The sequence below is a fragment of the Methylobacterium sp. Leaf88 genome (assembly GCF_001422795.1).
Lineage (GTDB): Bacteria > Pseudomonadota > Alphaproteobacteria > Rhizobiales > Beijerinckiaceae > Methylobacterium.
This window is the reverse complement of record NZ_LMMK01000045.1, coordinates 222,763-277,396: the sequence shown is the minus strand read 5'-3', so window position 1 is coordinate 277,396 and position 54,634 is coordinate 222,763. Positions and strand designations below refer to the sequence as shown.

At 71.0% G+C, this 54,634-nt stretch carries 57 protein-coding genes (1 of these 57 cut by a window edge); 24 read left to right on the top strand and 33 right to left on the bottom strand.

Translation table 11 applies throughout. From position 1 onward, the window contains the following. From ASF20_RS17790 to ASF20_RS25075, 3 genes are all read right to left on the bottom strand, one after another. On the bottom strand, positions 1-23 hold the 5' end (the start) of the coding sequence (locus ASF20_RS17790; protein ID WP_244472719.1) for a DUF58 domain-containing protein. The gene continues 871 nt to the left of window position 1, outside the view; the window shows 23 of its 894 coding nt (coding positions 1-23); it begins with the start codon at positions 21-23; the stop codon falls past the left edge of the window. 71 nt (positions 24-94) lie between these two features. Next, positions 95-1,105, bottom strand: a complete 1,011-nt coding sequence (locus ASF20_RS17785) for an AAA family ATPase (protein ID WP_056218574.1) — start codon at positions 1,103-1,105, stop codon at positions 95-97. Between the two features lie 372 nt (positions 1,106-1,477). Then, complete coding sequence (locus ASF20_RS25075) at positions 1,478-1,705, bottom strand: hypothetical protein (RefSeq protein WP_056276304.1); 228 nt, start codon at positions 1,703-1,705, stop codon at positions 1,478-1,480. 141 nt (positions 1,706-1,846) lie between these two features. On the opposite strand from ASF20_RS25075, the gene ASF20_RS25070 reads away from it, so the two are divergent. The 5 genes from ASF20_RS25070 (at position 1,847) to ASF20_RS17755 (ending at position 7,258) form a co-directional block, all read left to right on the top strand. After that, positions 1,847-2,746 (top strand): alpha/beta hydrolase, encoded by a 900-nt coding sequence (locus ASF20_RS25070; RefSeq protein ID WP_056276301.1) that lies wholly within the window; start codon positions 1,847-1,849, stop codon positions 2,744-2,746. A gap of 354 nt (positions 2,747-3,100) precedes the next feature. Next, a complete protein-coding gene (locus tag ASF20_RS17770; protein ID WP_056276297.1) occupies positions 3,101-4,792 on the top strand; it encodes a methyl-accepting chemotaxis protein in 1,692 nt (563 codons plus the stop codon). Positions 4,793-4,949: 157 nt separating this feature from the next. After that, the gene (locus ASF20_RS17765) at positions 4,950-5,651 is read left to right on the top strand and encodes an orotate phosphoribosyltransferase (protein ID WP_056218588.1); all 702 of its coding nucleotides are present in this window, start codon (positions 4,950-4,952) and stop codon (positions 5,649-5,651) included. Between the two features lie 51 nt (positions 5,652-5,702). Further along, positions 5,703-6,419, top strand: a complete 717-nt coding sequence (locus ASF20_RS17760) for an MgtC/SapB family protein (protein WP_056218592.1) — start codon at positions 5,703-5,705, stop codon at positions 6,417-6,419. 155 nt (positions 6,420-6,574) lie between these two features. Further along, complete coding sequence (locus ASF20_RS17755; protein ID WP_056218598.1) at positions 6,575-7,258, top strand: SDR family oxidoreductase; 684 nt, start codon at positions 6,575-6,577, stop codon at positions 7,256-7,258. Positions 7,259-7,319: 61 nt separating this feature from the next. Here ASF20_RS17755 and ASF20_RS17750 read toward each other — a convergent pair whose 3' ends face one another. Then, a complete protein-coding gene (locus tag ASF20_RS17750; RefSeq protein ID WP_244472681.1) occupies positions 7,320-7,676 on the bottom strand; it encodes a hypothetical protein in 357 nt (118 codons plus the stop codon). Positions 7,677-7,959: 283 nt separating this feature from the next. Between ASF20_RS17750 and ASF20_RS17745 the strand changes: the two genes are divergently transcribed. Beyond that, positions 7,960-8,847 (top strand): C40 family peptidase, encoded by an 888-nt coding sequence (locus ASF20_RS17745; protein WP_200927241.1) that lies wholly within the window; start codon positions 7,960-7,962, stop codon positions 8,845-8,847. A gap of 147 nt (positions 8,848-8,994) precedes the next feature. Here ASF20_RS17745 and ASF20_RS17740 read toward each other — a convergent pair whose 3' ends face one another. The 6 genes from ASF20_RS17740 to ASF20_RS17715 all read right to left on the bottom strand — a co-directional run bounded on the left by ASF20_RS17740 (position 8,995) and on the right by ASF20_RS17715 (position 13,055). Beyond that, positions 8,995-9,387 (bottom strand): DUF5615 family PIN-like protein, encoded by a 393-nt coding sequence (locus ASF20_RS17740; RefSeq protein WP_056276294.1) that lies wholly within the window; start codon positions 9,385-9,387, stop codon positions 8,995-8,997. Beyond that, a complete protein-coding gene (locus tag ASF20_RS17735) occupies positions 9,384-10,088 on the bottom strand; it encodes a hypothetical protein (RefSeq protein WP_056276701.1) in 705 nt (234 codons plus the stop codon). Before ASF20_RS17735 ends, ASF20_RS17740 begins: the two co-directional genes overlap by 4 nt. A 123-nt stretch (positions 10,089-10,211) precedes the next feature. Continuing rightward, positions 10,212-10,673, bottom strand: coding sequence for a low molecular weight phosphatase family protein (locus tag ASF20_RS17730; RefSeq protein ID WP_056276291.1), 462 nt, complete (start codon positions 10,671-10,673; stop codon positions 10,212-10,214). A gap of 42 nt (positions 10,674-10,715) precedes the next feature. Next, positions 10,716-11,273, bottom strand: coding sequence for a UPF0262 family protein (locus tag ASF20_RS17725; RefSeq protein WP_082501420.1), 558 nt, complete (start codon positions 11,271-11,273; stop codon positions 10,716-10,718). A 7-nt stretch (positions 11,274-11,280) separates the two neighbouring features. Further along, complete coding sequence (gene hisD, locus ASF20_RS17720) at positions 11,281-12,576, bottom strand: histidinol dehydrogenase (RefSeq protein WP_056276286.1); 1,296 nt, start codon at positions 12,574-12,576, stop codon at positions 11,281-11,283. After that, on the bottom strand, positions 12,576-13,055 hold the full coding sequence (locus tag ASF20_RS17715; RefSeq protein WP_056218609.1) for a DUF2948 family protein: 480 nt from the start codon (positions 13,053-13,055) through the stop codon (positions 12,576-12,578). Before ASF20_RS17715 ends, hisD begins: the two co-directional genes overlap by 1 nt. Before the next feature lie 330 nt (positions 13,056-13,385). Between ASF20_RS17715 and ASF20_RS17710 the strand changes: the two genes are divergently transcribed. Both ASF20_RS17710 and ASF20_RS17705 read left to right on the top strand, forming a co-directional pair. Further along, the gene (locus ASF20_RS17710) at positions 13,386-14,459 is read left to right on the top strand and encodes a glycosyltransferase (RefSeq protein ID WP_056276694.1); all 1,074 of its coding nucleotides are present in this window, start codon (positions 13,386-13,388) and stop codon (positions 14,457-14,459) included. Positions 14,460-14,546: 87 nt separating this feature from the next. Continuing rightward, a complete protein-coding gene (locus ASF20_RS17705) occupies positions 14,547-14,894 on the top strand; it encodes a hypothetical protein (protein ID WP_244472682.1) in 348 nt (115 codons plus the stop codon). Between the two features lie 43 nt (positions 14,895-14,937). Here ASF20_RS17705 and murA read toward each other — a convergent pair whose 3' ends face one another. The 3 genes from murA to ASF20_RS24250 all read right to left on the bottom strand — a co-directional run bounded on the left by murA (position 14,938) and on the right by ASF20_RS24250 (position 16,971). Continuing rightward, positions 14,938-16,227 (bottom strand): UDP-N-acetylglucosamine 1-carboxyvinyltransferase, encoded by a 1,290-nt coding sequence (gene murA, locus ASF20_RS17700; RefSeq protein WP_056218613.1) that lies wholly within the window; start codon positions 16,225-16,227, stop codon positions 14,938-14,940. Positions 16,228-16,386: 159 nt separating this feature from the next. After that, complete coding sequence (locus ASF20_RS17695) at positions 16,387-16,590, bottom strand: hypothetical protein (protein WP_056276281.1); 204 nt, start codon at positions 16,588-16,590, stop codon at positions 16,387-16,389. Between the two features lie 84 nt (positions 16,591-16,674). Continuing rightward, positions 16,675-16,971 (bottom strand): hypothetical protein, encoded by a 297-nt coding sequence (locus ASF20_RS24250; RefSeq protein WP_210166847.1) that lies wholly within the window; start codon positions 16,969-16,971, stop codon positions 16,675-16,677. 148 nt (positions 16,972-17,119) lie between these two features. Here ASF20_RS24250 and hemA point away from each other — a divergent pair, with 148 nt between their 5' ends. Continuing rightward, entirely contained in the window at positions 17,120-18,466 is a 1,347-nt protein-coding gene (hemA, locus tag ASF20_RS17690; RefSeq protein ID WP_056276278.1) for a 5-aminolevulinate synthase, read from the top strand. An 11-nt stretch (positions 18,467-18,477) separates the two neighbouring features. Here hemA and ASF20_RS17685 read toward each other — a convergent pair whose 3' ends face one another. After that, positions 18,478-19,011 (bottom strand): TspO/MBR family protein, encoded by a 534-nt coding sequence (locus ASF20_RS17685; RefSeq protein WP_056218624.1) that lies wholly within the window; start codon positions 19,009-19,011, stop codon positions 18,478-18,480. A gap of 128 nt (positions 19,012-19,139) precedes the next feature. Between ASF20_RS17685 and ASF20_RS17680 the strand changes: the two genes are divergently transcribed. Beyond that, the gene (locus ASF20_RS17680) at positions 19,140-20,321 is read left to right on the top strand and encodes an aminotransferase class V-fold PLP-dependent enzyme (RefSeq protein WP_056276275.1); all 1,182 of its coding nucleotides are present in this window, start codon (positions 19,140-19,142) and stop codon (positions 20,319-20,321) included. A gap of 70 nt (positions 20,322-20,391) precedes the next feature. Then, positions 20,392-20,814, top strand: a complete 423-nt coding sequence (locus ASF20_RS17675) for a hypothetical protein (protein ID WP_056276272.1) — start codon at positions 20,392-20,394, stop codon at positions 20,812-20,814. A 45-nt stretch (positions 20,815-20,859) separates the two neighbouring features. On the opposite strand, the gene mdoH is transcribed toward ASF20_RS17675, so the two are convergent. Continuing rightward, positions 20,860-22,770: a glucans biosynthesis glucosyltransferase MdoH gene (mdoH, locus tag ASF20_RS17670; RefSeq protein ID WP_082501419.1), complete on the bottom strand. Its 1,911-nt coding sequence runs from the start codon at positions 22,768-22,770 to the stop codon at positions 20,860-20,862. A 162-nt stretch (positions 22,771-22,932) separates the two neighbouring features. Between mdoH and ASF20_RS17665 the strand changes: the two genes are divergently transcribed. Further along, positions 22,933-24,471 carry a glucan biosynthesis protein gene (locus ASF20_RS17665; protein WP_082501443.1) on the top strand — a complete coding sequence of 513 codons (1,539 nt, stop codon included), beginning with the start codon at positions 22,933-22,935 and terminating at the stop codon, positions 24,469-24,471. A gap of 92 nt (positions 24,472-24,563) precedes the next feature. Beyond that, positions 24,564-26,900, top strand: coding sequence for a Tex family protein (locus tag ASF20_RS17660; RefSeq protein WP_056276269.1), 2,337 nt, complete (start codon positions 24,564-24,566; stop codon positions 26,898-26,900). 65 nt (positions 26,901-26,965) lie between these two features. On the opposite strand, the gene ASF20_RS17655 is transcribed toward ASF20_RS17660, so the two are convergent. From ASF20_RS17655 to ASF20_RS17630, 6 genes are all read right to left on the bottom strand, one after another. After that, entirely contained in the window at positions 26,966-27,526 is a 561-nt protein-coding gene (locus tag ASF20_RS17655; protein WP_056276265.1) for a DUF4337 domain-containing protein, read from the bottom strand. A gap of 89 nt (positions 27,527-27,615) precedes the next feature. Further along, positions 27,616-28,662: a sulfate/molybdate ABC transporter ATP-binding protein gene (locus ASF20_RS17650; protein ID WP_056276262.1), complete on the bottom strand. Its 1,047-nt coding sequence runs from the start codon at positions 28,660-28,662 to the stop codon at positions 27,616-27,618. A gap of 4 nt (positions 28,663-28,666) precedes the next feature. After that, complete coding sequence (gene cysW / locus ASF20_RS17645) at positions 28,667-29,551, bottom strand: sulfate ABC transporter permease subunit CysW (RefSeq protein WP_056276260.1); 885 nt, start codon at positions 29,549-29,551, stop codon at positions 28,667-28,669. Continuing rightward, positions 29,544-30,416, bottom strand: a complete 873-nt coding sequence (cysT, locus tag ASF20_RS17640; protein WP_056218645.1) for a sulfate ABC transporter permease subunit CysT — start codon at positions 30,414-30,416, stop codon at positions 29,544-29,546. Before cysT ends, cysW begins: the two co-directional genes overlap by 8 nt. 63 nt (positions 30,417-30,479) lie before the next feature. Further along, the gene (locus ASF20_RS17635) at positions 30,480-31,475 is read right to left on the bottom strand and encodes a sulfate ABC transporter substrate-binding protein (RefSeq protein ID WP_244476485.1); all 996 of its coding nucleotides are present in this window, start codon (positions 31,473-31,475) and stop codon (positions 30,480-30,482) included. Between the two features lie 818 nt (positions 31,476-32,293). Then, on the bottom strand, positions 32,294-32,482 hold the full coding sequence (locus tag ASF20_RS17630; protein ID WP_056218648.1) for a hypothetical protein: 189 nt from the start codon (positions 32,480-32,482) through the stop codon (positions 32,294-32,296). A 392-nt stretch (positions 32,483-32,874) separates the two neighbouring features. On the opposite strand from ASF20_RS17630, the gene ASF20_RS23575 reads away from it, so the two are divergent. Next, complete coding sequence (locus tag ASF20_RS23575; protein WP_082487457.1) at positions 32,875-33,102, top strand: hypothetical protein; 228 nt, start codon at positions 32,875-32,877, stop codon at positions 33,100-33,102. A 123-nt stretch (positions 33,103-33,225) separates the two neighbouring features. Here the strand turns inward: ASF20_RS23575 and ASF20_RS17625 are convergent, their stop codons facing one another. The 4 genes from ASF20_RS17625 to zapE form a co-directional block, all read right to left on the bottom strand. Beyond that, a complete protein-coding gene (locus ASF20_RS17625) occupies positions 33,226-33,618 on the bottom strand; it encodes a hypothetical protein (protein ID WP_056276255.1) in 393 nt (130 codons plus the stop codon). 296 nt (positions 33,619-33,914) lie between these two features. After that, positions 33,915-36,260 (bottom strand): xanthine dehydrogenase family protein molybdopterin-binding subunit, encoded by a 2,346-nt coding sequence (locus ASF20_RS17620; protein WP_156648126.1) that lies wholly within the window; start codon positions 36,258-36,260, stop codon positions 33,915-33,917. 17 nt (positions 36,261-36,277) lie between these two features. Then, a complete protein-coding gene (locus tag ASF20_RS17615; RefSeq protein ID WP_056218655.1) occupies positions 36,278-36,757 on the bottom strand; it encodes a (2Fe-2S)-binding protein in 480 nt (159 codons plus the stop codon). 435 nt (positions 36,758-37,192) lie between these two features. Then, positions 37,193-38,371: a cell division protein ZapE gene (gene zapE, locus ASF20_RS17610; protein ID WP_056219477.1), complete on the bottom strand. Its 1,179-nt coding sequence runs from the start codon at positions 38,369-38,371 to the stop codon at positions 37,193-37,195. Positions 38,372-38,666: 295 nt separating this feature from the next. On the opposite strand from zapE, the gene ASF20_RS17605 reads away from it, so the two are divergent. The 3 genes from ASF20_RS17605 to ASF20_RS17595 all read left to right on the top strand — a co-directional run bounded on the left by ASF20_RS17605 (position 38,667) and on the right by ASF20_RS17595 (position 40,015). After that, complete coding sequence (locus tag ASF20_RS17605) at positions 38,667-39,236, top strand: GNAT family N-acetyltransferase (RefSeq protein ID WP_056276249.1); 570 nt, start codon at positions 38,667-38,669, stop codon at positions 39,234-39,236. A 94-nt stretch (positions 39,237-39,330) separates the two neighbouring features. Then, positions 39,331-39,657, top strand: coding sequence for a hypothetical protein (locus ASF20_RS17600; protein WP_244476472.1), 327 nt, complete (start codon positions 39,331-39,333; stop codon positions 39,655-39,657). A gap of 142 nt (positions 39,658-39,799) precedes the next feature. After that, complete coding sequence (locus ASF20_RS17595) at positions 39,800-40,015, top strand: hypothetical protein (RefSeq protein WP_056276246.1); 216 nt, start codon at positions 39,800-39,802, stop codon at positions 40,013-40,015. Between the two features lie 7 nt (positions 40,016-40,022). On the opposite strand, the gene ASF20_RS17590 is transcribed toward ASF20_RS17595, so the two are convergent. From ASF20_RS17590 to ASF20_RS17580, 3 genes are all read right to left on the bottom strand, one after another. Next, positions 40,023-40,700: a spermidine synthase gene (locus ASF20_RS17590; RefSeq protein ID WP_056276243.1), complete on the bottom strand. Its 678-nt coding sequence runs from the start codon at positions 40,698-40,700 to the stop codon at positions 40,023-40,025. Between the two features lie 122 nt (positions 40,701-40,822). Then, positions 40,823-42,496 carry a formate--tetrahydrofolate ligase gene (locus tag ASF20_RS17585; protein WP_056276241.1) on the bottom strand — a complete coding sequence of 558 codons (1,674 nt, stop codon included), beginning with the start codon at positions 42,494-42,496 and terminating at the stop codon, positions 40,823-40,825. Between the two features lie 229 nt (positions 42,497-42,725). Continuing rightward, entirely contained in the window at positions 42,726-42,947 is a 222-nt protein-coding gene (locus ASF20_RS17580) for a heavy-metal-associated domain-containing protein (protein WP_056218669.1), read from the bottom strand. A 245-nt stretch (positions 42,948-43,192) separates the two neighbouring features. Between ASF20_RS17580 and ASF20_RS17575 the strand changes: the two genes are divergently transcribed. Beyond that, positions 43,193-44,650: an EAL domain-containing protein gene (locus tag ASF20_RS17575; protein ID WP_056276238.1), complete on the top strand. Its 1,458-nt coding sequence runs from the start codon at positions 43,193-43,195 to the stop codon at positions 44,648-44,650. A gap of 88 nt (positions 44,651-44,738) precedes the next feature. Beyond that, positions 44,739-45,653, top strand: coding sequence for a TIGR01459 family HAD-type hydrolase (locus ASF20_RS17570; protein WP_056276236.1), 915 nt, complete (start codon positions 44,739-44,741; stop codon positions 45,651-45,653). Here ASF20_RS17570 and ASF20_RS17565 read toward each other — a convergent pair whose 3' ends face one another. After that, the gene (locus ASF20_RS17565) at positions 45,654-46,187 is read right to left on the bottom strand and encodes a protein phosphatase CheZ (RefSeq protein WP_056218680.1); all 534 of its coding nucleotides are present in this window, start codon (positions 46,185-46,187) and stop codon (positions 45,654-45,656) included. It abuts the gene before it with no gap. Positions 46,188-46,236: 49 nt separating this feature from the next. Next, the gene (locus ASF20_RS17560; RefSeq protein ID WP_018046001.1) at positions 46,237-46,620 is read right to left on the bottom strand and encodes a response regulator; all 384 of its coding nucleotides are present in this window, start codon (positions 46,618-46,620) and stop codon (positions 46,237-46,239) included. 234 nt (positions 46,621-46,854) lie between these two features. Between ASF20_RS17560 and ASF20_RS17555 the strand changes: the two genes are divergently transcribed. Next, complete coding sequence (locus ASF20_RS17555; RefSeq protein WP_056276233.1) at positions 46,855-48,039, top strand: 8-amino-7-oxononanoate synthase; 1,185 nt, start codon at positions 46,855-46,857, stop codon at positions 48,037-48,039. A 10-nt stretch (positions 48,040-48,049) separates the two neighbouring features. On the opposite strand, the gene ASF20_RS17550 is transcribed toward ASF20_RS17555, so the two are convergent. Then, positions 48,050-48,448, bottom strand: coding sequence for a hypothetical protein (locus ASF20_RS17550; RefSeq protein ID WP_056276230.1), 399 nt, complete (start codon positions 48,446-48,448; stop codon positions 48,050-48,052). A 349-nt stretch (positions 48,449-48,797) separates the two neighbouring features. After that, positions 48,798-52,214 (bottom strand): acyl-[ACP]--phospholipid O-acyltransferase, encoded by a 3,417-nt coding sequence (locus ASF20_RS17545; protein ID WP_056276227.1) that lies wholly within the window; start codon positions 52,212-52,214, stop codon positions 48,798-48,800. A gap of 334 nt (positions 52,215-52,548) precedes the next feature. Here ASF20_RS17545 and ASF20_RS17540 point away from each other — a divergent pair, with 334 nt between their 5' ends. Then, entirely contained in the window at positions 52,549-53,067 is a 519-nt protein-coding gene (locus ASF20_RS17540; RefSeq protein WP_244476484.1) for a TetR-like C-terminal domain-containing protein, read from the top strand. Between the two features lie 21 nt (positions 53,068-53,088). Here ASF20_RS17540 and ASF20_RS17535 read toward each other — a convergent pair whose 3' ends face one another. After that, positions 53,089-53,445, bottom strand: coding sequence for a hypothetical protein (locus ASF20_RS17535; RefSeq protein WP_056276221.1), 357 nt, complete (start codon positions 53,443-53,445; stop codon positions 53,089-53,091). A gap of 363 nt (positions 53,446-53,808) precedes the next feature. Between ASF20_RS17535 and ASF20_RS17530 the strand changes: the two genes are divergently transcribed. The 3 genes from ASF20_RS17530 to ASF20_RS17525 all read left to right on the top strand — a co-directional run. Next, positions 53,809-54,060, top strand: coding sequence for an MCP four helix bundle domain-containing protein (locus ASF20_RS17530; protein WP_056276219.1), 252 nt, complete (start codon positions 53,809-53,811; stop codon positions 54,058-54,060). Between the two features lie 23 nt (positions 54,061-54,083). Next, on the top strand, positions 54,084-54,209 hold the full coding sequence (locus tag ASF20_RS25300; RefSeq protein ID WP_280136508.1) for a hypothetical protein: 126 nt from the start codon (positions 54,084-54,086) through the stop codon (positions 54,207-54,209). Between the two features lie 153 nt (positions 54,210-54,362). Further along, positions 54,363-54,634 (top strand): HAMP domain-containing protein (locus tag ASF20_RS17525; protein WP_156648124.1); only part of this gene is annotated, 272 nt, incomplete at its 3' end.

Sequence of the window (54,634 nt, the reverse complement as noted above, 5' to 3'; positions counted from 1 at the left end):
GAGAGGTGGATGCCCGGCGCCATCAGCGGGTCGGTGGCCGGCAGGGCGGCGGCTGCTGCGGCTTGGGCCGGGCTCGGCACGGTCATGGTCGCGCTCAGAGGGCCCGCACCCGCTGGACGAGGCCGCGGATGATGCCCCGGGCCGTCTGACCCTCGGCGGCGGCGCGCCAGGTCAGGCCGATGCGGTGGGCGAGGGCGTCGGCGGCGAGGTCCGCCACGTCCTCCGGGATGACGTGGTCGCGGCCGTGCAGATAGGCCCGCGCCTTGCCGGCGAGCATCAGCGCCAGGGTGCCGCGCGGGGAAGCCGGGTGCTCGATGGCGGCGCGCAGGTCGGGGGCCGCCGCGTCGGTGCGGGTGCCGGCGACCAGCCGCACGAGGTAGTCCTTGAGGGCCGGGGAGACGTAGACGTTGAGGGCGGCTTCCCGGGCGGCCCGGATCTCCGCCACGGAGAGCCGTACCGGCATCGCCTCGGCGTGGTGGTTCAATTCGCCCTCGACGAGGTCGAGGATGCGGCGCTCGGCGGCCTCGTCCGGCATCTCCACCAGGACGTGGAGGAGGAAGCGGTCGAGCTGCGCCTCGGGCAGCGGGAAGGTGCCCGCGTGCTCGATCGGGTTCTGGGTCGCCACCACCATGAACGGGTCGGGCAGCGCATGGGTGTGGCCCGAGACCGTGATCTGACCCTCGGCCATGGCCTCGAGCAGGGCCGACTGCACCTTCGGCGGCGCGCGGTTCACCTCGTCGACGAGGACGAGGGAGTGGAACAGGGGGCCGGGCAGGAACTCGAAGTCGCCGGCATCCTGGCGCCACACGGTGGTGCCGGTCAGGTCGGCGGGCATCAGGTCGGGGGTGCACTGGATGCGGGCGAAGCTGCCGTCGAGCCCGTCCGACAGGCGCTTGACCGCGCGGGTCTTGGCGAGGCCGGGGGCGCCCTCGATGAGGAGATGGCCGCCGGTGAGGAGGCCGATGAGGAGGCGCTCGACCATCGCGTCGGCGCCGATGAGCCCGTGCAGGAGGCCCTCGCGGAGCGCGAGGATGCGGCCGCGCAGGGCGGCGTCCACGGGCGGAGCACCGGTCGCCGGCCGTTCGGCGAGGGCCGCGCCGCTCATGCGGAGGGGCTCGCGCCGGCCGGACGGAGCGCCCGGATCGTCGATGGGGCAAGCTTCTGCAGGGCAAGCTTCTGCAGGGCAAGCCTCTGCAAGGCAGGACTCTGCGGAACAAGACTCTGCGGAGCAGGAACGGTGGGCCGGTCCATGCGCGTCTCCTCGGTGATCTTTTTTGGGTCGGATTCTTGCGCGATCCGCCTCCTTCGGGTGTGCCCGCTGCGCGGGGCGGGCGTCAATCCCGCCCCGGCATCCGCGAGGCCGCAGGGCACGGGCCGGGGCACCCGGTCCGGACACAACTCTGCGGGCGCGGCCTCGTTTTCGCGTGCCGCCTCGTCTTCGACCACGGCCTCGGCGGGAGACGTGGTCCGGTCCGGCTCAGAGCTTCTTCGACATCGGGGCCGCGCCGTGTCCGGCCATGCCCGCGCAGCAGCAGGCGGCCTTCTTGGTCCGGGACGGCTTCATGGCGCCCGCCCGCATATCCATCTTGCCTTGGCCGCACATCATGCCGGCGCCGCCTCCGCAGCACCCGGCGGCCTGGGCGGGAACGAGGCTGGCCAGGGCGAGGCCGGCGGCCAGGGCGAGGGCGGTGACACACGTCTGCATCGGGAAAATCCTGCTGAGGAGGGCGGATGGGGCGGATCTAGTCGGAAAATCGCCCGCTTCCAGCCGAAGCGACGCTGTCCGCGACTGCGAACCGGCGCCCGGCCCCGTGCGTTCCCCCGGCCCCTGCCGGAGGCGCCGCCCGTGACCACCGATCTCTTCCCCCGCTTCGCCGCCCCTTGGATCGACATCCCGGCCGGCCGCTTCTTCGCCCGCATCGGCGGGCCGGAGGACGGGAGGCCGGTGCTGCTCCTCCACGGCTTCCCGCAGAGCCACGCCTGCTGGCACCGGATCGCGCCGGCCCTCGCCGAGCGCCATCGGGTGATCTGCCTCGACCTCAAGGGCTACGGCTGGTCCGCCGCGCCGGAGGGCGACCCGCGCCACGAGGCCTACGCCAAGCGGACCCTCGCGGCCGAGGTGGTGGCGGTGATGGAATCCCTGGGCCACGTCCACTTCGCCCTGGTCGGTCACGACCGGGGTGCGCGCATCGGCTACCGCCTCGCCCTCGACGAGCCCGGGCGGATCGCCCGGCTGGCCCTCCTCGACATCCTGCCGACCCTGGTCCAGTGGGAGCGGATCGAGGCCAACCCGCGCAAGCCCTCGCACTGGCACTTCCTGGCCGAGGCCGCCCCGGGGCCGGAGCAGGCCATCGGTCGCGACCCGGACGCCTATTTCGAGGGGCTGGTGCGCGACTGGAGCGGGGACAAGTCCCTCAAGGCCTTCGCCCCCGCCGCCCTGCATCTCTACCGGCAGGCCTGGGGCGTGCCCGAGCGCATCCACGCCTTCTGCGAGGATTACCGGGCGGGGGCCACCCGCGACCGGGACGCCGATCTCGCGGACCTCGCCGCCGGGCGTCGGCTGGCCTGCCCGACCCTGATCCTCACCGGCGACAGCTATCTCGACCGTGAGCCCGAGACGCCGCTCGCCGCCTGGCAGCGCACCTTCGCGCCGGGCGCCGTCGCCGCCGAGGTCACGTCCGGCCATTTCCTGGCCGAAGAGAACCCCGCCGCGACCCTGGCGGCCCTGCAATCCTTTCTGGGGTGAGCGGGCGAGGCGGCCGGCAGAGCGTCAGATCCGCCCGCACCGGAGCTTCACGCGTGTGATCCTCGCGCGCGTTCGGACGGTATTTCCGTCGCTGTCGAAGACCGAGGGCAGGGTTTCGAGCATTTGGTTCGCCGCGACGCTCCGGCAGGCCTCAGAGCGAGATGGATAAGGGATCATCGACCGGATCGGAAAACTTCGGAGTACAACCAGGTTGCCGCAAGACTTCCATCAGTTGCAGAAAAATTCGCATACGTTAATCATTGTTTCAGCGCGATATCACAGAAACGTGAGCACGACGCCGCGTCCCTGAGAGACCGATCAAGGTCCTGCGCCGGCGCCGGTCGCGGGGGCCTCATGCGCACGTTCAACAACCTCAAGCTTCTGGGAAAGCTCGCCGTCCCGAGCCTGATCCTCATCCTCGTGGCGGTCGGACTGGTGGTCCTGGCGCGGGCCAACCTCGACACCCTCGGGCGGAACACGACCCAGATCGTCGATGTCCGCGCCGCCCGGCTCTCCCTGGCCCAGCAACTGGCCCTGGCCGTGGACGAGGCGGTGATCGCCGAGAAGAACACCATCATCGAGACCGACGCCGCGCTGATGCAGCAGGACTTCGCCCATTACCAGGCGAGCCGGAAAGCCGCCCTCGAGGCCAGCGACCGCCTGCTCGCCCTGGCCGACACGCCGGAGCGCCGCGCCATCCTGCAGGGCGTCCGCGGCGAGCTGGAGGCGTTCTTCGCCACCGCCGACCGCTCCATCGCCCTCGGCCTGCGCAACGAGAACGCGGCGGCCGCCCAGATCTCGAAGCAGGAGGTCCGCCCGGCCCGGCTCACGATCGCCCGGAGCGTGGCGGCCCGCGTCGCCGCGAACCTGCGCGACCTCGAGATCGCCAAGCAGGCGGCGGCCGAAACGGCCGAGAGCGCCACGCGCACCCTCATCGTCACCGCCACCCTGGGCCTCGGCGTCGCGGTCGGCCTGCTCGCGCTGATCACCCTCTACGGCGTCACCCGCCCGCTCGCCGCCATGACGGCGGCGATGGGCCGGCTCGCGGCCGGCGACCTCGCCGTGACGGTCTCGGGCACCGAGCGGCGGGACGAGGTCGGTCTCCTGGCCCGCGCGCTCCAGGTCTTCAAGGACAACGCCCTGGAGGCCCGGCGCCTCGCCGAGGCGCAGGCGGCCGAGGACGCCGCCAAGATGCGCCGGGCCCAGCGTCTCGACGCCCTGACCCAGGCCTTCGAGGGCAACGTCTCGATCCTGACCCAGGGGCTGGCGGGCGCCGCCACCGAGATGGAGGCCACGGCCCAGTCGATGAGCAGCGTCGCCGCCCAGACCAACCAGCAGACCGTGATCGTCGCGGGGGCGGCCGAGGAGACCTCCGCCAACGTCCAGACGGTGGCCGCGGCCAGCGAGGAGATGTCGGCCTCGGTGCAGGAGATCGTGAGCCAGGTCAGCCTGTCGGCCCGCATCGCCGACCAGGCGGTGGAGAACGCCCAGCGCACCGACGCCACCGTGCGCCGCCTCGCCGGCACCACCGAGCGCATCGGCGCCTTCGTCGAGGTGATCTCCAGCATCGCCGCGCAGACCAATCTCCTGGCGCTCAACGCCACCATCGAGGCGGCGCGGGCCGGCGAGGCCGGCCGCGGCTTCGCCGTCGTCGCCTCAGAGGTGAAGGAACTGGCCGGGCAGACCGCCAAGGCCACGGGCGAGATCGGCGAGCGCATCACCGAGATCCGAACCGCGACCCAGGAGGCCATCACCGACATCGAGACCATCGGCCGGATCATCGGCGAGATGTCGAGCACCGCCGCCTCGATCGCCGCCGCCATGGAGGAGCAGGGGGCCGCGACCCAGGAGATCACCCGCAACGTCCAGGAGGCGGCGCGCGGCACCGAGGAGGTGACCACCAACATCGCCGGCGTGCGCGACGGCGCCGGCCAGACGGGGGCGGCCGCCTCGCAGGTGCTCAGCGCCGCCCAGGAGCTCGCCCGGCACTCCGAGACTCTGACCCGCGCGGTCGGCGGATTCCTCGCCGACGTGAAGGCGGCCTGAGGGGCCTGCGGGGGCGCGCCCATCTCCAGGCGATCTCCAGGGTTGACGCCCCTGGCGGTTGGCGGGAAGGAGAACGCAACCCTTCAGACGGATGCGCGGCCCCTCCCGGAGGCGGGACGGGGCCGCGGCCGCCGCCCGCACGAGAGCGAACCCGCGCATGACGACCTCCTTCCTGCCGATCGACCGCGCCGTGATCGCCCGCGAGGCGGCTAAGATGCTCCTCGAGATCAAGGCGGTGCACTTCTACCAGGAGACGCCCTTCACCTTCACCTCGGGCTGGGCGAGCCCGGTCTACATCGACTGCCGCAAGATCATCTCGTATCCGCGCCTGCGCTCCACCCTGAACGACTTCGCCGCCGCCACCATCGTGCGCGACATCGGCTACGAGTCGATCACCCACGTGGCCGGCGGCGAGACGGCCGGCATCCCCTTCGCGGCCTGGATCTCCGACCGGCTGATGCTGCCGATGCAGTACGTGCGCAAGAAGCCCAAGGGCTTCGGCCGCAACGCCCAGATCGAGGGCGAGGTGGTGGAGGGCGCCCGGACCCTGCTGGTGGAGGATCTCGCCACCGACGGGCGCAGCAAGGCGCTGTTCTGCAAGGCCCTGCGCGATGCCGGCGCCCAGGTCGACCACTGCTTCGTGATGTTCTTCTACGACATCTTCCCCAACAGCCGCGAACTCATGGCCGACCTCGGCGTCCAGCTGCACTACCTCACCACCTGGTGGGACGTGCTGGCGGTGGCCAAGGAGAGCGGCCACTTCGACCCGAAGATCCTCGCCGAGGTGGAGAGCTTCCTGCACGAGCCCGCCAAGTGGTCGGCGGCGCATGGCGGCATCTCCGACTACCCGCAGGCCTGATCCCGGTCGCGCCGTCATGGTCCCGTCACGGGACCGCGTCAGGGCAGGACGATGATCCCCTTCCTGTCCGGGCCGATGCCCGAAGCCGTCAATTCGGCGATCAGCCTCCTCGTCGCCTTCGGGCTCGGTACCCTGATCGGGGCCGAGCGCCAGTACCGGCAGCGCACGGCCGGCCTGCGGACCAACGTCCTGGTGGCGGTGGGGGCGGCCGCCTTCGTCGACCTCGGCATGCGCCTCGAAGGGGCGCCCGGCGGCACCCGCACGGTGGCCTACGTGATCTCGGGCGTCGGCTTCCTCGGCGCCGGCGTGATCATGAAGGAGGGCATGAACGTCCGCGGCCTCAACACCGCCGCGACCCTCTGGTGCTCGGCCGCCGTGGGCGCTTTCGCGGGCGCCGACTTTCCCCTGGAGGCGGCCTTCGTCACCGCCGCGGTGCTCGCCGGCAACACCCTGCTGCGGCCCCTCGTCAACGCCATCAACCGCGCGCCCATCGACGAGAGCCAGACCGAGGCGACCTACGAGGTGCAGGTGACGGTGCAGGCGGACGGCGCCGGCCCGGCCCGCGACCTCCTGGTCGAGCGCCTGGAGGCGGCGCAGTACCCCGTCGGCGGGATCGAGGTGGTGGAGCGGGGCGAGGACACCGTCGAGGTGGTGGCGACCCTGGTGGCGACGGCGGTGGCCGGCGCCGAGCTCGACGCCGTGGTGGCGGGCCTCGCGCGGATGCCCGGGATCGAGCACGCGACCTGGTCGGTGCAGACGGCGGATTGAGGCCCGCGCGGGTGCGCCCGCGCACCTCGGCGCCCGCGGCCCGGATTGCCGGACCGACGCCTTCGTCCAACCTCCCCGGACAGGGGAAGGCGGCGCCGCCCCCGGGCGCCAAGCCCTTCACGAACCCCTTCCGCGAACCAGGGACACGGATCACCATGGCATCCCAGAAGAACGCGCTCATCGTCGGGGCCTCGCGCGGCCTCGGGCTCGGCCTCGTCGAGACCTTCCTCCAACGCGGGTGGCGGGTGACCGCGACGCAGCGCTCGGCCTCCCCGGGCCTCGCCGCGCTGGCCTCCGAGGCCCTCACGGTCGAGACGGCCGACATCGACGACGATCGCGCGGTGTCCACCCTGCACGACCGCCTGGCGGGCCAGAGCTTCGACCTGATCTTCGTGGTGGCGGGCGTGGCGACTCAGGCCCACGAGCCGCTGCACCTGGTGCCACGCGACGTCGCCGCCCAGGTCTACCTGACCAATGCGATCAGCCCGGTGCGTTTCGCCGAGGCCTTCCTCGACCGGCTGGCGCCGAAGGGCCTCGTCGCCTTCATGAGCTCGATCCTCGGCAGCGTCGGTCTCAACGAATCCGGCGGCTGGGAGAACTACCGGGCGAGCAAGGCCGCCCTCAACACCCTGGTGCGCAGCTTCGAGATCCGCCACCGGGAGGCCGGCTTCGGCGTGCTGCTGCTGCATCCGGGCTGGGTCCGCACCGAGATGGGCGGGGCCGATGCCGACATCGACGTCGCCACCAGCGTCACCGGCATGGCCGACGTGATCGCGGCCCGGCTCGGACAGAGCGGCACGGCCTATCTCGACTACACCGGCAAGACTTTGGACTGGTAGGGTCCCCTGGATTGGTCGAGCGGCGAAAGACCCGGGGGTCGGCGGAAAGCCGGCCCTCCGGTCAGGGGCGCCCGATCGGCGGTCGCCCGCGCCGCTCGACCACCACCGGCGGCCGGGTCCGGCGCTCGACGATGACGGTGCGCGGTGCCCGGCTCGGGCTGGCGGCGGTGAAGATGCGCTCCGGCATCCGCTCGGAGATCCGATCGGGCTTGGCCTCGGACCGGACCTTGGCGGCGGCGACCACGTGCTCGCGCACCGCCTCCGGCGGCAGGCCGATGAGGCCGGCGGCGATCTCCACCTGCTGCTCGATGTCGTCGGCGAGGTCCTGGGCCGCGGCGACGGCCTCCGGGATGGTCGGCGGCTCGCGCCGCACGCGGATCGGCGGGAGATCCTGGAAGGACTTCGAGGGCTTCTTCACGGCGCGACTCGCTTGGGGCATCACCGGACCATACGCGCGATCTTAGCGTTTGTGCAGTGCACACATGCGGGGCGAGCCGCGCGTCCGATGCATCGCGGGGGCGTGATGGATTCTCGATCAGCGCCTTCGGCGAGCCGTTGAAGGGACCTGCCTGGAGGAGAAGCGCCCTGCCGGCCGAATGGGCAGGGCCAGGCGTCGAAATGCCGCGTGCCCTCGGGACGCGTCCGGGCTGTTGCGATGCGGTCGGCGAGCGTCGATAGTCGGGGCCATGAGGGTGGGGGTTATGGCGGATTCTCTGTTCGATCTCTCCGACGCGCGTCTCGTTCCGGCCCGGCCCGAGATCGCCGATGTGCGCCTGCGCGGCCATGTGGCGGCCGAACGCTACGTCGTGGGCGAGACCCGCGCGGTGGTCGTACCCTCGGCCCCCTTGCGCCGGACGCCCCGCTTCGATGCCGGTCTCGAGACCGAGGCGGTGATGGGGGACGCGGTGACCGCCTACGGCGCCGAGGAGGGCTTCGTCTTCGTCCAGTTCGCCCATGACGGCTATGTGGGCTACCTCCCCGAGGCGGCCCTTGGCCCCGCGCAGGCGCCGACGCACCGCATCACCGCCCTGCGCAGCTTCCTCTATCCGGGCCCCGACCTGAAGCAGCCCGCCAGCGGCTGGCTGACCCTGGGCGCCCGCCTCCGACCGACGGAGACCCGGGGCGACTATCTCCGGATCGCGAGTGGCTACGTCTTTGCCGGTCACTGCGCGCCCCTCGACGCCGTCGAACCCGATTACGCCGCCACCGCCGAACGCCTCGTCGGCACGCCCTATCTCTGGGGTGGGCGCACCAGTCTCGGCCTCGACTGTTCGGGCCTCGTCCAGCTCTGCCTCGCGCAGGCCGGGATCCTGGCGCCGCGGGACGCCGACCAGCAGGAGCGCGGGCTCGGCGAGGCCCTGCCCCCGGACTTCGAGGGTCTGCGGCGCGGCGATCTCGTGTTCTGGCGCGGCCATGTCGGGCTGATGCTCGACGCCGCCCGCCTCATCCACGCCAACGGCCACCACATGGCGGTGGCGGTGGAGCCCCTCGCCGAGGCCGTCGCCCGCATCCGGGAGAAGAGTTTCGGGCCGGTGACGTCGCTCCGGCGGCTCAGCCCACGTGGCACTGATTCCAGTTGGAGGCCATGACCGCCGCGTTCCCCCGACGTCTGCTGCCGTGCAGGCCGGGCGCTCGCTCGTCCTGATCGACGAAGGCCTTTCGGTCCGGACTGTTCTGGCGGAACGCGACGCGCGCGCGGGGATTTCGTCGATGGGTTCGGCTCATGCGGAAGGCGGTCAGAGCGTCCGAATTCGATGGCTCGTCGGCGGCAGTTCGTACATGGACCCCGCCGCGCTGCGTTCGCCGAAGGTGACGATGTCATCCCAGAGGGCCAGGATGCGCTCGGCTTTCTTCACCAGCGGTGCCTTGTTCAGGCCCGCAGACAGGAAGAAGCCGATCAGTCGGGAGGTCCGGAAGGCCTGGAATTCGGACCTGTTCTTCCTGATTCTGCGATCGGCCGAGAGGACGACCCAGCGTCCTTCGTGTCCGAGTTCAAAGATCCACTGCAGGTCTCTCACCCCGGGCCCATAGCGATCCCGAATATGGATGATGTCGTGCTCACCGGCGAACAGGGCGTGAAGGGCACGGGCGAGGGCGGGCGGAAGGTTTTCGTCGACGACGATCTTCACGCGGCCTGCAGATCGGCTTCGAAGCGAACGGCGTCCCGGACGATCGCGGACGGGATCTCGTAGAGGCGCGACACGCGCTCCACCGATCCTTCCGACGTCACGGCCTCGGCCAAGGCGACCGTCGGGACGCCGTATGCCGCGGCGATCGGCTGCCCGAACGCGCGCTGCGGGTCGATCACGATGGTGTCCTTGCCCCGAAATGGCCGCCACCGAGCGACGACCTCATTGTCGAGGTCGAGATCCTTGAACGTCCGCTCGATGACGGACTTGATGACGAACTGGCCCCGTTTCAGATCCAGGAGTTCGCTCTCGCCGGTTGCCTTGAGGGTGTCGAGGAAGATCGTCCGTCCGTCCGTCCGGAAGCGCCGTGTCGAGAATGGGCGCGGGTCCTGCACGGCCTCGCGGGCACGCTCCAGGCAGCTCCGGATGATCCGCAGATCGACACCTTCTTCCGCGAACGCGTGGACGAAGCGAAGTTCAATGAGGTCCCGGAAGCCAAGTTCGAGGTGGGCGTCGCTTGTTGCCAACTCGGGCAACCAGAGGGGCGGCATGCGGCGGGACGTGCCGCCCGAAGTGAACGCATAGCCGCCGAGCCAGCGCCGGATGGTGATTCCCGGCATGCGGACGAGCCGTGCCGCCTCGGGAACGGTATAGTACCCGATCCCGAGAGGGGGCGCTTCGGGGGCAGCCGACGATGTCATGCGCTCCAGCATCGGGTCGACCGTACGCGACGGCGCTGGGCGCCGCTATGGAAATCCGCACGGATCTTCGTCGTTTGAAATGCGCAGTCCAGTCCGCAGGCCATCGTATTTCGGCGGCCCGGCTCAGCCCTTCAGCCGCATCTTGATCCGGTAGACCAGGCCGTCGCGGACGTCGCGGTAGGCGTCGAGGCGCTGCTCGCGGGTGCCGTCCTGGATGTGGGTCGGGTCGGGGGTCGGCCAGTACTCGACCTCGACCGCGTTGGTGCGGGTCAGCTCCAGGGCGGCGTGGTGGGCTTCGGGCGCCAGGGTGACGATGAGGTCGAAGTTCAGGCCCTCCCACTCCTCGAGCTGGGCCAGGGTGCGCGGCTTGTGGCGCGTCGCGTCGATGCCGATCTCGTCGAGGGCCGCCACCATGAACGGGTCGGCGGGCTCGCCGGAGCGGACGCCGGCCGACTGCACGTAGATCGACTTGCCGAAGTAGTGGCGCGCGATGGCCTCCGCCGCGAGCGAGCGCACGGCGTTGAAGTTGCACATGAACAGGGCCGACTGCACGCGCGTCTTCTTCGGGCCGGTCGCGTCCGCCATCCGGTCTTCTTCTCAGCCTCGCGCTTCGAGTGGGGTCGCGGCTCAGGCCTTCCAGTGCAAGGCGAAGACCAGAGTGAAGAGGCGGCGCGCGGTGTCGTGGTCGAGGTCGACCTTGCCCTCGAGGCGCTGGCGCAGCAGGTCGGACGCCTCGTTGTGCAGGCCGCGCCGGCCCATGTCGATCGCCTCGATCTGGGTCGGCGAGGCGGTGCGGATGGCGTTGTAGTAGCTCTCGCAAATCATCTCGTAGTCGCGGATCACCCGGCGGAACGGGGTCAGCGACAGGAGGTGGGTCATCACCGGGTCGCCGTCCGCGCGCTTGATGACGAGGGCGAGCTTGCTTTCCACGAGCCCGAGCGTGAGGGCGTAGGGCCCCTCACGGCCGGGGACCGTGAAGCTGTTGTCCTCCAGGATGTCGAAGATCGCGATGGCGCGCTCGTGCTCCTGGTCCGGGTTGCCCCGCCCGATCGACTCCTCGTCGAGGGTCACCACCGCGAGGCGATGCGGCGACTTCGCCTCCCCCGCCTTCGCCTCCGCCGCCTTGGCGTCCGCCACCTCGGCGTCCCGGGATTTCGCTTCGCTCGAATTGGCCGCGCCGGACATCAGGCCCTCACAGGTTCAGGCGGATCGCCACCGAGCGGGCGTGGCCCTCCAGGCCCTCCGACCGTCCGAGGGCGATGGCCGCGGGGCCCAGCGCCCGGAGGGCCGCCGGGTCGCAGCGCAGGATCGTGGTGCGCTTCATGAAATCGAGCACGCCGAGCCCGGAGGAGAACCGCGCCGAGCGGGCGGTGGGCAGGACGTGGTTGGGGCCGCCGACATAGTCGCCGATGGCCTCCGGCGTGTGCGAGCCGAGGAAGATCGCGCCGGCGTTGCGGACCTTGGCGGCGAGCCCCTCGGCGTCCCGCGTCTCGATCTCCAGGTGCTCGGGGGCGAGGCGATCCACCAGCGGCACCGCCTCGTCGAAGTCCCGCACCACCACGATGGCGCCGTAGTCGCGCCAGCTCGCCCGGGCGATGTCGGCCCGCGGCAGGGTGCCGAGCGCCCGTTCCACCGCCTCGGCCACGTCGCCGGCCAGCGCTTCGGAATCCGTGATCAGGATGGATTGGGCCGCCGTGTCGTGCTCGGCCTGGGCCAGGAGGTCCGCCGCCACCCAGTCGGGATTGGCATGGGCGTCGGCCAGGATCAGCACCTCGGAGGGGCCGGCGATCATGTCGATGCCGACCTGCCCAAACACCCGGCGCTTGGCCGCGGCCACCCAGGCGTTGCCGGGCCCGACGATCTTGGCCACCGGTGCGATCGTCTCGGTGCCGTAGGCCAGCGCCGCCACCGCCTGGGCGCCGCCCACCCGGTAGACCTCGTCGACGCCGGCGAGCTGCGCGGCGGCGAGCACCAGCGGATTCATCGTGCCCTCCGGCATCGGCACCACCATGACGACGCGCGGCACCTCGGCGACGCGGGCCGGAATGGCGTTCATGAGCACCGAGGAGGGATAGCTCGCGGTGCCGCCGGGTACGTAGAGGCCGACCGATTCCAGCGCCGTCCAGCGCCAGCCGGCGGTGACCCCCAGGCTGTCGGTGGCGCTGTGGTCGGCGGGCACCTGGGCGGCGTGGAACGCCTCGATCCGGGCGGCGGCGAAGCGCAGGGCCTCCAGGGCGTCGGGCGGGCAGGCCGCGACGGCGGCCTCGATCTCGGCCGGGGTGACGCGCAGCGACGCGACGGTGAAATCCTCGCCGAGCCGGTCGAAGCGGCGGGTGTAGTCGACCAGCGCCGCGTCGCCGCCCGCGACCACGCCCGCGATGATGCCGCGCACGGTCTCGTCGACATCCTCGGAGATCTCGCGCTTGACGCTGAGCAGGCGCGCGAAGGCTTCGGCGAAGTCTTCGTCGCGGGAATCGAGGCGGACCATCAGGTGTTTCCTTCTCGGGCGTCGCCCGCGATGGCGGCGCGCCCGGCGACCACGGCCTCGTGGTCGGGGCGCCCTTCGACCTCCCAGACCGGGCCGAGATCCTTCAACTGGACCTCGATGCATTCGAGTTCGAGCTGGATCGCCGCGCCGCCGGCGAAGACCAGGGTGGCGATGCCGGACGGCGCCTCGGTCGGCGCGAAGGTGACGGCGAGGAGTTCGAGGGGCGTCTCGGCATCCGCGCCGGGCGTGATGCCGCGCGTGCGCACCTTCAGCACCCGTTCGAAATGGATGCCCGTCAGGCGCCGGCGCGGCGGCGCACCGTCCTCCGCCGACCAGTCGAAGCGGCGCGCCACCAGGACGAACCGATGCTGCGCGCCCAGATAGGCGAGGTCGCTCCCCTTCAGGATCGCGTCCTGCAGGTGGGCGGAGATGACGCCCAGATCTTCGGCGTCGAGGGCGGCGAGCCTGAGAAGCTCCATGATCGGATGTCGCGCTCTTGTCGGCGGGCCGGCCCGGTGCGGGCTCGGCCGTTCGCGGTATGGGAGCCGTAGGTAGCGAGGGGACCCGCCCACGGCAACAGGCGGGGGCGAACTCCGCCATTGTCCCGCTTGCCGGACCTGTTAGGGACGCGTCGCTGCGCCGGCTCCGTGTCGGCACCGGCGAACGGAGTTCGCACCGTGTCTCTTCCCCCTCTCACCGAAGCCGCCGGCTCCCCGGGCCAAGCCGAGTCCCCGGGCCAAGCCGAGTCCCCGGGCCAAGCCGAGTCCCCGGGCCAAGCCGAGACCTCGGCCAGATCCACCGGTCCCGCCCTGGCCGCGCCCGGCGCGGTTGTCGCCATCCCGGTGCGCAACGAGGCCGAGCGCATCGCGGCCTGCCTGCGCGCGATCGACGCCCAGACGGGGATCCCGCCGGGGAGTCTCGGCGTCGTGCTGTTTCTCAACAACTGCACCGACGCCACCGAGGCGATCGTGGCCGATCTCGCGCCGCGGATGTCGGTGCCGGTCCGGGTCACCCACGTCACGTATGCCGGCGCCCATGCGGGCTGGGCCCGGCGCGAGGCGATGAACCGGGCGGCCGACTGGCTCGGCGGGGACGGCATGATCCTCTCGACCGACGCCGACAGCCGGGTTCCGTCGGACTGGGTCGCACGCAACCGGGCCGCCCTCGACCGGGGCGCCGACGCGGTGGCCGGCCGCATCGCGCTCGATTCGGACGAGCGCGCCCTGCTGCCGCCCTCCCTGCACTGGCGCGGCGAGCGGGAGGACCTCTACAGCGACCTCCTCACCGAGGCGGAGGCGCGCATCGACCCCGATCCGCACGATCCCTGGCCCTGCCACCGCACCACCATCGGCGCCACCCTGAGCGTCAGCCTCGCGGCCTACCGGGCGGTGGGGGGCATGCCGGCGATCGCGCTCGGCGAAGACGGCGCGTTCGTGGCGCTGCTGCTCGCGCAGGGGCTGCATGTCCGGCACGACCCGGCCATCCTGGTCACGGTCTCGGGGCGCCTCGTGGGCCGGGCCCCGGGCGGCGTCGCCGACACCATCCGGGCGCGCTGCGAGAAGCCCGACAGCCTGTGCGACGCCCGCCTCGAACCGGTGCCGCTGGCGCTCTTCCGCTACGCCTGGCGGCGGCGCCTGCGCCGCCTGCACGCGGCGGGCCGGCTCGGCACCGAGCGTGGCTGGGCCCGGGCCCTGCGGATCACCGAGGCGGATGCCGTCCGCGTCGCGGCCCATCCCCTGGCGGGCCACGCGGTGGCCGAGGCCGAGCGCGCCAGTCCGCGCCTCGTCCACCGGCCGCTCGGGCCTCGGCAGCTGCCCGGCCAGATCCGGCTGGCCCGGGCGGTGCTCCCGGCGGTGCGCCTGGTCACCCGGTTCCTGGGCTGAGATGCGCCTCCCCGATCGGCGCATGCCCTCAGGGAGCGTTCAGCCCGGGGTCGCTAGATCGAGCGCCACTTCCGAAGGGATGCAGCCATGACACGCAAGGCCATGACGTCAAAGACCATCAGGACCGCGATTCTCGCCCTCGCCACCGCGGCGACGCTCGGCACCGGCCTCGGTGCTTTCGAAGCGCGGGCGCAGTATTACGGCGACGACGATCGTCCCCATCGCTTCGAGCGCCGCTACGACGAGGATCGCTACGAGCGCCGGCGCTACGACGAGGACCGGTACGACCGGCGCCCCCATGGCTACGGCGGCGGATTCGGACGCCTCTGCCTGACCCAGCGTGGCAACTGCATCACCCGCCCGCAGCCCTACGGCTCGCGCTGCGGCTGCGACATTCCCGGTTTCGGTCGCAAGCACGGCGAGATCGGCGGCTGATCCGACCCGCCCGCCGCCCGGAGCGGGCGGCGGGCGGGTCCCGTCAACTGCGGACGCGGGTGATCTCGGCGCCGCAGCGGGCGAGCTTGGCCTCCAGGGCCTCGAAGCCGCGGTCGAGGTGGTAGACCCGGTTGATGCTGGTCTCGCCCTCGGCCGCCAGGCCCGCAATGACGAGGGAGACGGAGGCGCGGAGGTCCGTGGCCATCACGGGCGCGCCCTTCAGGCGCTCGACGCCCTCGACGATGGCAAGGTCGCCCTCGAGCCGGATCCGGGCGCCGAGGCGGGCCAACTCCTGCACGTGCATGAAGCGGTTCTCGAAGATCGTCTCGCGGATGTTGGACTGGCCCTTGGCCAGCGTCATCAGCGCCATGAACTGCGCCTGCAGGTCGGTGGGGAAGCCGGGGAACGGGTCGGTGGTGATGTCGACCGCGGCGATGCCCCCACCGTTGCGGCGGATGCGGATGGTATCGGTGCCCGTGGTGATCTCGGCGCCCGTGGTCGCCAGCACGTCGAGGGCCGCGTGCAGCAGGTCCGCGCGGGTGTTCTCCAGGGTCACGTCGCCGCCGGTCATGGCCACCGCCATGGCGTAGGTGCCGGTCTCGATGCGGTCGGGCAGCACGTCGTGGCGGGCGCCATGCAGGCGCGAGACGCCCTCGACGGTGATGCGCGGCGTACCGGCCCCCTCGATGCGGGCGCCCATCTTGGTGAGGCAGGCGGCGAGATCGACGACCTCGGGCTCGCGGGCGGCGTTCTCGATCAGGGTCGAGCCGTTGGCCAGGGCCGCCCCCATCAGCGCCACGTGGGTGCCCCCCACCGTCACCTTGGGGAAGTGGATCTCGCCCCCGCGCAGGCCGTTCTTGGCCTTCGCGACGACGTAGCCGCCATCGACCTCGACGGTGGCGCCGAGGCGCTCCAGCGCCATCAGCAGCAGGTCGACCGGGCGCGTCCCGATGGCGCAGCCGCCGGGCATCGAGACCCGGGCCTCGCCGAAGCGGGCGAGCAGCGGCGCGATCACCCAGAAGCTCGCCCGCATGGTCGAGACCAGCTCGTAGGGCGCCGTGGTGTCGATGACGTTGGAGGCGGTGAGGCGGATGGTCTGGCCGGTCTCGGTGGTCTGGCCCGGGCGCTTGCCCACCACCATGTGGTCGACGCCGTGATTGCCGAGGATGCGCAGCAGCGCGTTGATGTCGGCGAGCCGCGGCACGTTGCCGAGTTCCAGGGTCTCGCCGGTCATCAGGCTGGCGATCATCAGGGGCAGCGCGGCGTTCTTGGCGCCCGAGATCGGGATCACGCCGTGCAGCGGGCGGCCGCCGATGATGTTGATGCGGTCCATCGTCTCTACAACCTTGCCTAAAATCTTGCCCGCCGGGGGCGCAGGCCGCGCCGCGGGCCGGAGAAATCGAACGTGAAACCTGGCGGGACGCGAGCCGCCCCCGTGGAAACACCACCGTTATAGCCAAGTTTTGTCGAAAAGGAGGTTCGGGGCGCCCGATTAGGCTTCGCCGCCGGACTCGGGTGTTTCGTCGGGTCCGGAGCCGAGCGAACGCCCGCGCACCTGTGCCTTGCGACGGCGCAGGTTGTCGCGCAGGGCAGCCTTCAGGCGCTCGGCCCGCTGCTCGGCGGCGCTCTTGGGCGGCGCCTTGGCGGAGGTTTCGGGAGACCCCTTCCCGTCGGGTCCGGTCTCGTCGTCCGTCATGGCGCGGAAAACGGGTCAGGCTGGGATCGGATGCGGCGGCGATCCGGTTTCAGGGCTCGCATGGTCCCGGCGCGTTCCATGGTCTCAATCGGGTTCCAGGGTCTTATCGGGTTCGAGATCTTGTCGGGTTCGAGATCTTGTCGGGTTCGAGATCTTGTCGGGTTCTAAGGTCTCGTCGGATTCATCTGGCGAAGGGTCGGGGCCGGCACGGCCCGCGCGACCCATCGTCGCCACGTCACCGTGTCGGCTTTGCAGGCCCTGGTCGATGGATGCAAAGCAGGAATGCGGATGTCGACTTGAACCAATTCCAAGTTCACCTGTATCGTCGCCATCGCGTCGGGGAAACCCGAACGTCGGGGAAACCCGCGTCAGGACGAGCATCGTCAGCAACTCCTTCACGGAGTCGGCGCCACGCTCGTCAACGAGACCGATTGCATCAAGGGCCCCCCGCACGAGGGTCCGCGTGGAAACGATCCCGCCAGAGGCCGCGATCCCACCGCCGGCCCCTCAGCCCAAGCGTGAAGGACGGATGCCCGTGAACCGCATGCCCGCGACGATCAAGATCAGCGACACCAAGCAGGGAACGGGCCAGGGAGCGGGCTGCGAGGCCAAGTCTGTGGGATCCATCGGTCAGGGCCGGACCGACTACGAGGCGCATTTCCGCACGGCCCTGGATCGCCTGCACGGCGAGCGTCGCTACCGGGTGTTCGCCGATATCGAGCGCATCGCCGGCCGCTTCCCGACCGCGCATTGGCGCAAGCCCGACGGCGGCACCTCCGAGATCACCGTCTGGTGCTCGAACGACTACCTCGGCATGGGCCAGCATCCGGACGTGGTCGGCGCCATGACCCGCACGGCGGCCCGCTGCGGCGTCGGCGCCGGCGGCACCCGCAACATCGCCGGCAACAATTCGCCGCTGGTCGACCTGGAGCGGGAGCTCGCCGACCTGCACGGCAAGGAGGCCGGCCTCGTCTTCACCTCGGGCTACGTCTCGAACCAAGCCGGCATCTCGACGATCGCCAAGCTGATCCCGAACTGCCTGATCCTATCGGACGCCTTCAACCACAACTCGATGATCGAGGGCGTACGCCATTCCGGTTGCGAGAAGCGCGTCTTCCGCCACAACGACCTGGCCCATCTCGAGGAGCTTCTGATCGCGGCGGGCGACCGCCCGAAGCTGATCGCCTTCGAGAGCGTCTATTCCATGGACGGCGACGTCTCCGACATCGGCGCGATCTGCGATCTCGCCGACCGGTACGGCGCCCTGACCTACCTCGACGAGGTCCACGCGGTCGGCCTCTACGGGCCGCGCGGCGGCGGCATCTCCGAGCGCGACGGGGTGATGCACCGGGTCGACGTGATCGAGGGTACACTGGCCAAGGGCTTCGGCTGCGTGGGCGGCTACATCACGGGGTCCGCGGTCCTGTGCGACGCGGTCCGCAGCCACGCCCCGGGCTTCATCTTCACCACCGCCCTGCCGCCGGCCATCGCCGCCGCCGCCATCGCTTCGGTGCGCTACCTCAAGCGCTCGAACGCCGAGCGCGAGGCGCACCAGCGCCAGGCCGCCCGCACCAAGGCCGCCCTGGAGGCCGCCGGCCTGCCGGTGCTGCACACCGACACCCACATCGTGCCCGTGATGGTGGGCGACGCCGAGCTGTGCAAGGCGGCGGCCGACCACCTGCTGGAGCATCACGGCATCTACATCCAGCCGATCAACTACCCCACCGTCCCGCGCGGCACCGAGCGCCTGCGGATCACGCCCTCGCCCTTCCACGACGATGCCCGCATCGCCAAGCTCACGGCCGCGCTCGCCGAGACCTGGGACACCCTCGACCTCCCGCGCGCCGGGACGGTGTTCGTCGAGGCGGCCGAGTAGCCGGCCTCGCCTCAGTTCAGGCGCCAGATCGCGCCGGTGAGCACGGTCGCGAAGCCGACCCAGGCGGCGTAGGGCACCAGCAGCCCCGCCGCCGCCCGGTCGAAGCGCCAGGACAGGCGGATCGTCCAGAGGATCATCACCCACATCGCGGCCGAGACCACCAGCGCCGCCCCGAGGGCGTGCGCGGCGAAGAAGGTCGGGGTCCAGGCGGCGTTGAGGGCGAGCTGCACCGCGAAGGCGACCAGTGCCAGCCGCCACGCCCCCTGGCTCGGACCCGTGCGCGGCTTCACCCCGAGGAGCCGGAAGGCCGAGAGCGCGATCATCCCGTAGAGGATCGTCCAGGCCACCGGGAACGCCCAGTTCGGCGGGTTGAAGGCCGGTTTCGTCAGCCCGGCATACCATCCGTCGATGTTCGGGCCGGTGGCGGACGAGCCGAGCACGGCCGTCAGCACCACTGGCAGGATCGCCGCCGCCAGCCGCCCGGGCAGGGCCAGGGCGGGCGCGGTGGGAATGTGGATCGGCGACGAGGCGGGCGCACGGGACATGACGAACGGGATTCCTTGCCTTGGGCGAGATTTCTCTCACCTTTAGAGGGAGAGGACGCCGCGCCTGCGGGTCCGTGCACCGGTCGGCGCGGGCCGGTCAACAGAACCCTGACGGACGAACACGCCCCATGTCGGAACCGAACGCACCGAAGCCGCCTTCGGATGCTGCGCCCGCGTTCGCGAAGCGCAGTCTCGCCGCCCAGGCCCTGGGCCATGTCGACCCGGTGACGCGGGCCGTGGTGGCACCCCTGCACGTGGCGACCACCTTCCTGCGCGATCCCGACAACGGCTACAGCTCGGGCTTCTCCTACGCGCGCCCCGACAACGCCACCGTGCGGGAGGCGGAGGCCGTGCTGGCGATGCTGGAGGACGCGGCGGCCGGCGCCCTGCTGTTCGGCTCCGGCATGGCGGCGGCCACCGCCGTCTTCACGGCCCTGGAGCCCGGCGACCACGTGGTGGCGCCCCGGGTGATGTACTGGGGCCTGAAGCGCTGGCTCAACGCCGAGATGCCGCGCCGGCGGATCGCGGTCGATTTCGTCGACATGGACGACCTGCCCGCCCTGGAACGGGCGATCCGGCCCGGCACCACGACGCTCGTCTGGATCGAGACCCCCGGCAACCCGCTCTGGACGGTCACCGACATCGCCGAGGCCGCCCGCCTCGCGCACGCGGCGGGCGCCCGGCTCGCCGTCGATTCCACCGCCGCCTCCCCGATCCACACCCGGCCGCTGACGCTTGGCGCCGACATCGTGATGCACTCGGCCACCAAGATCCTGAACGGCCATTCCGACGTGGTGGCGGGGGTGCTCGCCGGGGCCCGGGCGGACGCGTTCTGGGAGCGCCTCGCGGCGATCCGCTCGGGCGGCGGGGCCATCCTCGGCCCGTTCGAGGCCTACCTGCTGATGCGCTCGCTGCGCACCCTTCCGCTGCGGGCGGCGGCGCAGGCCGCCAGCGCGGCCGAACTCGCCCGCCGCCTCCAGGCGCATCCGAACGTCTCGCGCGTCCTCTATCCCGGCCTGCCGGACGATTCCGGCCATGCGGTGGCGGCCCGGCAGATGCAGGGCGGCTTCGGCTTCATGCTGTCGATCCGGGTGCGGGACGGCGAGGCGGCGGCGATTGCCGCGGCGGCGCGGGTTCGGCTGTGGAAGCGGGCGACGTCGCTCGGCGGCGTCGAGAGCCTGATCGAGCACCGGGCCTCGGTGGAGGGGCCGGATTCCCCGTGCCCGCCGGATCTCCTGCGGCTGTCCACGGGGATCGAGGCGGTGGACGACCTGTTCGCCGACCTCGACGCCGCCCTGCGGGATGCGTGAATTTTCGCGTGGTGCGGGGAAGGGGCCTCGCGCGTTGGTGGGCAGGATCATCGCGAGAGACCGCCCGACCATGCCGAAGCCTGCCCTGCTCACCGGAGCCTTCGCGCTCCTCCTCTTCGGCGTGCCCGCCCGTGCCGACAGCGGGCCGCCCGAGCTGAACATCGAGAAGACCTGCCAGTCGGCGGCCTCGGCGAGCGTCAGCGACAATGCCAGTCAGGAAGGTTGCCTGCGCTCCGAGCGTGCCTCGCACGACGAGGTCAAGCGCCGCTGGAACGAGTTCACCCCCGCCGCCAAGCGCCAGTGCGAGAAGCAGTTCGAGGCCGGCGGCTTCCCGTCCTACGTCGAGATGGTGACCTGCCTCGAACTGGCGAGCGGCACCGGCCTGCCGAGGCAGGCCGACGATTCCCGCGCCGGCAAGGGCACCGGCAGCGCCACCAAGGAGCCGAGTCCGGCCCAGCGCACCGACCCGATCAAGGTGCTCGAGAAGCAGTGACGCGGGTCCGGGCCGGACGACTCGCGGGGCGGACGTCGTCCCGGTTCAGCTCGAGGAGGCCGGCACCTCGTCGGCGAGCCAGGTCGGCTCGGCCCGACCACGGCCGGCCTCGGCTGCCCCGCCGCGGCTCTGCGCCAGGGCGGTGAGCTCCGGCGCGCGGGCGGTGTCGTCCACGGTCAGGAACAGGCGCCGGGTCTGCGAGATCCGGCCGAGGCGGGCGCTGCTCGTCAGCACGCTCTGGGCCGGGCTCGACAGCAGGCCGAGCGCCACCGGAGCCATCCAGAGGGCGAGCCAGGGATCGCCGGCGAAGGCGAGGCCGCCCGCCAGCAGGACGCCCGCCACGAGGGTGTCGACCTGGAGCCGGCAGGCCTCGGCCCACGGCACGCGGCGGTCGTCGCGCACCTGCGCGTCCCAGCGCACGACGCGCCCCACGAAGGTGGTGGCGACGGCGCCCGCCGCGAACAGCGTCATCACCGGCCAGAGCAGGACCCAGATCGCCTGTTCGAGGACGGCGCTCTTCAGGAGCGCGGCGGTGCCGCCGAAGGCCGCGCGGCGTTCGGCCGAAGCCAGCACGTGGCCGAGGCTGAGGAGCTTCGGCACGGCCAGGATCGTGACCACCAGGGCGGCGAGGGCGTGGGCGGCGGCGCCCGTGCCGGTCAGGCCGTAGCCGAGCAGGCCGAGATCGCCGGTCCGTGCCGCCTGGAGCGTGCCGAAGGCGAGGAACAGCACCCAGAGCGGGCAGGCCACGTAGGACAGGATGCCGACGGCGAGGTGCCAGCGGCTGGCGGGGCGCAGGCCCGGCATGGCGGTGACGCGCAGGTGCTGCATGTTGCCCTGGCACCAGCGGCGTTCGCGCCCGAGGAGGTCGACGAGGTTCGTCGGCATCTCTTCCCAGGTGCCGCCCATCTCAGGCAGCAGGCGGACCTCCCAGCCGGCCCGGCGCAGGAGCGCGCCCTCGACGATGTCGTGGCACAGGATCTCGCCGCCCAAGGGGGCCTTGCCGGGCAGCACGGGCAATGCGGCATTGTTGGCGAAGGCCGCGACGCGCACGATGGCGTTGTGGCCCCAATAGCTGCCGTCCGGCCCCTGCCAGGTCTCCAGGCAGCGGATCGCCAGCGGCGCGTAGAGCCGCACGGCGAATTGCTGGATGCGGGCGAACAGGGTGTCGCGCCCGGTGGCGTAGGACACGGTCTGGATCAGCCCGACCCGGGGACTCTCCTCCATCAGCCGGGCGAGGCGGCGCATGGCGCTGCCGGTCATCAGGCTGTCGGCGTCGAGCACGATCATGAAGTCGTATTCGGGCCCGTAGGTCTTGCAGAACTCCGCGATGTTGCCCGCCTTGCGGCCGGCATTGTCCCGGCGGCGCCGGTAGCGGATGCGCGGCAGGCCGGGGCCGTGCTGGCGGGTCCAGGCCTCGATCCGCGCGAATTCATGCTCCTCGATCGCCGCGATGGCCCCGTCCCGCGTGTCGGAGAGAACGAAGATGTCGATGTCGCCGCCGTCGCCCCCGGCCCGCTGCAGCGAGCGGGCCATGACGCGCAGCGCCGCGAACACCGCCACGGCGTCCTCCGCGTGGATCGCCACCACGGCCGCCGTCCGGCTCAGGCCCGAGGCCTCCGCCGGCACGGTGAGGGAGCGTCGCTCCAGGGCGGATTTCGCCCGGTCGCCGAAAGCCGTGGCGACGAGGCCGTAGACGTATTGCCAGGCCACGAAGGCCTGCCAGGTCATCACGAGGGCGAACAGCCCGAGCACCGCCCCGCCGAGGAGGCCGGACGGCGTTCCATAGGCGCCGAGCGCCAGGGCGGCGACGAGAGCGCCCAGGGCGAGGGGCGGGAGAGCCAGCAGCAGCCGGCGGGCCAGGACCGCGGCGGAGAAGGAACCGCGCGCCTCGGGCGAGAATTCCAGCGGACCCGGGATTTCAGCCGCCGGGGCGTCGTGCGACAACCTGTGGGACATGGGGCGCGGGAAACTCGAAGGAGGGGACACCGTGATCCCTCGACCGGGCGGGCCGGCGAAAGGGAACAGATGCGCGATGGCGAGGGTCTCGAGGGACGCGGACAGACCGAGTCCTTCTCGCGGCGGCAGACCCTTCGGACCACGCTCAGCGTGGCCGTCGGGATGGTCCTGCCTACCGCACACGATCTGAATGCGGGCCGAACGCGCGCGGCGGCTCCCGATCCCCTATCATTCGAGGTCGTGAAGGCGAAGGCGCGGGCGCTCGCGGCGCACCCCTACCAGGCCCAGCCGGACGATCTGCCGCCGCCGCTCGCCGGCCTGTCCTACGACGGCTACCGCGCCATCACCTTCCGGCCGGAGGCGAGCCTGCCGCTGGGCCGCCGCTTCTCGGCCCAGCTGTTCCATCGGGGCTTCCTGCAGCGCAAGCGCGTCGCCCTGTACCGGCAGCCGCGCAACGGTCCGGCCCAGCAGATCCCCTACGCCCCGGACCTGTTCGACCTCGGACCGGACCTGAAGGGGCAGAGCTTTCCCCCCGACCTCGGCTTTGCGGGCTTCCGGCTGCATCATGCCTTCCAGGTCGACCGGCCGGCGGACCAGGAGGAATTCCTGGTCTTCCTCGGCGCCTCCTACTTCCGGCTGCGCGGGTTCGGCCAGGAATACGGGCTCTCGGCCCGCGGCGCCGCCCTGCGCACCGGGGGACCGGGCGCGGAGGAATTCCCGGACTTCACCGCCTTCTGGATCTGCGAGCCGGAGGCCGACGCCCCCACCATCGAGATCTGGGCCCTGCTCGATTCCCCGAGCCTCGCCGGGGCCTACCGCTTCCGCGTGGCGCCGGGCGACCCCTCGGTGATGCATGTCGAGGCGTCCCTGTATCCCCGCACCGCCCTGGAGCATCTCGGGCTCGCTCCCCTCACCAGCATGTTCCTGCACGGGGCGAACGGGCCCGGCGCGCGGAGCGCCGCGCCCTTCGACGACTTCCGTCCGCAGGTGCATGATTCCGACGGGCTGGCGGTGGTGACCCGGGGCGAACGGCTGTGGCGGCCCCTGGTCAACGGCCGGGCGCAGCCGCAGATCTCGGCCTTCGGCGTCGACCCGCTGGAGGGCTTCGGCCTGCTCCAGCGCGCCCGCGACTTTCCCGCCTATCTCGACGTGCAGGCCCGGCACGAGGCGCGGCCCGGGCTCTGGATCACGCCGGAAGCCGGGTTCGGGGCCGGCGCGGTCCGGCTCTTCGAGATCCCGTCGCGCGAGGAGTACATGGACAACATCGTGGCGGCCTTCGTGCCCGGCGCGCCCCTGCCGGCCGGGACCGAGCGAGCCGTGTCCTACACCCTCACGACGGTCGGGGCGGAGCCGGCGACGGTCGTGCCCGGCACCCTCGGTCGGGTCGTCTCCACACGGGTGGGTTCGGCCGAGCGCCTGCGCCCGACCACGCCGCCGAGCCCGGATCGTCGCCTCTACGTCATCGATTTCGCGGGGCCGGGCCTGCCGGCCGACCGCGGGGCGGACCTGGCCGCCGACGCGTCCGCCAGCGCCGGCACGATGGTCGACCCGGTGGTGGAGTTCGTGCCCCAGACCGGCGGCTGGCGGCTCTACGTCGAGTGGCGGCCGCCGACGCCGCTGCCGGCGGGCGACGTGATCCTGCGCGCCCGCCTCGTCCGGGACGGCCGGGCCGTGACGGAGACCTGGGACGCGGTCGCCTGACGATCCGCCCATACGATCTGGCCATGCCAGCGGTGGGTTTGACCTCCCGGCGGCCGGCCCTGTAGACACCCGGCCCCACCCGGAGACGCCTCATGGCCGCCATCAACACGAGTCTCGCCGCCGAACTCGGCGTCGCGGAATGGCAGGTGAAGGCCGCGGTCGACCTGCTCGACGGCGGTGCGACGGTGCCGTTCATCGCGCGCTACCGCAAGGAGGTCACCGGCACTCTCGACGACGCGCAGCTGCGCACCCTGGAGGAGCGCCTCGCCTACCTGCGCGATCTGGAGGCCCGCCGGGCGGCGGTGCTGGAGGCGATCGAGGCCCAGGGCAAGCTCGAGGCCGGGCTGAAGGCGCGGATCCTCGCGGCCGACACCAAGGCCCGGCTGGAGGACCTCTACCTGCCCTTCAAGCTGAAGCGGCGGACGAAGGCGCAGATCGCCCGCGAAGCCGGGCTCGCCCCCCTCGCCGAGGCTCTGCTGGCCCGGCCCGACCAGTCTCCCGAGGCGGCTGCCCGGGCCTACGTGGACGCGGGCAAGGGCGTCGCCGACGTCGAGGCCGCCCTCGAGGGTGCGCGCGCCATCCTGATCGAGCGCTTCGGCGAGGACCCGGAGCTGGTCGGTTCGCTCCGCGAGACCGGCTGGCAGCGCGGCCGGATGGTCGCCACGGTGAAGCCCGGCAAGGCGGCGTCCGGCGAGAAGTTCTCGGATTACTTCGACTTCTCGGAAGCCCTCGCGAAGCTGCCCTCGCACCGCATCCTCGCCCTGTTCCGCGGCGAGAAGGAAGAGGTGCTCGACCTCGCCATCGCCGACGCGGTGGGCGAGGAGCCTGCCAAGGGCCAGCCCGGTTCGCAGGAACTGCGCATCGCCAAGACCTTCGGCATCCGCGACCAGGGCCGACCCGGCGACGCCTTCCTGATGGAGACGGTGCGGCGGACTTGGCGCACCCGCCTGAAGTCCGCCACGGACACGGACCTGCGCGCCCGGCTCTGGGCCGTGGCGGAGGCCGGCGCCGTCTCGGTGTTTGCTGGCAACCTGCGCGACCTCCTGCTCGCGGCCCCGGCCGGGGCGCGCCCGACCCTCGGGCTCGACCCGGGCTTCCGCACCGGCGTGAAGGTCGCGGTGGTCGACGCCACCGGCAAGGTGGTGGCCACCGACACGATCTACCCGCACGAGCCGCGCCGCGACTGGAACGGCGCCCTGATCGCTCTCGCCAAGCTCTGCCGGACGCACAAGGTGGAGCTCGTCGCCATCGGCAACGGGACCGCCTCGCGCGAGACCGACAAGCTCGCCGCCGAACTTATCGCCAAGCAGCCCGAGCTGAAACTGACCAAGGTGATGGTCTCGGAGGCCGGCGCCTCGGTCTACTCGGCCTCGGCCTATGCCAGCGCGGAGCTGCCCGAGCTCGACGTCTCGATCCGCGGCGCGGTCTCCATCGCCCGGCGCCTGCAGGACCCCCTGGCCGAGCTCGTCAAGATCGAACCGAAGGCGATCGGCGTCGGCCAGTACCAGCACGATCTGGCCGAGGGGAAGCTGGCGCGCTCCCTCGACGCGGTGGTGGAGGATTGCGTGAACGGCGTCGGGGTCGACGTGAACACCGCCTCGGCGCCGCTGCTGGCCCGGGTCTCGGGCCTCACCGCGCGGGTGGCCTCCAACATCATCGGGCACCGGGACGCCCACGGCCCGTTCCGCAGCCGCGCCGGCCTGAAGAAGGTGGCGGGGCTCGGGCCCAAGGCCTACGAACTCGCCGCCGGCTTCCTGCGCATCCGCGGTGGGACCGATCCCCTCGACGCTTCGGGCGTGCACCCGGAGGCCTACCCGGTGGTTCGCCGGATCCTTACCGCCACCGGCCAGCCGATCCAGGCGTTGATCGGCAACACCGGCGCCCTGCGCAGCCTGGACCCGAAGGTCTTCACCGACGCGACCTTCGGCCTGCCCACCGTCACCGACATCCTGTCGGAACTGGAGAAGCCGGGCCGCGACCCGCGCCCGGCCTTCCGGACCGCGACCTTCCAGGAGGGGGTCGAGAAGATCGCCGACCTGAAGCCCGGCATGCGCCTGGAGGGTGTCGTCACCAACGTGGCGGCCTTCGGCGCCTTCGTGGATGTCGGGGTTCACCAGGACGGCCTGGTGCATATCTCGATGCTGGCCGACCGGTTCGTGAAGGACCCCCGCGAGGTGGTGAAGCCCGGCGACGTCGTGCAGGTCCGGGTGCTCGAGGTCGATCCCAACCGCAAGCGCATCGCCCTCACGATGCGCTCGGACGAGGCCGGCGCGCCGCGTCCCGCCGCCCGCCGCGAGGCGCCGCCCGCTCCGGCTCCGGCCGCGAGACCGGCACTGCGGGCCAATCCGGCGCCGGCGCCCGAGGCCGGCGGCGCCCTGGCCGAGGCTCTGCGGCGCGCGGCCCTCGCCAAGGGAATGCCGAAGCGCTGAGCGCCCCGTCCTCGCCCGGCGGCTGCCGATGGCGCGCCGCCGGGGACGGGCTCACGGGGACACGTTCAGTGGAAGAACGGCAGCGTGTGCGGCGCGTAGAGGCCGAAGCCCAGCAGGGCCAGGCCGGCGACGCCCAGGAGCCCGCCTCCGACCACCAGGGCGAAGATGCCGGTGATGACCTCCGCCGAGGCGAGCACGATGCCGATCTGGAAGGCGGCCGAGGCAATCTCGTAATGGTGGTAGCGGTGCAGGGCGAGGTCGCGCACCTCCTGCGAGTGCCGCGCCTTCTCGGCCAGTTCCTTGCGCCCCTCGCCGGTGGCGGGCTCGCTGTCCCAGCGGGCCATGGTCTTGGCCCACTCGGCGCGCTTGGCCTTCACGGCCTCGGCATTCGCCACCTCCGGCGGCAGCAGCGCCAGGGTCTCGTCGGCGGTCTTGAGGACCGTGCCCCGGATGGTGCGGGCCTGGAAGTAGGCCCACTGGTTGGAGGCCTCGACATTGGCCCCGAGGGCGTCGGTCTGCGCGCCCTTGGCCAGGGTCTCGGCCAGCGCCAGGAACAGCGCCAGCACCGAGATCAGCAGCGCGACGCGCTTGTTCGAACCGCTGCCCGCCCCGTGACCACCCGACATGCTGCCTCCTCCTGATTTGGACGGCGGCAGTCACACCCGATCGCGTCGGCGAGCGCAAGACGCTTTCCCGTCAGTCCGGAAAACCCACGCTAGTTCGGAAACACGTGGCCGCCGATGATCCGCAGGCCCACGGGGCTCCCGGCGGCGAAGCGGTTGGTGTCGGCGGCCTCCACCACCACGGTCTTGCCCTCGGGCCGGTCGACTTCGATGCGCTGACGCCCCTGCGTCCGGTAGGACGAGCGCACGACGCCCTGGAGATGGGCCTGATCGCCCTCGGCGAACTGGAGCTGCCAGGGGCGGGCATAGAGCTTGACCGGACCGACGAGGCCCTCGGGGGCCCGCACCGGCGTCAGGCGGCCGTCGACGCGGACCTCGCCGCCCTGCGCGATCGCCTCGACCTCGATGGTGTCGCCGAGGAACTTCAGCACGGTGGCGGAGACCGGCGCCTCCTGGACCTCGTCCGGAGTGCCGACCTGCTCCAGACGGCCCTTGTCGAGCACCGCAACACGGTCGGAGAGCTCCAGGGCCTCGTCCTGGTCGTGGGTCACGAAGATCGTGGTCTGGCCGGTGCGGTCGTGGATCTCGCGCAGCCAGCGGCGCAGGTCCTTGCGCACCTGGGCGTCGAGGGCGCCGAACGGCTCGTCGAGCAGGAGGACGCGCGGCTCCACCGCGAGCGCCCGGGCCAGCGCGATGCGCTGCCGCTGTCCGCCGGAGAGCTGGCTTGGATAGCGGTCAGCGAAGCCGGAGAGCTTGATGAGGTCGAGGAGGTCGCCGACCCGGCGCTTGATCTCAGCCTTGGCCGGGCGCTCGGACCGCTTCCGGGCGTTGAGTCCGTAGGCGATGTTCTCGGCGACACTCATGTGTTTGAAGAGGGCGTAGTGCTGGAACACGAAGCCCACCGCGCGCTGCTGCACGGGGAGCCGGGTCGCGTCCTCGGCCCCGAACACGATGCGGCCCGCATCGGGGAAATCGAGGCCGGCGATGATGCGCAGCAGCGTGGTCTTGCCCGAGCCCGAGGGGCCGAGCAGCGCCAGCAACTCGCCCGCCCGCACGTCGAGAGAGAAGTCGTGCAGGACCGCGGCCGTGTCGAACGTCTTCGACAGCGCCTCGACCCGGATGGCGGTGGAGCCGCCCACCCGCTCAGTGGCCCCGGGCGCCCGCGGCGATCTCGTCGGCGTAGCGCCATTCGAGGAGGGATTTGACGCAGAGGGTGACGAGGGCGAGGCCGGCCAGGAGGGAGGCGACGGCGAAAGCGGCAACGAAGTTGTACTCATTGTAGAGAATCTCCACGTGGAGCGGCAGCGTGTTGGTGAGGCCCCGGATGTGGCCGGAGACCACCGAGACCGCGCCGAACTCGCCCATCGCGCGGGCATTGCAGAGGAGCACGCTGTAGAGGAGGCCCCAGCGGATGTTCGGCAGCGTCACCGTCCGGAAGGCGTGCCAGCCGGACGCCCCGAGGGTCAGCGCCGCCTCCTCCTCCGCCGTGCCCTGCTCCTGCATCAGCGGGATGAGCTGGCGGGCGACGAACGGGAAGGTGACGAAGATGGTCGCCAGCACGATGCCCGGTACCGCGAAGATGACCTGGACGTCGTGATCGAGCAGCCACGGGCCGAGGATGCCCTGCGCCCCGAAGACCAGCACGTAGATCAGGCCCGAGACTACCGGCGAGACCGAGAACGGCAGGTCGATCAGGGTGACGAGCAGGTTCTTGCCCCAGAACTCGAACTTGGCGACGGCCCAGGAGGCCATGATCCCGAAGACGAGGTTGAACGGCACCGCGATGGCGGCGGTCAGCAGCGTCAACCGGATCGCCGCGTGGGCGTCGGCCTCGGTGAAGGCGGCGAGGTAGGCGGCAAAGCCCTTGGCGAAGGCCTGCGCGAACACGGTGAGGAGCGGCAGCACCAGGAACAGCGCCAGGAACAGGATCGCGACGGCGATCAGCAGCCAGCGGATCCAGCGCCCCTCGGTGACGACGCTGGCCGGACGCGCCTCGGCGAGGGCGACGGGGGCGAAGGTCTCAGACATAGCCGAATCTCCGCCGGCTCCAGGCCTGGATCAGGTTGATGGCGAGGAGGGTGAGGAACGAGATGCCCAGCATGATCGTGGCGATGGCGCAGGCGCCGCCGTAATCGTACTCGGACAGCTTGATGACGATGAGGAGCGGCGCGATCTCGGAGACGTAGGGCAGGTTGCCGGCGATGAAGATGATCGAGCCGTACTCGCCGACCCCGCGGGCGAAGGCGAGGGCGAAGCCCGTGAGCACCGCCGGGATCAGCGGCGGCAGCACCACCCGCACCAGGGTGTGGACGCGCCCCGCCCCGAGGGTGGCGGAGGCCTCCTCGATCTCCTTGTCGATCTCGGCGATCAGCGGCTGCACCGTGCGCACCGCGAAGGGCAGGCCGATGAACACCATGGCGATGTAGATGCCCACGGGCGTGTAGGCCGCCTCGATGCCGATCCGGGCGAGCTGCGCGCCGACGAGGCCGTTGGGGGCGTAGAGCGCGGCCAGGGCAATGCCGGCCACGGCGGTGGGGAGCGCGAAGGGGAGGTCCACCACCGCGTCGACGATCTTGCGGCCGGGAAACCGGTAGCGCGTCAGCACCCAGGCGATGAGGAAGCCGAACACCGAGGCCGTCAGCGCCGCCAGGAGGGAGACGCCGAAGCTGACGCGCAGGGCGCTGGCCACGCGTGGATCGGTGGCGACCTCCCAGATGCCCGCGAAGCCGAGGCCGGAGGCGCGCGTCACCAGAGCGGCCAGCGGCAGCAGCACGATCAGGCCGAGGCAGGTCAGGGTGTAGCCGAAGGCGAGCCCGAAACCGGGGATCACGCTCGGACGGAGGAAGCGGCGCTTCGCACGGGTCGGCGGGTTGGCGCGCGGGGGCGGGGCCATGGTGGTGTCCTGCTCAGGTCTCGGGCCCCGCCCGGGTAAGCGCGGGGATCGGGGAGCGCCGGGTCAGCGCCCCGCCTTGCTCAGCTGGTCGAACAGGCCCCCGTTGTCGAAATTCTTCTTCTGGATCTCGTCCCAGTCGCCCTGCAGATCCTCGATCTTGAACAGCTTCAGCTCGGGCAACTGCGCCAGGTCCTCGGGCTTGGCCGCCGCGCGGTTGAGCGGGCGGTAATGGTGCTTGGCGAAGATGGCCTGCGCCCGGTCGGAATAGAGGAACTGAAGATAAGCCTCGGCCTGTTTGCGGGTTCCCTTCTTGTCGACGTTGACGTCGACCAGGGCGACCGGGGGCTCGGCGTAGATGGAGGTCGGCGGCACCACCACATCGAACTTGTCGCGGCCGAACTCCTCGAACACGAGGTAGGCCTCGTTCTCCCAGGTGGGCAGCACGTCGCCGAGGCCGCGCTGCGCGAAGGTCACGGTGGAGCCGCGGGCGCCGGTGTCGAGGACCGGGACGTTCCTGTAGACCGCCCCCACGAAGGCGTTGGCCTTGTCGGCGTCCTTGCCCTCCTTCTCGTAGGCGTAGCCCCAGGCTGCGAGGAAGTTCCAGCGACCGCCGGCGGAGGTCTTCGGGTTCGGGGTGATGACCTTGATGTCGGGTTTCACGAGGTCGCCCCAGTCCGTCACGCCCTTCGGGTTGCCCTTGCGCACGAGGAACACCACGGTCGAGGTGTAGGGCAGGCCCTGGTTCGGCAGCTTCGTCCGCCAATCGGGGACGATCTTCTTCGAGATCCGGCTGATCGCGTCGATGTCGGACGGGATGCCGAGGGTCACCACATCGGCCGGAATGCCGTCGATCACCGTGCGGGCCTGCGAGCCCGAGCCGCCATGTGCGGCGCGCACGGTCAGGGTCTCGCCGGTCTTGGCCTTCCACTCCTCGGAGAAGGCCGCGTTGATCTCCCGATAGAGCTCGCGAGTCGGATCGTAGGAGACGTTGAGGAGCTCGGTCTGGGCGCAGGCCAGGGTCGGCACGAGCAGGGCCGCGGCGAGGCCGGCGCCGAGCAGGACTGCATGGCGGCGGGTGCGGCCGGTGGTCCGGGAAGAAGTCTCGCTCACGGGGGTCTCCGAATCTGGCTCGCGCAGCCGGAGCGGAGGCATCCGCATCGCGACCCCGGCGGTGCTGGTTTCGTTCGTTTTAACGAACGTTGTCAAGCGTTGGGCCTGGGTCGGATAAGCCGGTATGGGTCCCTTCGTTCCCCGGAGCCCCCCCGATCGAAAGCGAGTTTACTTCGAGGGAGAACAGGATACTCCCTGGGTTCAAGACGGAAGAAGAAACTGCTGGTCGCGCCGGGTTCTATAGAAAGGACATTTCCATCATTTTTCGAAGCTGGTCGGGTGTCCTGCGCCGGGGGGAGGCGATCGCCGCGATCGGTTGGCTTCACCGCGGAAGAAGGGTGCCCGGTGCCCGCCCCCTCGAGGATGAGGTCGGGGGCGCGGGCCCACCCGGCCGAGGCCACGCCGAACACCCCGCAGGCGGGAGCCTCGGGGCATCGGGGACCGCCTCAGGGCAGGATCCCGGCTACCGCTGGCGGCAGGCGGGAATGTGAGGGTGGCTGAGGAATGGGGCGCGCCGGCCTCAGGCTACGGCGCGGAACGCTCAGTCCGCCGCGACGGCGATGAGCGAGAACAGAGACGCCAGCAGGATGTTGCCGACAACGACGAGGGCGAGCGTGATCATGGAACTGCTTCGTGTGAGAGCGCGGCGGAGTGCGCGTGCTCATCGGATCAACGCACCACTAGCGATCCCGGCGTGAACCGTCCGTGAATTCACGCACAGGCGAGGGCAAGATTCGGAAACGCGGTAAACGGGCCACACCCGGGGCTCAGCGCTTACCCTTGCCGAGCCGGGCGAGCAGCGCCTCGAGCCGTGCGCTCGGCGGATCGGCCACGATCTCGGCGTAGAAGGAGCGAAGGGTGTGCCCGAGATGGCGGCGGACGCTGGGGCCAAGCGTCGGCGTGGCGGGCCGCACCCCATCGGCTCCGGACGAATATTCGCTTCGGGTCTTGGGCATGACTCTGACCCCGGCCTCCGCATCCCGCGCTCCGCACGAGGCAGGGCGGTCGAAGCGTGACAGTGGCACCGATCGGTTAAGGATACGCTGACGCCGCGATGGGTCCGGCGCACCGGCATTGCAAGCGCCGCAAGACTTATCAAAGGTTGTCAAGCGCATAGGATAAAATCGCAGGGCTAAAAAAAACCTCTGCCGGCGCCCTTCGGCGGAAATGGCGACCGGCCAAAGACTTGGCCGTTCGAGGGCGGTTCGGGTCGATGGTGAAACGGCTAACGGAGGGTTTCCGGTGATGGACGAATCCGTCCGGATTCGCTTACAACATCCAAGCTCACGGCGCCGCAGAGTGGTTGTTTCTCGAACTCCCGCAACCAATAACGGGAATTATAACCGGCATGCAGAATATTACCATTACTGATCGAGAACGTGATGCTGTATTAGCCGCGCTTCGCTATTATCAATTCTACCGTTTGCAGGGGCATCCCTTCAGCCCGCATCAGGATCACTTGATCGATGCTATTGCGAGCGATTCCGGGGAAGCTCTTGATCTGGCAGAGATCGATGATCTCTGCGCCGGCCTGAACGGAAACGACCACGCTCTCGCGGCCGTCACCAGCGCCTGAAATCCGCAGGCAGGTGGGGCGGATGCCGTCGCCGCCCCCGATGCACCCCAACCCGTAAGACCCGCGCCGGCCCCTGATGACGGGGCCAGCGCTCCCCCGGGCCCCATGGCCGGGGCCCGCGCCTCAGGGCGCGCCGTCCACTTGCTTCTGCGCCCGATCGACCGCTTCGCCGCAGGCCTTGGCATCGCCCTTCTTGTCGGCCGTGCGCGCCTCGTCGAGGGCCACCTTCGCCTGCATCGCCTTGTCGCCGCCCTCTCCGGCCTCCGCCGACTTCTCGGGGGCCGCGGCCTCGGCCGAGGCGCTGCCGCCGCTTCCCGTGATGCCCTGACCGCTGCGCGCGCTGGCCGTGGCCTTGCCGCTGGTGTTGGCGGAGATCGCCTCCTTGGCCAGATCCTTCACTGGTCCCTCGAGCTTGGCGATGCGATCGCCGCAGGGCGAGGCGAGGGCGGGCGCCGCACCCGCTGCGAGGAAACCGGCGGCGAGACACCCGGCAACGGGCCACAGGAAACGGGTCATCGATTGCTGTCCTTGATTCGGAAGGTGGGGTCGGCTCGACCGAGGCCGCCTCCGTCGGAGGGTCAACCCCCGGGAGCGAGGCCGGGCTCCCTTGGCGGGGCGGGAAAACCGCCGGCGGGAACACGGTTCGCCGACCCGAGGCCGAATCGGCACGAGCGTGCGTGGGCGTCCGGACGCCTTCGCCTCCGCCAGGGTGCGGTCGGATCCGATGGGGCCGGATATAAGACGGGGCGCAGGACGGCACGAATCCGCCCTGCGCCCCGAACCCTCCCGGGACCCGGGAGGGCGATGCCCGATCAGGCGCTCAGCTGGTCGCGAATCGGCAGCTGCCGGATGCGCCGGCCGGTGGCGGCGAAGATCGCGTTGGCGATCGCCGGAGCCACGGGCGGAACGCCGGGCTCGCCGACCCCGCCGAGGGGACGGCTGTAGTCCGGGTTCGGCAGCAGGTGGACGTGGATCTCCTTCGGCGCCGCATCGATGCGGGTGATCTCGTAGCCGTCGAAGTTGTTCTGCTGCGCGCGTCCGTCCTTGAAGGTGATCTCGGCCGTGAGCGCCAGACCCATGCCCATGACGACCGCGCCCTCCATCTGCGAACGGATCCGCTCCGGATTGACCTGCGGTCCGCAATCGATGGCGATGTCGACGCGCTTGACCTGCACCTCGCCCTTGGGGCCGACCGCCACCTCCGCCGCCACCGCCGTGTGGGTGACGAAGCTGTAGTGGCCAGCGATCCCAAGGCCGGTGCCCTTCTCCATCTTGCGACCCCAGCCGATGCCCTTGGCTGCCGCCTCGATCACGCGGCGCAGGCGCCCCGTATCGATCGGGTAGCGGGCGGGATCCTCGCCGTAGTTCCAGACGTCGCTGATGCTGGTCGGGTCGATGAGCCGGTCAGGACCGATCAACGCGAGCAGGTACTCCTTCGGGTCACGTCCCGCCGCGTGGGCGAGTTCGGACACGAAGGACTGGATCGCGAAGGCGTGCGGGATGTTGGAGACCGAGCGGAACCAGCCGATGCGCACGTGGGCATCCGCCGCCGGGTTCTCAAGACGGATGTTGGGCACGGCGAACGGCGTGTTGGTCAGGCCCATGCCGAGCTCGAACGGCAGCTCGTGCTTCGGGTCGGGGGCGAAGATCGATCCGATGGTGGGCGCCGCCGAGCGGTGCAGCCAGGCGACCGGCATGCCCTTGTCGTCGAGCCCGGCCTCCAGGCGCTCCACCGAGATGGTGTGGTAGTAACCGTGGTGGAGGTCGTCCTCGCGGGTCCAGATCAGCTTGACCGGCGCCCCGTCCACGGCCTGGCTGCACAGGGCCGCTTCCAGCACGTAGTCGGGCTTCGACTTGCGGCCGAAGCCGCCGCCGAGCAGCGTCACGTTCACCTTCACCTTGTCGGCAGGCAGGTTCAGCTTCTTGGCGAGGCGATCATGCGTCGCCTGGGGCGCCTGGGTATTGGCCCAGGCCTCGCAGAACCCGTCCTTGATCCGCACGGTGGCCGCCGGCGGCTCCATCGGGGCCTGGACGAGGTGGGGCACGAAGTACTCCGCCTCGAGCTTCGTCTTGGCCTTGGCCATGGCCCCGGCGACGTCGCCCTGGTCGCGCACGACCTTACCGGGCGCGCGCGCCGCCTTCTCCAGCTCGCCCCGGAAGGCGACGGAATCGTAGGTGGCGTTCGGGCCGTCGTCCCAGGTGATCTTGAGGGCCTCGCGGGCCTTCATCGCCGCCCAGGTGTTCTTGGCCACCACGGCGACGCCGCCGACGGGCTGGAACTCGGACGGAATCTCGGGCGCGTCGATGGTGAAGATCTTGACCACGCCCGCGACCTTCATGGCCTCGGAATCGTCGACGCTCTTGACCTTGCCGCCGTAGACGGGCGGGCGGGCGATGAGGGCGTAGAGCATCCCGTCGAGGCGGGTGTCGATGCCGTACATCGCCTTGCCGACGGTGAAGTCGTGGTTGTCGATGAGGCCGATCTTGCCCTTGCCGATGTAGCGGAAGGCGTCCTGCTTCTTCAGCACGACGCTCTCGCGGGCCGGCACCGGCAATTCGGCGGCTGCGGCCGCGACCTCGCCGTAACCGAGGCTGCGCTTCGACTTGGCGTGGGTGACGATCGAGTTCTCGGCCTTCACCTCGCTCGCCGGCACGCCCCACTGCTTGGCGGCGGCCTGGACCAGCATGGCGCGGGCCGCGGCACCGGCATGGCGCAGGTGCGGGAAGAAGTGGCGGAGCGAGCGCGAGCCGTCGGTGTCCTGGTTGCCGAAGCGGGCCTCGTCACCCCAGGCCTGGGCGACCTTCACCTTGGACCAGTCGGCCTCGAGCTCGTCGGCCACCACCAGGGCGATCGAGGTGCGCACGCCCTGGCCCATCTCGGAGCGATGGCAGGTCACCGTCACGGTGCCGTCGGACGCGATGGCGACGAAGACCTTCGGGTCGTCCTGCCAGCCATGCGGCATGGCATCGGCGCCGTATTTCTTGGGCTCGTCCTTCTTGTCCTCGGCCTGGGCCGGGTCACGCCAGGACAGGGCGAGCACCAGGGCGCCCATGCCGCCGAGCATCGCCGCGCGGCGGCTGACATTGGCGAGGGCGCTCGGACCGGGCACGGTCTCCACGGGTGCAACGTCGGCCGGCGCGGTGGCGCGGGCCGCCATGGTTTGAGCTTCGTGGATCACAGGCGCTCTCCCTTGTTCACGGCGGGCTTCTGGCCCGCGGCCTGGTGGATCGCGGCGCGGATGCGGGGGTAGGTGCCGCAACGGCACAGGTTCCCGCTCATGGCCTCGTCGATCTGCGCGTCGGTGGGCTTCGGGGTCTCGGTGAGGAGGGAGGCGGCCTGCATCATCTGCCCGCACTGGCAGTAGCCGCACTGCGCCACGTTGAGGTCGCGCCAGGCAACCTGAACCGGATGGTTGCCGTCGGGGGACAGGCCCTCAATGGTGACGACGGCCTGCCCCTCGGCGGCCGAGACGGGGGTGACGCAGCCGCGCACGGCCGTTCCGCCCACATGGATGGTGCAGGCGCCGCAGAGGGCCTGCCCACAGCCGAACTTGGTTCCGGTGAGCCCGACCTCGTCGCGCAGGTACCACAGCAGCGGCATGTCGGGATCGCCGTCGAAGCTGCGTTCAGCTCCGTTCACGGTCAGTTTGATCATCGGTGTATCCTGTCATGGATCAGGCCACGGGCCGGTCGGGATCGGCGTCACGCCAATCCATCAACCGGCGGGAAGCCGTCGGGGTCACATGTCGGGCGTTGGCACGGTCGACGTGGCGTCGCCGTCCGCATCGAAAGGTCCTGAGATGCGGCGGCGGATCCGGCCTCTCCGATCGGGAGAGCCGTCGCAGCGCACGAAGCCCCCACGCCCCGCACCTCGGAATGAATCCAATTAAACGTCCGGGCTGTTGCGGCGCAACCGGAGGCTGGCCCCGTCATCCGTCCCCGGACGGGCGATGCGGCCTCCATGTGCCGTTGCGCACGGGGCGAAGCCGGACGGGTGATCCGGATCGCCGGGTCGCACGTTGATTTTGCCGGCTTCCACGCAAATCCCAACCGGTGACGGTCGGCCCTCCCGGCTCTCGCGTCTCGCGGTTCAGGTCTCGACCAGGCCGGCGCTCGACCCGCTCGCGCCGGAATCGCCGGCCCCGTGCGGCAGGGCGAGGTATTCCGAGGAGCGCATCTCGATCAGGCGGGAGACCGTGCGGTCGAATTCGAAGGCCTCGCGCCCCTCGGTGGCGGTGTAGAGGGCCTGGGGCTCGGCCGCGGCCGAGGCGACGAGCTTCACGTGAGCGTCGTAGAGGGTGTCCACCAGGGTGATGAAGCGCTTGGCCTCGTTGCGGTTGTCCGGCCCCATCACGGGGATGTCCGAGACGATCACCGTGTGGAAGGCGCGGGCCACCGCCATGTAGTCGGAGGCGCCGAGCGGCTGGGCGCAGAGGTCGGCGAAGCCGAAGCGGGCAACGCCGCCGGTCTCCTCGGGTACCGGCACATCGTGCCCCTTCACCCGCAGGGTCGCGGGCCGGCCCTTGGCCTTGCCGGTGAGGCCCTTGAACGCGGCCGCCAGGGCCGCCGCCGCCGTGCCGTCCGCGGGCACGTGATAGACCGAGGCGCCCCCGAGCTTCTCCAGCCGGAAATCGGTGCGGGAATCGAGGCGCAGCACCTCCACCCGATCCTGCAGTTCGGCGACGAAGGGCAGGAACAGGGCGCGGTTCAGGCCGCCCTCGTAGAGCCGGTCGGGCTCGACGTTGGAGGTCGCCACCACCGTGACGCCGCGCTTGAACAGGGCGCCGAACAGGCGGCCGAGGATCATCGCGTCGGCGATGTCGGTGACGGTGAACTCGTCGAAGCAGAGCAGCGTCGCCTCGTCGGCCAGGGCGTCGGCCACCACCGGGATCGGGTCGTCGCCCTTGGCGGTGCCAGCCTTCAGGGCCTGGCGATGGGCGTGGATGCGCTCGTGCGCGTCGGCGAGGAAGCCGTGGAAGTGCACCCGGCGCTTCGGTTCGGGGGCGGCCTCGTGGAAGAGGTCCATCAGCATGGTCTTGCCCCGTCCCACCGAGCCCCAGATGTAGAGCCCCTTGGGCGTCGTCGCGGCATCGTCCCGGCGGCCGAACAGCCAGCCGAGCGCGCTGCCCTTGCGGGCGCGCTTGCGGCGGCCGAGCTCCAGCACCAGGCGGTCGAGGGCGCGCACCAAGTGGATCTGCGCCGGGTCGCGCTCGATGGCCGCGGTGCGGACCAGGGCCTCGTAGCGGTCGGAGACCGGACCGGGGGACACGGCGCCGGCCTTGGCCTGGCTCGACGGCGCGAGGCCCGAGGAGGAGGGGGCGTTCACGGTGTGGGCGACCTGTTCGCGGAGGAAGGGGATCGGGCGGCCGGCGGATCTGCCGGTCTGACGCGGCCACCCCGCGGGATCAAGCCCCGGATCCGGTTCCGGCGCCGGACGCGCGGCAGCCGGTCGCTTTGCTGCATTGCACAAATGTGGCAGCGATGCCAGATCTGATCCGCCTTGAGGGAGGCTACGCCCGGAACCGGCACGTCCTGCGCGCCCCGAAACCGGAGACCGGCACCCGATGCCCGATACGCATCCGACCCTTCAACCGATCCTCCGCCGCCTGTGGCCCAACGATGGCCCGGCGGTGGAATCCTACTTCCTGCGGCTCGACCCGGAGACCCGGGCCAACCGCTTCATGGGCGCGCTGAGCGACGCGGCCGCGCTCACCTATGCGCGCAACGCCCTGAGCGCCGAGGGCCTGATGTTCGGCAGCTTCGTCGACGGCACCCTGCGGGGGCTCGGCGAGTTGCGTCCCACCTCCGCGCCGCCGCCCGGTTTCGTCCTCGGGACCGAGGCGGAGGCCGCCTTCGCGGTGGAGAAGGCTTATCGCCGCCATGGCCTCGGCCAAGCCCTGTTCCGGCGGATCGCCGCCGCGGCCCGCAACCGCGGCGTGCGCGACCTGCACGTGCGCTGCCTTGCCTGGAACCGGCCCATGCGGGGCCTCGCCGCCAAGGTCGGCGCGGACCTGCGCATCACCGGCGGCGAGGCGGACTGCGCCCTGCATCTCGCCCGTCCGACCCCCGTCTCCCTGTGGCAGGAGGGCGTCACCGAGGCGGTGGATTTCACCCTCGCCCTCACGGCGGCGTGAGTCCGGCTTTGCCGCACGGGGTCCGGGAGGTATCGTGGCCGGTATGACGCCGCCCGGAAGAGTTCCCCCCGCCCGGGTTCGGCCAGGGGGCACCATGATGGATCTTTCGCGGCGGAGCCTGTCCGTCCTCCTCGCCTGCACGGCTCTCCTGCCGGGCGCGGCCCTGGCCCAGACCGATGCCCAGGCCCGTCCCGACACCCGCGCGATGACCTGCGCCGAAGCCGCGGCCCTGGTGGCCCGGGCCGGCGCCGTCGTGATGAGTACGGGGCCGGCGACCTACGCGCGCTTCGTGCGCGACGGCGGGTTCTGCCCGCTGCCGGAAACCACCCAGCCGTCCTGGGAGACAACCCGGGACAATCCCAAGTGCTTCGTCGGCTATACCTGTCGCGACAAGTTCAACGAGGGCCAGGGCCGGGACTGAGGTCCGGGGGCATTCCGTCGCCTGACGCCGACCTGCGCCCGCGCTTACGGCCACGCTGCCTTGTTGCCGCCCCGCCCTCTGCCGATGGTCGCCGCCGGGACCCGCCCCGGGAGAGGACGGGCTCGCCGACGAGGGGCCCAGCATGGACCGGACCGAGACCACCCAGACCACCCGCCCGCTGAGCCGGCCGGCCGAAGCGCGCCTCGAGCGTTCCGTGGCCGATGCCCTGCGCATCATCAGGGCCGCCTGCGCCGAGCGGAACGAAGCCCCCGTCAAGGCTGCCCGGCGCCAGCTCGCCGCGATCTACGGCGCGACCCGCCTCAACCGGCAGCGCGAGCGCCGGAGTGCCTCGGCCTGAGCTCCCGTCACCGGGCCGGTCGCTCGGCGAGCCAGATGGTGTGGCGCGCCCCGCGCGAGCGCCCGGCCCGCACGCCGACCGCCTCCACCCGGAAGCCGCCCCGCGCCAGTCGCTGGGTGAAGGCTGGATCGGGATGGGCCGACCACACGGCCAGCACCCCGCCGGGGCGCAGGGCGGCCCGTGCGGCGGCGAGGCCCGCGGCGTCGTAGAGCTGGTCGTTGGCGCGGCGCGTCAGCCCGTCCGGGCCGTTGTCGACGTCGAGGAGGATCGCGTCGTAGGTCCCGCGCCCTGCGCGGATCACCGCGGCGACGTCCGCCACCCGCGCCTCGGCGCGCGGGTCCGACAGCGCCTCGGACGAGAGGCCCGCCAGGGGGCCGCGGCCCCAGTCCAGAACTGCCGGCACGAGCTCGGCCAGCACGATCCGGGCCTCCGCGGGCAGGGCGTCGAGGGCGGCCCGGAGGGTGAAGCCCATGCCGTAGCCGCCGATCAGCCAGCAGGCATTCGTCCGGAGCCCGAGCCGCGCGGCGGTCAGGGTCGCCAGCGCCTCCTCGGAGCCGCTGAGCCGGCTGTTCATCAGCTCGTTGTGGCCGAGCTGGATCGAGAATTCGGTGCCCCGCTGCAGCAGGCGCAGGGAGTCCGACCCGCCCGGCACGGGCGCGGTGCCGAGAACGACCCAGGGGATCACGAGGGGGACTGGCAGGTAGGGCGGATCATGCGACCCTGGCTAGCACGGGTCGCCGACCGGATCACGTGGCACCGCGGCGCCGACCCGCCCCCCGCCCGACGCGGGGGGCGGGTTCGTGCGGGCTAGAACAGCCCCTCGATCTGCCCGTTGGCGTCGAGGTGGATGCCCTCCGAGGCCGGGATCTTGGGCAGGCCCGGCATGGTCATGATCTCACCGCAGATCACCACGACGAAGCCCGCGCCCGCCGAGAGGCGCACGTCGCGCACCGCGATGAGGTGGCCCGAGGGCGCGCCCATCAGGCTCGGGTCGGTGGAGAACGAGTACTGCGTCTTGGCCATGCAGACAGGCAGGTGGCCGTAGCCGTCCTTTTCGAACTGGGCGAGCTTGGTGGCGGCCTTCGACTCCACTTGGATGTCGCCGGCGCCGTAGAGCTTGGTGGCGATGGCGAGGATCTTGTCGGTGAGCTTGGTCTCGGTCTCGTAGACGTAGCTCAGGGGCTTCTGCTCGCCGTTGGCGAGCTTGACCACGGCGTGGGCGAGCTCCTCGGCGCCGGCACCGCCCTCCGCCCAGTGCTTGCAGGTGATGGCCTCGACCTGGAGCTGGTCCCGGCACAGCGTCTTCAGCTTGGCGTGCTCCGCATCGGTGTCGGCGTAGAAGTGGTTGACGCCCACGACGACGGGCAGACCGAAGCTGCGCACGTTGGCGACGTGGCGCGCCAGGTTGGCGAAGCCCTTCTCCAAGGCCTCGAGGTTCTCGGAGCCGAGCTCCTTCTTGGAGACGCCGCCATGCATCTTGAGAGCGCGCACGGTGGCGACGATGACCACTGCGGAGGGCTTCAGGCCGGCCTGGCGACACTTGATGTCGATGAACTTCTCCGCACCGAGATCGGCGCCGAAGCCGGCCTCCGTGACCACGTAGTCGCCGAGCTTGAGGCCCGCGCGGGTGGCGATCACCGAGTTGCAGCCATGGGCGATGTTGGCGAAGGGGCCGCCGTGGATCAGGGCCGGGTTGCCCTCCAGGGTCTGCACGAGGTTGGGCTGCAGGGCGTCCTTCAGGAGCACCGTCATGGCGCCCGTGGCCTTGACGTCCTTGAGCGTCACCGGCTTGCGGTCGCGGGTCTCGGCAATGACGATGCGGCCGAGGCGCGCCTCGAGGTCGTCCAGGTCCTTGGCGAGGCAGAACACCGCCATCACCTCGGAGGCCACGGTGATGTCGAAGCCGTCCTCGCGGGGGAAGCCGTTGGCGACGCCGCCGAGGGACTGGGTGATGGCGCGCAGGGCCCGGTCGTTCATGTCGACCACGCGGCGCCAGTGGATGCGGCGCACGTCGATGTTGAGCTCGTTGGCCCAGTAGACGTGATTGTCGATGAGGGCGGCCGCCAAGCTGTGGGCTGAGGTGATGGCGTGGAAGTCGCCGGTGAAGTGCAGGTTGATCTGCTCCATCGGCACGACCTGGGCCTTGCCGCCGCCGGCCGCGCCGCCCTTCATGCCGAAGCAGGGCCCCAGCGAGGGCTCGCGCAGGCACATCACGGTCTTCTGGCCGATGCGGTTGAGCGCATCGCCGAGGCCGACCGTGGTGGTGGTCTTGCCCTCGCCGGCCGGCGTCGGGCTGATCGCCGTCACGAGGACGAGCTTACCCTCGGACTTGGTCTCGATCGACTTGATGAAGGCGTGGTCGATCTTGGCGATATGCTTGCCGTAGTGATGCAGCGCGTCGTCCGGGATGCCGATCTTGGCGGCGACCTCGGTGATCGGTTGAAGCGTGGCCGCGCGCGCGATCTCGATATCTGAGGGCATTGGTGCGTTTCTCCCGGATTGTTCTTGCGCGATCGGGTCCGGCAAGGCCGCATTCCGTCCGCTGGCGTTCGTCGTTCGCCGCCAGGACCGGATCCGCCGACGTTGGGCCGTGCGGATCGGCCAAGCGGCCACGCATCATCGATCGCATCAGTTTGCGTGAAGGGACAAGCAAAAGCGCGTCGGAAATTTTGAATTTGCAGGCAAAAATTTGTTTGGGATCAGACCTGTGTCAGCCCGTCATGGCACTCGCTGTGTATCCGGCCTCGTTCAGCGCCTCCGCGATGCTCAGGGCCTGAGCGGTGGTCGTCACCGCGACGCGTCCGTGATCGAGGTCGACCGCGACCTTGGCCTCGGGGTCGAGGCGCTGGATGGCCCGGCACACCGCCGCGGCGCAGCCGTCGCAGGTCATGCCCTCCACCTGCATCAGGAGGTCCGATGGCGTCGCGTCCATGAGGTTCGCTCCGGGCTTCTCGTTCCGCGGGGCGCATTGTGGCGCCTCGCGACGCCGATGCAAGCGGTCCGGCGCGCGCCGCGTGGGACGTCCCGGAAGCACAGGACACAGTTCGGGAAAATCCGTTTGCGGGGCCGTCCGGTGGCTTGTGGGCCGGGAGCGTCTCGGCAACAAAAGAACGCCGGACCGGCCGAGGTCGGACCGGCACCCGTATTTCCCTGTCGTATCGAGGATCGAAGATTCCGATGGCCCGGATCATCGGCCGGCGTACGAGCCTGTGGGCCCTCGGTCTGCTCGGGCTCTGCCTTCTCGGGCCGCTCGCGGTCTTCTCCCCGCTCGGGGCGAGCCTCGGGCTCGCGGGCCTCGGGCTCGTGGCGGCCCTCGTCGCCCATCGCCGCGCGGGCACGCTGACCGCCCGGTGCGAGAAGCTGTCGGGCGAGGTGGACGTGCTGTCGCAGCGGCTGGTCCGGCTGGAGACGGTGACCCGCGCCCTGGCCGAGCAGCAGGTCCGGGCCGTCGATGCGGGGCTTCCCGCGAGCGCCCCCGGCCCGGATCCCCGCGACCTCAGCGCCGGCATCGAGGAGGTCACGGCCGAGATCGGTCTCCTCAGCGGCATCGTGCGGGAACTCGCGGCCGTGGTGGCGGCGCAGGACGGCGAGATCGCCGGCCTCAAGGCCGTGCCCGCCCCCGTCGTTCCGCCCGTCGCTCCTCCGCTCCGCCCCGTGCCGCGGGTCATCGCTCCGGAGCCTGAAATTCGCCCCGAGCCGCGCTTCGACGCGCCGCCTCTCCGGCGCACCGATCCGCCGCTGGTCGCGCCCTGGACGCCGCGGGCCCTCGGCCGGGCCGAGGCCCCGGTGCGCGACCCCGCGCGCGACGCGGCCCTGATCGCCGCCTTCGACGCCGCCGGCCTGGAGGTCCACCTCCAGCCCATCGTGTCCCTGCCCCAGCGCAAGGTGGTGTTCTACGAGGCGATGGCACGCCTGCGCCTAGCCGGCGAGACCCTGATGCCGGAGGCGTTCGTGCCGGTGCTGGAGCGCCACGGGCGCACCACCGACCTCGACCGCCGCATGCTCCAGCGGGTCGCCACCATCGCCCAGCACCTCGCCGGGCGGGGCAGCCAGGCGGCGGTGGCCTACGGCCTGTCGCCGCGCTCCCTGTTCGAGCCGGGCTTCCTGCGCTCGCTCGGGCGCCTCGTCGAAGGAGCGCCGGACCTGTCGGGACGGGTCATGCTGGCCCTGCCGCAGGCAAGCTGGCGCAACCTCGACGCGGAGCAGGCCGGCGCCCTGGCCGACCTGCGCGGACGCATCGGCTTCATCCTGGACCAGCCCCTCGACCTGCGCCTCGATCCCCTGGCCCTCGCGGATCGCGGGGTCGCACAGGTGAAGGTCCCGGCCGACCTGCTGCTGCGCCCGGATTCGCGCCAGGCCATGCCCGACATCGCCCTCGAGGACCTCGTGGCTTCCCTGGCGCGGGCCGGCATCCGCCTCGTCGCCGAGGGCGTGGAGCGCGAGACCGATGTGCCCGACCTCATCGAGCTCGATGTGCCCCTGGCGCAGGGCAGCGTGTTCGCGCCGGCCCGGGTGGTGCGCGCCGAGGTGCTCCAGGCGGCCCCGGCCTCGTCCGAGCCGACTCCGCCGAGCGAGGATCCGGAGCCGCCGCCCCAGCGCCGCCCGTTCCGCGACTTCCTGCGCCGGGCCGGCTGAGACCCGCGCGGCGTTGCTTTTCCCGGAGGTCCCGCCTAACCGGGCGGCGCTCCCCGAAACGCCCGCCCGTCAGCTCGAGGCCCGCCGCATGCCCGATACGCCCGCCCGTCCCGGCCCGTCCCGGCCCGTTCCGACCCTGGACGGCTTCGCGACGATCGCCGCGGGCTACGATCTCATCCTGTGCGACGTCTGGGGCGTGCTGCACGACGGCACCAACGCGCATCCGGGAGCCGGCGACGCCCTGACGCGATTTCGCGCCCTTCCGGAGGGCGGGCGGCCCCGCCGGGTGATCCTGGTCTCGAACGCGCCGCGTCCCTGGGCCGGGGTACAGGCGATCCTCGACAGATTCGGCGTGCCCCGGGGCGCCTACGACGCGATCCTGACCTCGGGCGACCTGACGCGCAGCCTGGTCGCCGCCCACCCGGGCGAGCGCCTGTATCATCTCGGACCGGAGCGCGATGCCACGATCTTCGACGGCCTCGACGTGACCCTGGTCGACGTGGCGCAGGCCGAGCGCGTCATCTGCACCGGCCTGTTCGACGATACCTGCGAGACCGCCGAGGATTACCGCGGGACGCTGGAGGCGATGCGGGCCCGGGACGTGCCGATGATCTGCGCCAATCCCGACCTCGTGGTCGAGCGCCGGGGCGAGCTCATTCCCTGCGCGGGGCTGATCGCGGAGGCCTACGCGGCCCTCGGCGGCGCGGTGACCTATGCCGGCAAGCCCCATCGCCCCGTCTACGAGGCGGCGCTCGCGCTCGCAGGCAGCCTCGACGACCGGGCGCCGCCGGAGCCCCCCCGGGTGCTCGCCATCGGGGATGCGCTGCGCACCGACATCGCCGGGGCGACGGCCTTCGGAATCCCCAGCCTGCTGGTGGCGCGCGGCATCCACGCCGAGGAGCTCGGCGTCTCGGCGGCGCATGCGACGCTCGGGGACATTGCGGACTGGCTCGACCGTCAGGCGGTCCGGCCCGACGCGGTGATCGAGCGCCTGGTCTGGTGATCAGGCGAAGAGGGCGTCGATCTCGTCCTGGGCGACGGCCGGGCCGTGGAGCTGCGGACCGTTGAGGATGAGGAGTTCCTTGCGGACCCGGCGCTCCACCTCCTCCGGGTCGATGCCGCCCTCGTCCTTGGCCTTGACGGCGCTGGCGAAGCGCGAGAGCCGGCTCTCGAGCTGGCGCAGGGCCTCCACGACCTTGGCGATGCGCTGCCCGGTGATGTCCTGGAAGGTGCAGGCCTCGAAGATGTCGTTCATGCGCGCCTCGACGGTGGCGCGGTAGTTCTTGTCGTCCGGCAGGCCGAGGATCTCCTCGGCCGTGTTCATGATGGAATTCGTGGCGCCCGCGGTGGCGGCCACCACGCTGCCGAGCTCCTCGTGCGCCATCGGTAGGCGATCCCGGGTGAGCTCGTTGGCCCGCAGCGCAGCGATCTCGTTGCGCAGATGGGCGATGTAGTCCGCGATCTCGACCAACTCACGGATCAAGGACGGCTTATCCGACGCGGGATTCACGTTCCGCGCCTGCTTGGCGAGTGCCATGGGCTCCCGGCTCCTCGATTCGGTGTTCCTGGGCTACGTCTCGAATCGATCAGGCGCCGCAGACGGCTTCGATCTTGCTCTTCAGGGTGGCGGCGTTGAACGGCTTGACGATGTAGTTGTTCACGCCGGCCTTCTTGGCGGCGATCACGTTCTCGGTCTTCGACTCGGCGGTGACCATGATGAACGGGGTGGTGCGCAGGGCCTCGTCGGCCCGGACGTGGCGCAGCAGCTCGTAGCCCGTCATCGGCTCCATGTTCCAGTCGGAGATGACGAGGCCGTACTTGCGGTTCTTGAGGCGAGCCAGGGCGGCGGTTCCGTCGGAGGCGTCGTCGACCTCTTCGAAGCCCAGCTGCTTGAGGAGGTTGCGGATGATACGGACCATCGTCTGATAATCGTCGACGACGAGGATCGGCATGCCGAGATCGAGGGCCATGGGTCGGTGTGCTCCGTCAGGGGAGGGCCCGTGCCTGGGCACGACCCTCCGGGAATGGGCCGGAACGCCAAGGTTTGGGCGCCCCTTGGCGATGAAACTACGCAGCTTCGCATTGCGAAGCGGTTAACTGCCCACGCGGCCCATCTTGTCTTGACTTCAGGAATGTCCGGGCGTGGCGGGGATGGACTCCGTTCGCCTTGACAAGGCCGCCCCGCTCGCCCCCATGCGGGGGGCATGTCCCTCGCGCCGCCCCCGCCCGACACCGCCGACCCCGCACCGTCCAGCCTCGACGCTTTCGCCCGGCAGGCCCTGGACGACCTCGATGCGCGCGCCCTGCGCCGCCGCCTCATCGACACCGCGCGCGGACCCGGTCCGATCGCGCACCGGGACGGCAGGACGCTGATCTCGTTCTCGTGCAACGACTATCTCGGGCTCTCCGACGATCCCCGCGTGATCGCCGCCGGACAGGAGGCGCTGGCGCGCTACGGCGCCGGCGCCGGCGCCTCCCGCCTCGTCACCGGCAATCATCCCGTCCTCGCCGCCCTGGAGGCGCGGCTGGCCGCCCACAAGGGCAAGGACGCGGCCCTGGTCTTCGGCAGCGGGTACATGGCCAATCTCGGCATCGTGCCGGCCCTGGCCGGCGCCCGGGACCTCGTCCTCGTGGACGCCCTCGGTCATTCCTGCCTGTTCGCGGGGGCGCAAGTCTCGGGCGCGACGATGCTGCGCTTCCGCCACAACGACGTCGGCCACCTGCGGGACATCCTGGCGGCGCGCCGCGGCCGGCACGGACGCGCGCTGATCCTCACCGAGCGGATCTTCAGCATGGATGGGGACCGCGCGCCTCTCGACGCCATCCTGGAGGTTGCCGCCGCCCACGATGCCTGGACGCTGGTGGACGATGCGCACGGTCTCGGCGTGGTGGAGGCGGGGGCCCGCGCGCCCCTGGAGATGGGCACGCTGTCGAAGGCGCTGGGCTCGTATGGCGGCTATCTCTGCGCGTCGCGCGACGTCGTCGACCTCATGACCAGCCGGGCCCGCAGCTTCGTCTACACCACCGGCCTGCCGCCCGCCTCGGCCGCGACCGCCCTGCGCGCGCTGGAGATCATCGAGGCGGAGCCCGAGCGGGCTGCCCGCCCCCTGGCCCTGGCCCGCCGCTTCACGGCGCGCCTCGGACTGCCCGAGGCGACGAGCCCGATCGTGCCCGTCCACGTCGGGACGGCGGAGGCGGCGCTCGCGCTCTCGGCCGCCCTGGAGACGCGCGGCTTCCTCGTCGTCGCGATCCGGCCACCCACGGTGCCGGCCGGCACCGCCCGCCTGCGCGTGGCCTTCTCGGCCGCACACGACCCGGCGCAGGTCGACGGCCTGGCCGACGCGCTGCGGGCGCTCGGCATCGGCCCACGGGTTTCCCCGGAGACCTGACCCGGACGGATCAGGAGTTGGAGCGTGCGCCGCCGGACTCGTGATGCCGTTCCTGGAGCCGGTTCGATCGCTCCCGCGCCCGCCGGCGCTGGGCCGAGAAGCCGATCCAGCGCGTGACCAGGGGGCCGCGACGGCGAACGATCGGTGCCGCGTCCCCGGTCTCGCCCGTCAGGACGGTCACATCGGTATCCGCTGTCCCATCCGCGAGGTGGCTCTCTTCGGCGGGTGGGGCGTGACCGAAGGCTTCGGGATGGGTCTTTTCCGTCACGACGATGAGTCTCCTCCGGGAATCCTGGGTGTTGCCGTAGGTGGGGAGGGCCGCGCGTGCGACGGCGCCGATCCCTGCCGTCGCGTTCGTCGGGCCGGGCCCGTCGCCGAGAGGTCGGAGCTTGCGAATGTCAGCGGTCATCACGCCTGTTGCCATCTGCGCGGGACCCAGCGCGGCGCGCCGTGCGCGCCCGTGATCCCGTCCCCCTGCACGGCCCGCTCGTCGGGTCCTGCAGCGTCTGCAACAGCATAAGCAATCCCGCCGCCGGGTTGAGTCGGTTGCTTGGTCTGTGAGTCCATATCTGTTGTCTCGGCGTCCCAAACAGACGTCCAACCGGCCGTTTGCCGGGCTATGGGGACGCTGCCCGGCCCACGGGACCGCGCGGTCCGCGTGGAATCCGGGCCGGCGACCCTGCGCTCAGACCCGTCGTGTGCGGGCCGATACGGCGTCGTTTCGGGGCGCCGCGGGGCTTTCGGCCGCCGCGGATCCGTCAGGCGGCGGCGGGCGCTTGGCCGGCCGCGCGCTCGTGGGCGAGCTTGACCACGCTGACCTGATCGACTTTGCCGGTCCCGAGCATGGGCACCCGCTCCACCACCACCACCTCCGCGGGAATCGCGATCTCCGGCACGCCCTTGCCCTTGGCGAAGCTCTGGTAGGCGGCGCGGGTCGCGTCCTTGCGTTCGGTGAACAGCACCAGCCGCTCGCCCTTGCGGGCATCCGGCACGGCGGCGACGGCGCTCGGGGTATCGGGCCACAGCTCGGCCGCGAGGGCCTCGACGCTGGCCAGCGACACCATCTCGCCGGCGATCTTGGCGAAGCGTTTGGCCCGGCCCTTGATGGTGACGAAGCCCTGGGCGTCGATGGCGACGATGTCGCCGGTGTCGTACCAGCCCTCGGGGGGCGCCTCGATGCTGCCGGGGCGCTCGGGCCGCAGGTAGCCCAGCATGATGTTGGGACCGCGCAGGACGAGACGTCCACCCTCCGCGATGCCGGGCACCGGCTCCAGCCGCCAATCCTGGCCGGGCAGGAGGCGGCCCACGGTGCCGAAGCGGTTGAACATCGGGGTGTTGAGCGCGACCACCGGGCCGCATTCGGTGACGCCGTAACCTTCCAGGATGCGCAGGCCGAACTTCTCGCCCCAGGTCTTGCGGGTGGATTCCTTCACCGCCTCGGCCCCGGCCACGACGTAGCGCAGCGAGCGCAGGTCGTAGGAATGGGCGGTCTTGGCATAGCCCGCCAGGAAGGTGTCGGTGCCGAACAGGACGGTGGCGTTGGAGCCGTAGATCAGCTCGGGCACGATCCGGTAGTGCAGAGGCGAGGGATAGAGGTAGACCGGGACGCCCGAGACCAGGGGCAGCACCAGGCCGGCCGTCAGCCCGAAGGCGTGGAACACCGGCAGCACGTTGAACACCTTGTCGCTCGGCCCAAAATCGATCCGGGCGGCCACCTGCGCGGTGTTGGCGAGCATGTTGCGGTTGGCGAGCACCACGCCCTTGGGTGCGCCTTCCGAGCCTGAGGTGAACAGGATCGCGGCCGGGTCGTCGCCCCGCCGGGGCACCAGGGGCGCCCGCTTGGAGAGGAAGCCACGCAGCTTGTCGCCCGTCGTGATGCCGGCCCGGATGTCCTCGAGGTAGACGAGGGTGACGGCCCCCCGGATCGCCTCCACGAGGGCGCCGAGGCGGCCCTTCTCGATGAAGGCGCGGGAGGTCAGGATGGTGTCGACCTCGGCCGTTTTGCAGGCCGACAGGACGTTGGCGGCGCCCGCCGAGAAGTTGATCATGGCCGGAACCCTCCCGGCTGAGGCCAGGGCGAACAGGGTCACGGCCGCACCGTTGGCGTTCGGCAACATCACGCCCAGGGGCTTGCCGGGGGTGCCGAGCCCCTGCAGCTTCCGCCCGAGGATGTTGGCGCCCATCACCAGCCGGGAGAAGCTCAACGATCCGGTCGGATCCTCGACGGCCGTGCGGCGCCAGCCGTGGCGGTCGCCCGCCTCCACGAGGGCCTGCATCAGGCCGCGGTCGATCTCTGTGGTGCGGAAGACGAGGTCGGACATGATTCCGTAGAGTGCGGCGCCCGCCGCCTGCCGGCGAGCCTTGCCCTTGAGGGCCGGGTCCACGCTAAGGGCGACCGGCGAAAGGATCGTGACGGTGACCTTCGGCCACCAGCGCCGCTTCACCTGGTTCTTCGACAGGCGCGAGAAGACCGTCTTCTCCAGGCCGTCGATCTTCACCGGCACCACCATGGCCCCGGATTTGTCGGCGATGAGCCCGGCCCCGTCATAGACCTTCATCAGGCTGCCGGTGACCGTGAGGCGCCCCTCGGGGAAGATGATCAGCGTCTCGCCGCTCTTGACCGCATTGATCAGGGTGCGGGTGGCCAGCGGCCGTGTCGGGTCCAGGGGCATCGCCTTCGTCATCGCCAGGAACGGCTTCACCCACCAGCGCTGCGCGATGCCGTGATCCACGGCGAAGACCGGTTCCTGGTCCAAGAGGGAGAGCGCGAGGGGCGCGTCGAGGAACGAGACGTGGTTGAGGGCGATGATGGCGTTCGGGCCGGCCTTCTCGACGTTCTCCAGGCCGCGCACCTCCAGGCGGTAGAAGGCCCGGAACAGGATCGAGAGGAAGTCGCGGAACGGGCTCGTCGGCAGGACGGCCAGGATGACCACGCCCGCCACGAGGTTGAGCACGCCGAGCAGGGTCAGGAGCGCAGCCATCGACCAGCCGGCGCCCTGGAGGGCGGCGAGGCCCAGCGCCCCCGTCACCATGAAGGCGGCCGTGAGCACGTTGACGGCGCCGATGACGCGGGCCCGCTTGTCCTTGTCGGTCCAGGCCTGCACGGCGGCGAAGGAGGGCACGATGTAGAGGCCACCGGCGACGGCGAGGCCGAACAGGTCGAGGGTGACGCGCAGGCCCGTCCCCGTGGTGAGGAACTCCCAGGCGTCCGAGGGATCGCCGGAGACGGGCCCGAGATGCGCCACCGTCCAGGCGAGATCGAGCCCGAAGGCGCCCATCAGCAGGGCGCCGACGGGGGTGGGGAGCAGCACGATGCGACCGCTGGCGAGCCAGGAGGCCAGCCCCGAGCCCACCGCGATGCCGATGGAGAATACGGCGAGCAGGGTCGTCACCACGGTCTCGGAGCCGTTGAGGCTCTGGCGCACCAGGACGGGGAGCAGCGACAGCACCACGGCGCCCACGAGCCAGAACCAGCTCACGATCAGCGAGCCGCGCCACAGCCGGGTGTCGCTCCAGAGATCGCGCAGGAGGGCACCGGTGGAGCGGGCGACGTTGGGGTCGACCCGCAGGGTCGGCGCGCCCTCGCCGGTGGACGGGATCGCCCGGGCCGAGAGCCAGCACAGGACGGCGAACACCATGATCATCGTGCTGAAGGCCAGCGCGCCGCCGCCCATGGCGGTGGCGAGGCCGGCCACGATGGTGCCGAGCAGGATGGCGAGGAAGGTCGCCGCTTCGACCAGGGCGTTGCCGGCGGTCAGTTCGTCCCGGCGCAGGTGGTCGGGCAGGATGCCGTACTTGATCGGCCCGAACAGGGCCGCGATCGTCCCGAACAGCCCGAGCGCCACGAAGAGCACCGGCACGGAGTGCAGCCAGAACCCCAGGGCCGCCGCCGCCGCACCGAAGATCTCGGCGAATTTCAACCGCTTGGCGATGAGCGCCTTGTCGTAGCGGTCCGCCATCTGTCCGCCGAGGCCCGACAGGATGAAGAAGGGGCCGATGAAGACCGCGCCCGCCAGGGTGACCAGCATCGGCGAGCTGCCACCGCCCGCACCGCCCACCTTGAACAGGATCAGGAATACGAGCGCGTTCTTGAGGAAGTTGTCGTTGAACGCCGAGAAGAACTGGCACCAGAACAAGGGTGCGAAGCGGCGCGTCGTCATCAAGGTACGAAACATGGAAGTCTCCTCGGACGACGCATGACTGCCCGCACGCGGCGATAGCGTCAAATGGTGAACCACGCGTCATTTGAGCAGCGTTCAAAACATATCGCCGCCGCAGATGGGGTTCAATGGCGCGATTGCACGGCGTGCAATCTGAGCGGTCGGCCGGTGCGGTTCCGCACGGGGACGATGACCCGATCTCGGGATCCACGGAGCGGGAAACAGGATGGCACGGGTGGAGAAACGGGGCACGGGCCCGCGCGGCGAGCACAACCGCGACGAGTTCCTCGCGCTGGTGACGAAGGCCGCCGAGAACCTCGTCCGGCGGGAGGGCCTGCGCGGCCTCGGGATGCGGCGGCTGGCCAGCACCATCGGGTATGCGCCGAACTCGATTTACAATGCCGTCGGCGACCTCGATGCAGTGATGATGCGGGTCAATGCCCGCACCCTCGCCCGCCTGCACGCGGCCCTGGAATTCGCGGTGACGCCGGACGCCGCCCCGCGCGACAAGGCCCTGGCCCTCGCCGATGCCTATCTCGGCTTCGTCGCCGCGGATCCCCAGGTCTGGAGCCTCGTCTTCGAGCACCAGATCGCGCCCGACAGCCCCTTCCCGGACTGGTACGCCGAAGCCCTGGGCCAGACGACCGACCTCGTCGCCCGCGTGCTGGCCCCCATGATCCCCGACCCGGACGAGCGCCGACAGGCGGTGGCGGCCCTCTGGGCTGCCCTGCACGGCCTCGCTTCGCTCTCGACTTCGCGCAAGCTCGCGGTGCTGACACCGGAATCGCCCCGGGACCTCGCGCGTCTGCTTGTCCGACGCTTCCTCGACGGGCCGGACCGGGGAAGGCCCGAAACCGCGGGCGCCTGAGCGCCCTCGGGCCGGTGGATCCTACAGGACGCTGCTGCGGCGCGTCCGCATCCCCTTGAAGAGGGCGGGATGGGGATCGGTGAGACCGCGCGATGCCGGCGGCTCCGGCGCCTTGTACGCAGGCTCCGCCCAGGCCGGGACCTCGCGCGCGTCGTCCGTCCTCGGCCGGCCGCCGCGGCGCTTGGCGGTCGAAGACCCCGAGTCGTGTAACTCGGACCGCGGCGCAGGCAGGAGCGACAGGCCGCCGAACGCGAGGAGGCAGGCGAGGCCGATGCCGGCGGAATGCCAGCTCGGCTCCGGCGCGATCATCATCGTCACGAGACCCCCGAAGGCGATGGCCGAGGCGAGATTGCGCGGTGTGAAGGGATCGATGGCCATGACACCATCATCCGCTGCACCGCTCGCGACTTCGTGAACTACATGATTCAATTTGTAGGGATTAGATCGCCGTTGGGCCGGAGCCCTCCGATCGTATTCGGCCCCATGGCGACGGCGCAAAATCCGTGACGCCAGTCGGGGTTTCGCCCTGCGACAGGATTGAGATTTCGATCGGCGCAAGGTCTGAGACCTCGGACTGATATCGGTGCTGCAACAAATCGCGAGATTTCCAGAAGCTCTGATGGGTTCTCGCTGGTGCAACCAGGGGTTCAGAACAATTCATTCGTGAGCGCAAGATTTTAAGCATCCGCGATGCGTTGTGGCTGCTCGCCGCGCGTGTTGATTTGCTCCAGGCGGCACCCGATGAAGTTCGTCGTGTCCGTCCAAAATCTCTTCATCCGCCGCCGTCTGATCGCGGCCTTCTCGCTCCTGACCGTCTTCGTGGTCGGCCTGGGCCTCTTGGCACTCTTCAGCACTCAGCGCATGCGCGCGCAGAGCCTGGAAGTCGAAACGAACTGGCTTCCGAGCATCCGCGCCCTGGGCGAGATCGATACGGTCACGGCCCGCATCAGCGCGGTCGTGCTTACGCATACCAGGCCACCGGCCCGAAGCTGACGGCCTCGATCGAGGCGGACCTCGTGCGTTTCGACCAGAAGCTGGCCGATCGCCGGGCGATCTACGAGCCGATGATCGCCTCGCCGGAGGAGTGTGCTCTCTATGACAGCTACCGGCGCGATGCGGCCGCCTTCCTGCCGATCCGCTAAGCCATCCTGGATCTCTCGCGCGGCGGACAGAAAGCCCAAGCCTTCGAGCTCTACGAGAGCAAGGGCCTGTCGGTTCGCCGCGCCGCGTCGAACACCCTGGAGAAGCTCGCGGCCCTCAACAATGACGGCTCCCCGCAGGCGCAGGCCCGCAGCATGGCCATCTTCGAGCAGACCAAGACCCTGGGTCTCACCGCTATGTTGGTGGCTCTCGTAATGTCGGCGCGGTCCGCCTTCCTGATCATCCGCGGCGTCACGCACGGCATTCGCGCCGTGGTCCGGCCCATGCAGGCGCTGGCGGGCGGAGACCTCTCCGTGACCATCCCGCACCAGGGCGCCCGGACCGAGATCGGCACCATCGCGGACGCCGTCCAGGTGTTCAAGGACGGTCTGATCAGGATGCGGGCCCTCGAGGAGGAGACGGTCCT

What these genes read in the sequence shown, in the direction of transcription:
- ASF20_RS17785 (WP_056218574.1), bottom strand. Translation starts at nt 1,105, where the DNA reads ATGAGCGGCGCGGCCCTCGCCGAACGGCCGGCGACCGGTGCTCCGCCC.
- ASF20_RS25075 (WP_056276304.1), bottom strand. Translation starts at nt 1,705, where the DNA reads ATGCAGACGTGTGTCACCGCCCTCGCCCTGGCCGCCGGCCTCGCCCTG.
- ASF20_RS17770 (WP_056276297.1), top strand. Translation starts at nt 3,101, where the DNA reads ATGCGCACGTTCAACAACCTCAAGCTTCTGGGAAAGCTCGCCGTCCCG.
- ASF20_RS17765 (WP_056218588.1), top strand. Translation starts at nt 4,950, where the DNA reads ATGACGACCTCCTTCCTGCCGATCGACCGCGCCGTGATCGCCCGCGAG.
- ASF20_RS17760 (WP_056218592.1), top strand. Translation starts at nt 5,703, where the DNA reads ATGATCCCCTTCCTGTCCGGGCCGATGCCCGAAGCCGTCAATTCGGCG.
- ASF20_RS17755 (WP_056218598.1), top strand. Translation starts at nt 6,575, where the DNA reads ATGGCATCCCAGAAGAACGCGCTCATCGTCGGGGCCTCGCGCGGCCTC.
- ASF20_RS17745 (WP_200927241.1), top strand. Translation starts at nt 7,960, where the DNA reads ATGGCGGATTCTCTGTTCGATCTCTCCGACGCGCGTCTCGTTCCGGCC.
- ASF20_RS17735 (WP_056276701.1), bottom strand. Translation starts at nt 10,088, where the DNA reads ATGACATCGTCGGCTGCCCCCGAAGCGCCCCCTCTCGGGATCGGGTAC.
- ASF20_RS17730 (WP_056276291.1), bottom strand. Translation starts at nt 10,673, where the DNA reads ATGGCGGACGCGACCGGCCCGAAGAAGACGCGCGTGCAGTCGGCCCTG.
- ASF20_RS17725 (WP_082501420.1), bottom strand. Translation starts at nt 11,273, where the DNA reads ATGTCCGGCGCGGCCAATTCGAGCGAAGCGAAATCCCGGGACGCCGAG.
- hisD (WP_056276286.1), bottom strand. Translation starts at nt 12,576, where the DNA reads ATGGTCCGCCTCGATTCCCGCGACGAAGACTTCGCCGAAGCCTTCGCG.
- ASF20_RS17715 (WP_056218609.1), bottom strand. Translation starts at nt 13,055, where the DNA reads ATGGAGCTTCTCAGGCTCGCCGCCCTCGACGCCGAAGATCTGGGCGTC.
- ASF20_RS17705 (WP_244472682.1), top strand. Translation starts at nt 14,547, where the DNA reads ATGACACGCAAGGCCATGACGTCAAAGACCATCAGGACCGCGATTCTC.
- murA (WP_056218613.1), bottom strand. Translation starts at nt 16,227, where the DNA reads ATGGACCGCATCAACATCATCGGCGGCCGCCCGCTGCACGGCGTGATC.
- ASF20_RS17695 (WP_056276281.1), bottom strand. Translation starts at nt 16,590, where the DNA reads ATGACGGACGACGAGACCGGACCCGACGGGAAGGGGTCTCCCGAAACC.
- ASF20_RS24250 (WP_210166847.1), bottom strand. Translation starts at nt 16,971, where the DNA reads ATGCTCGTCCTGACGCGGGTTTCCCCGACGTTCGGGTTTCCCCGACGC.
- hemA (WP_056276278.1), top strand. Translation starts at nt 17,120, where the DNA reads ATGCCCGTGAACCGCATGCCCGCGACGATCAAGATCAGCGACACCAAG.
- ASF20_RS17685 (WP_056218624.1), bottom strand. Translation starts at nt 19,011, where the DNA reads ATGTCCCGTGCGCCCGCCTCGTCGCCGATCCACATTCCCACCGCGCCC.
- ASF20_RS17680 (WP_056276275.1), top strand. Translation starts at nt 19,140, where the DNA reads ATGTCGGAACCGAACGCACCGAAGCCGCCTTCGGATGCTGCGCCCGCG.
- ASF20_RS17675 (WP_056276272.1), top strand. Translation starts at nt 20,392, where the DNA reads ATGCCGAAGCCTGCCCTGCTCACCGGAGCCTTCGCGCTCCTCCTCTTC.
- mdoH (WP_082501419.1), bottom strand. Translation starts at nt 22,770, where the DNA reads ATGTCCCACAGGTTGTCGCACGACGCCCCGGCGGCTGAAATCCCGGGT.
- ASF20_RS17665 (WP_082501443.1), top strand. Translation starts at nt 22,933, where the DNA reads ATGGTCCTGCCTACCGCACACGATCTGAATGCGGGCCGAACGCGCGCG.
- ASF20_RS17660 (WP_056276269.1), top strand. Translation starts at nt 24,564, where the DNA reads ATGGCCGCCATCAACACGAGTCTCGCCGCCGAACTCGGCGTCGCGGAA.
- ASF20_RS17655 (WP_056276265.1), bottom strand. Translation starts at nt 27,526, where the DNA reads ATGTCGGGTGGTCACGGGGCGGGCAGCGGTTCGAACAAGCGCGTCGCG.
- cysW (WP_056276260.1), bottom strand. Translation starts at nt 29,551, where the DNA reads ATGTCTGAGACCTTCGCCCCCGTCGCCCTCGCCGAGGCGCGTCCGGCC.
- cysT (WP_056218645.1), bottom strand. Translation starts at nt 30,416, where the DNA reads ATGGCCCCGCCCCCGCGCGCCAACCCGCCGACCCGTGCGAAGCGCCGC.
- ASF20_RS17630 (WP_056218648.1), bottom strand. Translation starts at nt 32,482, where the DNA reads ATGCCCAAGACCCGAAGCGAATATTCGTCCGGAGCCGATGGGGTGCGG.
- ASF20_RS23575 (WP_082487457.1), top strand. Translation starts at nt 32,875, where the DNA reads ATGCAGAATATTACCATTACTGATCGAGAACGTGATGCTGTATTAGCC.
- ASF20_RS17625 (WP_056276255.1), bottom strand. Translation starts at nt 33,618, where the DNA reads ATGACCCGTTTCCTGTGGCCCGTTGCCGGGTGTCTCGCCGCCGGTTTC.
- ASF20_RS17620 (WP_156648126.1), bottom strand. Translation starts at nt 36,260, where the DNA reads ATGGCGGCCCGCGCCACCGCGCCGGCCGACGTTGCACCCGTGGAGACC.
- ASF20_RS17615 (WP_056218655.1), bottom strand. Translation starts at nt 36,757, where the DNA reads ATGATCAAACTGACCGTGAACGGAGCTGAACGCAGCTTCGACGGCGAT.
- ASF20_RS17605 (WP_056276249.1), top strand. Translation starts at nt 38,667, where the DNA reads ATGCCCGATACGCATCCGACCCTTCAACCGATCCTCCGCCGCCTGTGG.
- ASF20_RS17600 (WP_244476472.1), top strand. Translation starts at nt 39,331, where the DNA reads ATGATGGATCTTTCGCGGCGGAGCCTGTCCGTCCTCCTCGCCTGCACG.
- ASF20_RS17595 (WP_056276246.1), top strand. Translation starts at nt 39,800, where the DNA reads ATGGACCGGACCGAGACCACCCAGACCACCCGCCCGCTGAGCCGGCCG.
- ASF20_RS17585 (WP_056276241.1), bottom strand. Translation starts at nt 42,496, where the DNA reads ATGCCCTCAGATATCGAGATCGCGCGCGCGGCCACGCTTCAACCGATC.
- ASF20_RS17580 (WP_056218669.1), bottom strand. Translation starts at nt 42,947, where the DNA reads ATGGACGCGACGCCATCGGACCTCCTGATGCAGGTGGAGGGCATGACC.
- ASF20_RS17575 (WP_056276238.1), top strand. Translation starts at nt 43,193, where the DNA reads ATGGCCCGGATCATCGGCCGGCGTACGAGCCTGTGGGCCCTCGGTCTG.
- ASF20_RS17570 (WP_056276236.1), top strand. Translation starts at nt 44,739, where the DNA reads ATGCCCGATACGCCCGCCCGTCCCGGCCCGTCCCGGCCCGTTCCGACC.
- ASF20_RS17565 (WP_056218680.1), bottom strand. Translation starts at nt 46,187, where the DNA reads ATGGCACTCGCCAAGCAGGCGCGGAACGTGAATCCCGCGTCGGATAAG.
- ASF20_RS17560 (WP_018046001.1), bottom strand. Translation starts at nt 46,620, where the DNA reads ATGGCCCTCGATCTCGGCATGCCGATCCTCGTCGTCGACGATTATCAG.
- ASF20_RS17555 (WP_056276233.1), top strand. Translation starts at nt 46,855, where the DNA reads ATGTCCCTCGCGCCGCCCCCGCCCGACACCGCCGACCCCGCACCGTCC.
- ASF20_RS17550 (WP_056276230.1), bottom strand. Translation starts at nt 48,448, where the DNA reads ATGACCGCTGACATTCGCAAGCTCCGACCTCTCGGCGACGGGCCCGGC.
- ASF20_RS17545 (WP_056276227.1), bottom strand. Translation starts at nt 52,214, where the DNA reads ATGTTTCGTACCTTGATGACGACGCGCCGCTTCGCACCCTTGTTCTGG.
- ASF20_RS17540 (WP_244476484.1), top strand. Translation starts at nt 52,549, where the DNA reads ATGCGGCGGCTGGCCAGCACCATCGGGTATGCGCCGAACTCGATTTAC.
- ASF20_RS17535 (WP_056276221.1), bottom strand. Translation starts at nt 53,445, where the DNA reads ATGGCCATCGATCCCTTCACACCGCGCAATCTCGCCTCGGCCATCGCC.
- ASF20_RS17530 (WP_056276219.1), top strand. Translation starts at nt 53,809, where the DNA reads ATGAAGTTCGTCGTGTCCGTCCAAAATCTCTTCATCCGCCGCCGTCTG.